55 protein-coding genes and 1 pseudogene (1 of these 56 running past the window's edge) are annotated in these 55,667 nt (G+C 61.4%); 19 read left to right on the forward strand and 37 right to left on the reverse strand.

All coding sequences use genetic code 11. From position 1 onward, the window contains the following. A partial coding sequence (locus tag ABIN98_RS24540; RefSeq protein ID WP_346914108.1) for a molybdopterin cofactor-binding domain-containing protein occupies positions 1-704 on the forward strand: 704 nt, incomplete at its 5' end. 62 nt (positions 705-766) lie between these two features. Here ABIN98_RS24540 and ABIN98_RS24545 read toward each other — a convergent pair. From ABIN98_RS24545 to ABIN98_RS24635, 19 genes are all read right to left on the reverse strand, one after another. Further along, positions 767-2,128: an amidase gene (locus ABIN98_RS24545; RefSeq protein ID WP_346914110.1), complete on the reverse strand. Its 1,362-nt coding sequence runs from the start codon at positions 2,126-2,128 to the stop codon at positions 767-769. Further along, positions 2,125-3,207, reverse strand: a complete 1,083-nt coding sequence (locus ABIN98_RS24550) for a ring-opening amidohydrolase (RefSeq protein ID WP_346914112.1) — start codon at positions 3,205-3,207, stop codon at positions 2,125-2,127. Before ABIN98_RS24550 ends, ABIN98_RS24545 begins: the two co-directional genes overlap by 4 nt. Positions 3,208-3,241: 34 nt before the next feature. Beyond that, positions 3,242-4,018 carry an ABC transporter permease gene (locus ABIN98_RS24555; protein ID WP_346914114.1) on the reverse strand — a complete coding sequence of 259 codons (777 nt, stop codon included), beginning with the start codon at positions 4,016-4,018 and terminating at the stop codon, positions 3,242-3,244. Continuing rightward, positions 4,015-4,866 carry an ABC transporter ATP-binding protein gene (locus ABIN98_RS24560; protein WP_346914116.1) on the reverse strand — a complete coding sequence of 284 codons (852 nt, stop codon included), beginning with the start codon at positions 4,864-4,866 and terminating at the stop codon, positions 4,015-4,017. The genes ABIN98_RS24555 and ABIN98_RS24560 overlap by 4 nt, the downstream gene beginning before the upstream one ends. Next, complete coding sequence (locus ABIN98_RS24565; protein ID WP_346914118.1) at positions 4,863-5,846, reverse strand: ABC transporter substrate-binding protein; 984 nt, start codon at positions 5,844-5,846, stop codon at positions 4,863-4,865. The genes ABIN98_RS24560 and ABIN98_RS24565 overlap by 4 nt, the downstream gene beginning before the upstream one ends. A gap of 51 nt (positions 5,847-5,897) precedes the next feature. Beyond that, positions 5,898-7,124, reverse strand: coding sequence for a hypothetical protein (locus tag ABIN98_RS24570; RefSeq protein ID WP_346914120.1), 1,227 nt, complete (start codon positions 7,122-7,124; stop codon positions 5,898-5,900). A gap of 1 nt (position 7,125) precedes the next feature. Then, entirely contained in the window at positions 7,126-8,259 is a 1,134-nt protein-coding gene (locus ABIN98_RS24575; protein WP_346914122.1) for a ring-opening amidohydrolase, read from the reverse strand. 214 nt (positions 8,260-8,473) lie between these two features. After that, the gene (locus ABIN98_RS24580; protein ID WP_346914124.1) at positions 8,474-9,373 is read right to left on the reverse strand and encodes a LysR family transcriptional regulator; all 900 of its coding nucleotides are present in this window, start codon (positions 9,371-9,373) and stop codon (positions 8,474-8,476) included. A 144-nt stretch (positions 9,374-9,517) separates the two neighbouring features. After that, a complete protein-coding gene (locus ABIN98_RS24585; RefSeq protein WP_346914126.1) occupies positions 9,518-10,732 on the reverse strand; it encodes a thiolase family protein in 1,215 nt (404 codons plus the stop codon). Continuing rightward, the gene (locus ABIN98_RS24590; RefSeq protein ID WP_346914128.1) at positions 10,695-11,090 is read right to left on the reverse strand and encodes an OB-fold domain-containing protein; all 396 of its coding nucleotides are present in this window, start codon (positions 11,088-11,090) and stop codon (positions 10,695-10,697) included. Before ABIN98_RS24590 ends, ABIN98_RS24585 begins: the two co-directional genes overlap by 38 nt. A 49-nt stretch (positions 11,091-11,139) precedes the next feature. Beyond that, entirely contained in the window at positions 11,140-12,660 is a 1,521-nt protein-coding gene (locus ABIN98_RS24595; protein ID WP_346914130.1) for a long-chain-fatty-acid--CoA ligase, read from the reverse strand. Then, the gene (locus ABIN98_RS24600; RefSeq protein WP_346914132.1) at positions 12,644-13,474 is read right to left on the reverse strand and encodes an SDR family NAD(P)-dependent oxidoreductase; all 831 of its coding nucleotides are present in this window, start codon (positions 13,472-13,474) and stop codon (positions 12,644-12,646) included. The genes ABIN98_RS24595 and ABIN98_RS24600 overlap by 17 nt, the downstream gene beginning before the upstream one ends. Then, on the reverse strand, positions 13,471-14,193 hold the full coding sequence (locus ABIN98_RS24605) for an ABC transporter ATP-binding protein (protein WP_346914134.1): 723 nt from the start codon (positions 14,191-14,193) through the stop codon (positions 13,471-13,473). Before ABIN98_RS24605 ends, ABIN98_RS24600 begins: the two co-directional genes overlap by 4 nt. Further along, positions 14,186-14,947: an ABC transporter ATP-binding protein gene (locus ABIN98_RS24610; RefSeq protein WP_346914136.1), complete on the reverse strand. Its 762-nt coding sequence runs from the start codon at positions 14,945-14,947 to the stop codon at positions 14,186-14,188. The genes ABIN98_RS24605 and ABIN98_RS24610 overlap by 8 nt, the downstream gene beginning before the upstream one ends. Further along, complete coding sequence (locus ABIN98_RS24615; RefSeq protein ID WP_346914138.1) at positions 14,947-15,978, reverse strand: branched-chain amino acid ABC transporter permease; 1,032 nt, start codon at positions 15,976-15,978, stop codon at positions 14,947-14,949. Before ABIN98_RS24615 ends, ABIN98_RS24610 begins: the two co-directional genes overlap by 1 nt. Further along, a complete protein-coding gene (locus tag ABIN98_RS24620) occupies positions 15,956-16,870 on the reverse strand; it encodes a branched-chain amino acid ABC transporter permease (RefSeq protein ID WP_346914140.1) in 915 nt (304 codons plus the stop codon). The genes ABIN98_RS24615 and ABIN98_RS24620 overlap by 23 nt, the downstream gene beginning before the upstream one ends. A 13-nt stretch (positions 16,871-16,883) precedes the next feature. Further along, positions 16,884-18,035, reverse strand: a complete 1,152-nt coding sequence (locus tag ABIN98_RS24625; protein ID WP_346914142.1) for an ABC transporter substrate-binding protein — start codon at positions 18,033-18,035, stop codon at positions 16,884-16,886. Between the two features lie 48 nt (positions 18,036-18,083). Then, the gene (locus tag ABIN98_RS24630; protein ID WP_346914144.1) at positions 18,084-18,734 is read right to left on the reverse strand and encodes a TetR/AcrR family transcriptional regulator; all 651 of its coding nucleotides are present in this window, start codon (positions 18,732-18,734) and stop codon (positions 18,084-18,086) included. 433 nt (positions 18,735-19,167) lie between these two features. Beyond that, on the reverse strand, positions 19,168-19,503 hold the full coding sequence (locus ABIN98_RS24635) for a YegP family protein (RefSeq protein ID WP_346895380.1): 336 nt from the start codon (positions 19,501-19,503) through the stop codon (positions 19,168-19,170). A 277-nt stretch (positions 19,504-19,780) separates the two neighbouring features. On the opposite strand from ABIN98_RS24635, the gene ABIN98_RS24640 reads away from it, so the two are divergent. From ABIN98_RS24640 to ABIN98_RS24650, 3 genes are all read left to right on the forward strand, one after another. Further along, positions 19,781-22,447 carry an EAL domain-containing protein gene (locus tag ABIN98_RS24640; RefSeq protein WP_346914146.1) on the forward strand — a complete coding sequence of 889 codons (2,667 nt, stop codon included), beginning with the start codon at positions 19,781-19,783 and terminating at the stop codon, positions 22,445-22,447. Between the two features lie 544 nt (positions 22,448-22,991). After that, positions 22,992-23,327: a GNAT family N-acetyltransferase gene (locus ABIN98_RS24645; RefSeq protein WP_346914324.1), complete on the forward strand. Its 336-nt coding sequence runs from the start codon at positions 22,992-22,994 to the stop codon at positions 23,325-23,327. 315 nt (positions 23,328-23,642) lie between these two features. Beyond that, complete coding sequence (locus tag ABIN98_RS24650; RefSeq protein WP_346914148.1) at positions 23,643-26,180, forward strand: arylsulfatase; 2,538 nt, start codon at positions 23,643-23,645, stop codon at positions 26,178-26,180. Between the two features lie 25 nt (positions 26,181-26,205). Here the strand turns inward: ABIN98_RS24650 and ABIN98_RS24655 are convergent, their stop codons facing one another. From ABIN98_RS24655 to ABIN98_RS24675, 5 genes are read right to left on the reverse strand one after another with little or no spacing between them, the layout of a single operon-like run. Next, the gene (locus ABIN98_RS24655) at positions 26,206-26,943 is read right to left on the reverse strand and encodes an ABC transporter ATP-binding protein (RefSeq protein WP_346914150.1); all 738 of its coding nucleotides are present in this window, start codon (positions 26,941-26,943) and stop codon (positions 26,206-26,208) included. Then, positions 26,940-27,662: a cobalt ECF transporter T component CbiQ gene (cbiQ, locus tag ABIN98_RS24660; protein ID WP_346914152.1), complete on the reverse strand. Its 723-nt coding sequence runs from the start codon at positions 27,660-27,662 to the stop codon at positions 26,940-26,942. The genes ABIN98_RS24655 and cbiQ overlap by 4 nt, the downstream gene beginning before the upstream one ends. Then, positions 27,659-28,246: a cobalamin biosynthesis protein CbiL gene (locus ABIN98_RS24665; RefSeq protein WP_346914154.1), complete on the reverse strand. Its 588-nt coding sequence runs from the start codon at positions 28,244-28,246 to the stop codon at positions 27,659-27,661. The genes cbiQ and ABIN98_RS24665 overlap by 4 nt, the downstream gene beginning before the upstream one ends. Beyond that, positions 28,243-28,857, reverse strand: a complete 615-nt coding sequence (gene cbiM, locus ABIN98_RS24670; RefSeq protein WP_346914156.1) for a cobalt transporter CbiM — start codon at positions 28,855-28,857, stop codon at positions 28,243-28,245. The genes ABIN98_RS24665 and cbiM overlap by 4 nt, the downstream gene beginning before the upstream one ends. Before the next feature lie 6 nt (positions 28,858-28,863). Further along, the gene (locus ABIN98_RS24675) at positions 28,864-29,637 is read right to left on the reverse strand and encodes a DUF4198 domain-containing protein (protein WP_346914158.1); all 774 of its coding nucleotides are present in this window, start codon (positions 29,635-29,637) and stop codon (positions 28,864-28,866) included. A 132-nt stretch (positions 29,638-29,769) separates the two neighbouring features. Here ABIN98_RS24675 and nikR point away from each other — a divergent pair, with 132 nt between their 5' ends. Both nikR and ABIN98_RS24685 read left to right on the forward strand, forming a co-directional pair. Then, positions 29,770-30,243 carry a nickel-responsive transcriptional regulator NikR gene (nikR, locus tag ABIN98_RS24680; protein WP_346914160.1) on the forward strand — a complete coding sequence of 158 codons (474 nt, stop codon included), beginning with the start codon at positions 29,770-29,772 and terminating at the stop codon, positions 30,241-30,243. Between the two features lie 271 nt (positions 30,244-30,514). Then, entirely contained in the window at positions 30,515-32,332 is a 1,818-nt protein-coding gene (locus ABIN98_RS24685; RefSeq protein WP_346914162.1) for an AMP-binding protein, read from the forward strand. Between the two features lie 46 nt (positions 32,333-32,378). Here ABIN98_RS24685 and ABIN98_RS24690 read toward each other — a convergent pair whose 3' ends face one another. Continuing rightward, the gene (locus ABIN98_RS24690; RefSeq protein WP_346914164.1) at positions 32,379-32,999 is read right to left on the reverse strand and encodes a LysE family transporter; all 621 of its coding nucleotides are present in this window, start codon (positions 32,997-32,999) and stop codon (positions 32,379-32,381) included. A 173-nt stretch (positions 33,000-33,172) separates the two neighbouring features. Continuing rightward, a complete protein-coding gene (locus ABIN98_RS24695; RefSeq protein ID WP_346914166.1) occupies positions 33,173-33,787 on the reverse strand; it encodes a helix-turn-helix domain-containing protein in 615 nt (204 codons plus the stop codon). 92 nt (positions 33,788-33,879) lie between these two features. On the opposite strand from ABIN98_RS24695, the gene ABIN98_RS24700 reads away from it, so the two are divergent. Both ABIN98_RS24700 and ABIN98_RS24705 read left to right on the forward strand, forming a co-directional pair. Continuing rightward, positions 33,880-34,671: a crotonase/enoyl-CoA hydratase family protein gene (locus ABIN98_RS24700; protein WP_346914168.1), complete on the forward strand. Its 792-nt coding sequence runs from the start codon at positions 33,880-33,882 to the stop codon at positions 34,669-34,671. Positions 34,672-35,063: 392 nt separating this feature from the next. Further along, positions 35,064-36,638 carry an ABC transporter substrate-binding protein gene (locus tag ABIN98_RS24705; protein ID WP_346914170.1) on the forward strand — a complete coding sequence of 525 codons (1,575 nt, stop codon included), beginning with the start codon at positions 35,064-35,066 and terminating at the stop codon, positions 36,636-36,638. 66 nt (positions 36,639-36,704) lie between these two features. On the opposite strand, the gene ABIN98_RS24710 is transcribed toward ABIN98_RS24705, so the two are convergent. From ABIN98_RS24710 to ABIN98_RS24730, 5 genes and pseudogenes are all read right to left on the reverse strand, one after another. Next, entirely contained in the window at positions 36,705-37,007 is a 303-nt protein-coding gene (locus tag ABIN98_RS24710) for a DUF1826 domain-containing protein (protein WP_346914172.1), read from the reverse strand. Positions 37,008-37,083: 76 nt separating this feature from the next. After that, positions 37,084-37,347 (reverse strand): annotated as a pseudogene (locus tag ABIN98_RS24715) (hypothetical protein); the annotation flags it as partial. Continuing rightward, on the reverse strand, positions 37,344-38,558 hold the full coding sequence (locus tag ABIN98_RS24720) for a GTP-binding protein (RefSeq protein ID WP_346914174.1): 1,215 nt from the start codon (positions 38,556-38,558) through the stop codon (positions 37,344-37,346). The gene ABIN98_RS24720 and the pseudogene ABIN98_RS24715, both read right to left, overlap by 4 nt. 377 nt (positions 38,559-38,935) lie before the next feature. Beyond that, positions 38,936-39,553 (reverse strand): PilZ domain-containing protein, encoded by a 618-nt coding sequence (locus tag ABIN98_RS24725; RefSeq protein WP_346914176.1) that lies wholly within the window; start codon positions 39,551-39,553, stop codon positions 38,936-38,938. A gap of 86 nt (positions 39,554-39,639) precedes the next feature. Next, positions 39,640-40,128 (reverse strand): hypothetical protein, encoded by a 489-nt coding sequence (locus ABIN98_RS24730; RefSeq protein ID WP_346914178.1) that lies wholly within the window; start codon positions 40,126-40,128, stop codon positions 39,640-39,642. 535 nt (positions 40,129-40,663) lie between these two features. Between ABIN98_RS24730 and ABIN98_RS24735 the strand changes: the two genes are divergently transcribed. From ABIN98_RS24735 to ABIN98_RS24745, 3 genes are read left to right on the forward strand one after another with little or no spacing between them, the layout of a single operon-like run. After that, positions 40,664-40,879 (forward strand): hypothetical protein, encoded by a 216-nt coding sequence (locus ABIN98_RS24735; RefSeq protein ID WP_346914180.1) that lies wholly within the window; start codon positions 40,664-40,666, stop codon positions 40,877-40,879. Further along, complete coding sequence (locus tag ABIN98_RS24740) at positions 40,876-41,067, forward strand: hypothetical protein (protein ID WP_346914182.1); 192 nt, start codon at positions 40,876-40,878, stop codon at positions 41,065-41,067. The genes ABIN98_RS24735 and ABIN98_RS24740 overlap by 4 nt, the downstream gene beginning before the upstream one ends. Further along, positions 41,064-41,903, forward strand: coding sequence for an RNA polymerase sigma factor (locus ABIN98_RS24745; RefSeq protein ID WP_346914184.1), 840 nt, complete (start codon positions 41,064-41,066; stop codon positions 41,901-41,903). Before ABIN98_RS24740 ends, ABIN98_RS24745 begins: the two co-directional genes overlap by 4 nt. A 48-nt stretch (positions 41,904-41,951) precedes the next feature. Here the strand turns inward: ABIN98_RS24745 and ABIN98_RS24750 are convergent, their stop codons facing one another. From ABIN98_RS24750 to ABIN98_RS24760, 3 genes are read right to left on the reverse strand one after another with little or no spacing between them, the layout of a single operon-like run. Beyond that, positions 41,952-42,338, reverse strand: a complete 387-nt coding sequence (locus ABIN98_RS24750) for an MAPEG family protein (protein ID WP_346914186.1) — start codon at positions 42,336-42,338, stop codon at positions 41,952-41,954. A gap of 27 nt (positions 42,339-42,365) precedes the next feature. Next, complete coding sequence (locus ABIN98_RS24755; protein WP_346914188.1) at positions 42,366-42,695, reverse strand: GFA family protein; 330 nt, start codon at positions 42,693-42,695, stop codon at positions 42,366-42,368. Between the two features lie 27 nt (positions 42,696-42,722). Beyond that, entirely contained in the window at positions 42,723-42,851 is a 129-nt protein-coding gene (locus ABIN98_RS24760; RefSeq protein ID WP_346914190.1) for a hypothetical protein, read from the reverse strand. Positions 42,852-43,089: 238 nt separating this feature from the next. Here ABIN98_RS24760 and ABIN98_RS24765 point away from each other — a divergent pair, with 238 nt between their 5' ends. The 7 genes from ABIN98_RS24765 (at position 43,090) to ABIN98_RS24795 (ending at position 50,494) form a co-directional block, all read left to right on the forward strand. Continuing rightward, entirely contained in the window at positions 43,090-44,661 is a 1,572-nt protein-coding gene (locus ABIN98_RS24765; protein ID WP_346914192.1) for an ABC transporter substrate-binding protein, read from the forward strand. Between the two features lie 65 nt (positions 44,662-44,726). Next, positions 44,727-45,722 (forward strand): ABC transporter ATP-binding protein, encoded by a 996-nt coding sequence (locus tag ABIN98_RS24770; protein WP_346914194.1) that lies wholly within the window; start codon positions 44,727-44,729, stop codon positions 45,720-45,722. Further along, on the forward strand, positions 45,719-46,747 hold the full coding sequence (locus ABIN98_RS24775; RefSeq protein ID WP_346914196.1) for an ABC transporter ATP-binding protein: 1,029 nt from the start codon (positions 45,719-45,721) through the stop codon (positions 46,745-46,747). Before ABIN98_RS24770 ends, ABIN98_RS24775 begins: the two co-directional genes overlap by 4 nt. Further along, the gene (locus tag ABIN98_RS24780; protein WP_346914198.1) at positions 46,744-47,685 is read left to right on the forward strand and encodes an ABC transporter permease; all 942 of its coding nucleotides are present in this window, start codon (positions 46,744-46,746) and stop codon (positions 47,683-47,685) included. The genes ABIN98_RS24775 and ABIN98_RS24780 overlap by 4 nt, the downstream gene beginning before the upstream one ends. Further along, entirely contained in the window at positions 47,682-48,578 is an 897-nt protein-coding gene (locus tag ABIN98_RS24785; protein WP_346914200.1) for an ABC transporter permease, read from the forward strand. The genes ABIN98_RS24780 and ABIN98_RS24785 overlap by 4 nt, the downstream gene beginning before the upstream one ends. 24 nt (positions 48,579-48,602) lie before the next feature. Beyond that, a complete protein-coding gene (locus ABIN98_RS24790) occupies positions 48,603-49,565 on the forward strand; it encodes a sugar phosphate isomerase/epimerase family protein (RefSeq protein ID WP_346914202.1) in 963 nt (320 codons plus the stop codon). Next, positions 49,565-50,494: a sugar phosphate isomerase/epimerase gene (locus ABIN98_RS24795; RefSeq protein ID WP_346914204.1), complete on the forward strand. Its 930-nt coding sequence runs from the start codon at positions 49,565-49,567 to the stop codon at positions 50,492-50,494. The genes ABIN98_RS24790 and ABIN98_RS24795 overlap by 1 nt, the downstream gene beginning before the upstream one ends. A 96-nt stretch (positions 50,495-50,590) precedes the next feature. On the opposite strand, the gene ABIN98_RS24800 is transcribed toward ABIN98_RS24795, so the two are convergent. Both ABIN98_RS24800 and ABIN98_RS24805 read right to left on the reverse strand, forming a co-directional pair. After that, positions 50,591-51,640, reverse strand: a complete 1,050-nt coding sequence (locus tag ABIN98_RS24800) for a hypothetical protein (RefSeq protein ID WP_346914206.1) — start codon at positions 51,638-51,640, stop codon at positions 50,591-50,593. Between the two features lie 36 nt (positions 51,641-51,676). After that, the gene (locus ABIN98_RS24805) at positions 51,677-52,366 is read right to left on the reverse strand and encodes an aspartyl/asparaginyl beta-hydroxylase domain-containing protein (protein ID WP_346914208.1); all 690 of its coding nucleotides are present in this window, start codon (positions 52,364-52,366) and stop codon (positions 51,677-51,679) included. Positions 52,367-52,612: 246 nt separating this feature from the next. Here ABIN98_RS24805 and ABIN98_RS24810 point away from each other — a divergent pair, with 246 nt between their 5' ends. Then, positions 52,613-54,946, forward strand: coding sequence for a tetratricopeptide repeat protein (locus ABIN98_RS24810; RefSeq protein WP_346914210.1), 2,334 nt, complete (start codon positions 52,613-52,615; stop codon positions 54,944-54,946). 59 nt (positions 54,947-55,005) lie between these two features. Here the strand turns inward: ABIN98_RS24810 and ABIN98_RS24815 are convergent, their stop codons facing one another. Further along, positions 55,006-55,667, reverse strand: the 3' portion of a protein-coding gene (locus ABIN98_RS24815) for a DUF4424 domain-containing protein (protein ID WP_346914212.1). It continues 394 nt past the right edge of the window; 662 of the gene's 1,056 nt are visible here — the last part of the coding sequence; the start codon falls outside the window, past its right edge — the gene reads right to left on this strand; the stop codon is at positions 55,006-55,008.

The following is a 55,667-nucleotide window of genomic DNA, read 5'->3' on the forward strand; positions in this document are numbered from 1 at the left end:
ACACGGCAACCGCGGGCATGGCAATCGAGGGGGCGGGTAGTGACGCGGTCGCCAAGCTTGCCGAACTCGCCACCGCCGATCCGGCCTCGCCGCTGTTCGGGGCGGGTAACGCCGGGGTGGTCGCCAAGAACGGACGTCTGCACAGGGCGGACGACGACAGCCGCAGCGAGGCCTATACGGAAATCCTCGCCCGCACCGGACGGACCGGGGTCGAGGGCAACGGCAAGGGTGCGCGTGATCCGTCCGTGGCGGAAGACTATGCGTTCCAGGCCCATGGCGCAGTCTTTGCCGAAGTCCGGGTCGATCCGGATCTCGGCCAGACGCGCGTGACGCGGCTTGTCGGCGCGTTCGCGGCGGGCCGGATCATCAACCCGCATCTGGCGCGCAGCCAGTATCTGGGCGGCATGATCTGGGGCCTGTCCTTCGCGCTCCACGAGGCGGTGGACCTCGACCCCCGCACAGGCCGGATCGGCAATGCGGATCTCGGCGAATACCACGTGCCGGTCAACGCCGACGTGCCCTCTGTCGAGGCGCTGCTGATCCCGGAGGAGGATGATCACATCAATCCGCTTGGCATCAAGGGCGTCGGCGAAATCGGCATCACCGGCACCGCCGGCGCCATCGCCAACGCCATCTATCACGCAACCGGCGTCCGGGTGCGCAAGTTCCCGGTCCGGCTTGAGGATCTGGTGACGGTGATGTGAGGACAATGACTGCCGGCGGCGCTTGTCAGTGAAGGCGCCGCCGGTGGTTCAACGCAGGGACTTCAGGTCCCGGTCGGGATACCCGGGCTTTTCGGGCTCAGCCGCTCCGCAATGGCGATCAGCCGCTTTTCCGAGCGGTCGGGCCCGACGAGCTGGAAGCCGTAGGGCAGGCCTGCGGCGGAGACACCGGCGGGGACGCTGAGGCCGGGGAGGCCGAGGGCGTTGGCGAAGGCGGTGAAGATGGCGTGGCCGCGCGGGCCGACGGGCTGGCCGGCGATGGTGCCCGGATGGCTTGTTGCCTTGGGCCAGGAGAGCGCCGCGATGGCGGGGGTCAGCAGGGCGTCAAAGCCGGCGAGGCGGGTGAGGAAACGGTCCTTGATCGTCTCGATACCGGCGATGGCGCCGGCATAGTCGGCGGCGGTGCAGCCCCGGCCGGTTTCCGCCATGGCCTGCAGATCTTTTCCAGCCATTTCGGTCAGGGCCGGATACTGGTCGAACAGCCACGCGACGCCGGAGGCGCTGACGACGGGCCAGACCGCGTCCATGCCGCTCAGGATATCGAGGCTATCGAGGGTCGTGACCTCGCAGCCGGCGTCCGTCAGGCGGCGGGCGATGTCGTCGATACCGGCGGCGATTTCCGGATCGACCGGCTGGCCGGCGAAGGTTCGGGCGTGGAGAATGCGCGGGGCTACCGAAAGCTCGCCGTTCGGCAAATCGTCTTCGGCCAGAACCTCGAGCATCAGCGCCACGTCTTCCAGGGTCCGGGCAATCGGGCCGACCCCCTCGAATTCGCCGAGGATCGCCGGAAAGCCCTTGCCGCGCCGTACGGTACGGGCCGACGGTTTCAGCCCGAACAACCCGCCGTGGGCAGCGGGCCTGCGGATGGAGCCGCCGCCATCGGTGCATAAGGCCAGCGGGCCGATGCCCGAGCCGACTGCTGCGACCGCGCCGCCGCTGGAGCCGCCGGGGGTGAGGGCCGGCGCATGCGGGTTGCCGGTCGCGCCGAAGAGAAGGTTGTCGGTGTAGCCCTGAAGGGTCAGCTCCGGCACGTTGGTCTTGCCGAAGAGGACCAGCCCTTGCGCCCGCAGGCGCTCCACTGGCACCTCGTCGTGATCAGGGATGAACTCGGCAAAAGCCCGGCTGCCCCAGGTGGCGCGCATGCCCTTGACCTGGAGATTGTCCTTGATGGAGATCGGCACGCCGTCGAGGGGCCCAAGCGGCGCTCCGGCCTGCCAGCGCTTCGCGGAAAGCTCTGCAGCCTCAAGAGCTGCTTCCGGTGCCAGCGTCACGACCGCGTTGAGAGACGGGTTGACGGCTTCGCACCGTTCCAGGACCGCCTTGAGCGCGTCGACCGGAGTGAAGGCGCCACTGCGGTAGCCTTCCACCAGTCGGGCCGCCGACAATTGCCAGAGCGGGGCCGTCATGCCTTGACGATCGCCGCGACCGGCGCCTCTCCGGGAGCACACTGATGTTCCGTTCCGCCGGAGAGGAAGATCGCCGGATCGCCGGTGACGGAGGCAATCACGGCGCCGGCAGCGGCGCGGGCGTGGCGTTCGAAATGTATATCGGCGTCCGACATCATGGTGGTGCGGCGGCCCCGGATCTTGGCCGCCGCCTCGCCCTTGGCAAAGACAGACAGGATGGCGTCAGGGCCATCTTCGTCCGTGTATCCGGCATCGGCAAGGGCGCTGCGGGTCCCGTCCGCATCGATGGCGTCTTTCAGGATAGCATGTCCGATCCGGCAGTCGCTCGAGGCCCCCGGCGCGTTGCCGAACAGAAGGATCTCGCATTTGGTCAGCTCTCCGCCGGCGGAGGTGGAGGCCACGCTTGAAAAGACCGACATGTCCTCGGCGATGGTGTCCGCGGTTACGGCCTCGCCTGAGATTTCGCCGAGGCCGAGACCGACGCCGAGCGCCATGGCGCCGCGCGCAAAGGGCTTTGATCCGTTCGGGTCGCGGGTGACGAGCGGCTCGCCACGGCTGTCCGCGTCGGCGATCTTCTCCGGCGAGAGCAGGGGACCCTTGACCTGAACGTAGTGCACGTCCGCCCCGTCCGGGATGCCGGCGTCCTGCTGAGCCCGGCGGACGGCGTTCGCGACCTCTTCAACATGGGCCATGGTGCCGATTTCTTCCGGGCGAATGTCCCGGGTCATGGCGATGCCCAGCGCAAGGCGTCCTTCCGGGTGGCTTGCCCCGGTTTCGCTCGTCGTCCGGGTGAAGACGGTCGCATGCGGCGACAGAACCCCTTCAGTGCCGCCGGACCAGACGAAGGCGATGTCACTCATGACCTCGTCGGCGGACTGGTCCCTGTAGGGGCTGAGCGCCAGGGCGAAGGCCAGGGTGGCAAAGCCACGGGTGAAATCGTTGGCGCCGCCGTTTCCTTCCGTCTTGCCGATCACGGCGACGATAGCCTTGGGGTCGATCGCGCCGTCGGCGATCAGGGCCGTGAGTTCGGAAACGTCGCTCGGGGACGCCATTGCGATCTTGTGTACGCCGACCTTCATCTGCGCCTTGATCCTTTCGTTTGTGGGAGCACCGTTACTTTCCGCCCCAGTGGACGAAGCGGCGTTCCAGAATGATGAAAAGCAGGTTCAGCCCGTAGCCCAGGGCGCCCGAGGCGAAGATCGCCGCGTACATCTCCGGCATGTCGAAGATCATCTGGGCGTTGATGATGCGCTGGCCGAGCCCGTCGGTGGAGCCGATGAACATTTCCGCCACGATCACGATGACGAGCGCGATGGAAATGCCGGAGCGCATGCCGACGAAGGTCTGCGGCAGGGATTCCCAGATGGTGACATCGGTCAGGATGCGGAACTTCGAGGCGCCCATGACACGGGCTGCGAGCTGGCGCTGCTTGCGGGCGTTCATCACGCCGTAGGCGGTGTTGAACAGGATGATCAGCGCCGCGCCGAAGGCGGCCACTGCGATCTTGGCTTCCTCGCCGACCCCGAACATGACCAGGAACAGCGGAAACAGCGCGGAGGCGGGCGTGGAGCGGAAGAAGTCGACGGAAAACTCCACCGAGCGGTAGACCGTTTCCGACGAGCCGAGGAACACACCGATCGGCACCGCGACGATGATGGCAATGACGAAGGAGACGGTGGTGCGGACGATGGTCTGCCAGAAGTCGTGCCAGAGCGTGCCTTCGGTCAGGCCGTAAATGAAGGCGTGCCAGGATTCCGCCGGGGAGGGCAGCAGCACCGGATCGATCAGCCTGCCGGCACTTGCCAGCCACCACAGCAGAACGAGGAAGGCGGCGCCGATCAGCGGCTGGATCTGGCGGATGAATTTGGCGATTTTCGTGTTCTGGCTCATTTGCGCACCTCGCGCTGGAAGATCTCCAGGCTGCGGGTCTTCACGTCGATAAATTCCGGGGTCAGGGTCGTCTCCGCGGTCCGCGGGCGCGGCGCATCGAACATCAGCCGGTCGGCGACCTGGGTCGGCTTCTTGGTCAGAAGCAGGATCTCGTCAGCCAGGGCGACCGCCTCGTCCAGATCGTGGGAGACGAGCAGGGTGGTCACCTGCAGCTCGGTCAGGACCTTCTGCAGCTTGTCCCGCAGGAACAGGGTCATCTCGTAGTCGAGCGCGGAGAAGGGCTCGTCGAGGAACAAGACCTCCGGATCCACGACTAAGGCCCGCATAATGGAGACGAGCTGCTGCTGGCCGCCGGAAAGTTCGTACGGATAGCGGTTCAGGTCGATCTTGACGTCGAAGCTTTCGAGCAGATGCTCCACCCGCCGGTCGCGCTCCGCCTTGGAGAGGTTCAGGAACTGCAGCGGATAGCGGATGTTGTCGATCGCCTTAAGCCAGGGGAAGACCGCTTCCCGATAGTTCTGGAACACATAGCCGATACGGGTTTCGCGCGCGGTCTTGCCATCGAACAGGATCTGGCCGGCGTCATAGTCCATGATCCCGGAGATCATGTTGATCAGGGTGCTCTTGCCGCAGCCGTTGGGGCCGAAGACGGAGATGACCTTGGCCTTCGGAATATCGAGGTCGAAATCCCGGTAGAGAACGACGTCGTCGAAGGTCTTGGTGAGGCCGCGTACCGTGATGTGGGTTCCCTTGGGAAACCAGCGCAAGCGATCCGGGTCGGCTGACGGCGGTGCCTGATGCACCGCCGCTTCGCCTGTCATGCCTTGTTGTTCGATGGGCACTCTCATTCCTTTTCCAGAAGATCTTCGGCCTTGACCGGCTTTGCGACAACGCCGAGGTCGACGCCGATCTGGATGAATTTCTGGAAGTCTTCGATCTGCTTTTCGCTCAGGTCCTTGGACATCACGAAATGGGCCAGCGGAACCGTGTCGACCAGCTTCGGATTGACCCGCATGTCCTCCGCCATATAGGCGCGGGCGGTCGGATCGTTGTTCGCATCCGCCGTTGCCTTTTCCCAGGCCTTGGCGAAGCGGGCGGCGACGTCCGGACGTTCCTCCAGCATCTTGCCCGAGACAGCAGCGCCGGCGGCATAGGCCTCGGCAGCCTCGTCCTTAAGCAGGTACTTGGAGATGACGCCGGCTTCCAGCCGCTTCGCGATCCCCTGATCGATCATCGAGCTGGCCAGCGCCTCAAGGGTGAAACCACCGTCGAAGGTGCCGCCCTTCATGGCGCCCATGTGGTTGCCCATGCCCTGTTCCTGGATTGTGAAATCCGTGCCTTCCTTCAGGCCGGCGGCGGCCAGAACAGCCTTGGCGGCCCCAAGGTTCGCCGGCCCGGGGGCGGAGAAGAGCTTTGCGCCTTTCAGATCGGCGACGGTTTTCGCGGTGCTGTTAGGCGCGACCACGAACTGCTCCATGATGTATTCGGCGTTCTGGCCGTTGAGGGCGATAAACTTGAGCGTGCCGGGACGGCGGGCAACGATGTTGGCGCCTTCCAGGGTCACGACGTTGGAGGCGACGTCGATGTCACCGGTCACCAGTGCCTGGACGATCAGCGGGTGGGTGCCGATGACCACGGTTTCCACCTCGATGTCGACCTCATCGAAATAGCCGCGCTTCAGGCCGACGTAATAGGGCAGGGCGGAGCTGGCGCTGAAGACGCCGACTTTGACCTTGTCGGCCGCATGCGCGGTGATCGTGCCGCAGGCGGTCGCCGCCAGGATCAGGCCGGCGGTCACCAGCCTTTTAAAGGAATTGGTCTTGTTCATGATGAAGTCCCTGTATCTGGAAGTTGTCTCTGTCCCCGGGCCTCTGGCCTGTCAGCCGGCGGCGCGTTCCTCCTCGGGATGAGCCGAGCCGATCGTTCCTATGTCGTTGTAAAGTCGCTTGAGTTTTTCCAGGAACGCCGGACTTCTTTTCTTCAGTGTGCCTTCGACCGGATCCGAACCGGCCAGAAGGGTGTCGCTCGCCTCAAGCGAGAATTCCATGACGAAGCGGATGCGCTCGGAACGCGACGCTTCGATGGCGGTCAGCCAGCTGCGAACGTCGGTGTCGCCGACGGCCATGCGGTTTTCGATGGCCGTAAGGGCCGCGCAGGCGCCTTCGATGGCCTGGGTCGCGCCCTGTCCAAGCGTCGGCACCATGCCGTTTGAGCTGTCGCCGAGATAAAGAACGTTGACGTCCGGCTCGCTGTGCCGGGCCTCGGATTCCTGGATCCGTGCCCAATGCAGCTCGCTGTCGGGCGAACAGATCGTGTCGATCATCCACTTCGCCTGATCGCTTGGCGGGGCCGTGCGCGGGGTGTAGGCGGCGCGCAGAGCGTCGGCGGTCTTCAGCTCGTCCGGCGTTTCCCCTTCCTTGGCGATCGGGAAGGTGCCGGCGATGTAGATGTGGCCGGGCGGCACCCGGTAGGCGAGCAGGCGGTTCGGTCCGTTGAACCACTGCTCGTAGTCGGTGATCAGACCGTCGCTGGTATCGGGAATGAGCGTGCGGAAGATCGCCACGCCGATCTGGCGGGAGTTCACGCCGCCGGCAAAGACGTTGCGGGTCTGGGAGAACCGGCCGTCGACGGCGATGAGCAGATCGATGTCGGTCAGTTCGTGGGAACCATCCTTGTCGCTCCAGCGCACGAAGGTCTTTCCGGAGCCGTCGGCGGTCTTGCCCATTTCCTCAACCGTGCAGCCGTAGCGGATCAGGCCTTCGGCGGACTCCCGCAGCACTTTGTAAAGCTCCGACCAGCGCAGGCGCCAGCCGTTGCTGGGGGAGACTTCGTTCAGCGGCAGGTCGAACAGGACGGTGCCGTCGGTCAGCGAAACGCGCCAGTTCTTCCACTCCAGCGAGGCGTCGTCGATCAGGCCGGCCAGTTCCGGATCGGTGGCCCTCAGGGCCTGAACCGCGTTCGGGCCGATGTTGAGGCCGGTGCCGCTTTCCGCGTGGTCGCCGGGTTCGACCCGCTCCAGGCAGTGGATTTCCAGACCGGGCATGCGGGACAGGCCACGTGCGACCACACATCCGGCAACTCCAGCTCCGATGATGACAACCCGCATTTTATACTCCTGTGTCCTGTTCCGGCGGCGTAGTCCCTGCCGCGTTTTCTGCGATCACGGCAATCAGTCCGCCGCCATCGGGTCCTTGATGCTCCGCGCCGCCGGAGACGAAAATCCGGGTATCGCCGATGACGCTCGCGACGACCCCGCCGACCGCGCCGCGGATATGGCGCTGGGGGTCGATGTCCGTGTCGTTCAGCATGGTGTGGCGCTGGCCGTGGATCCTGCCGCTGCGGTCCGGTTCCGCCTTGACCAGAACGCCCCGGATCCGGTCGCGCTCAGAAGCGCTGACCTGTGACTTCGCTGACAAGCCGAGATCGCCGAGAACGTTCTGGACGGCGGCCAGGTCGATGGCATCGTCCATGGCCCGGTGAGAGATGCGCAGGTTGCCCGACCATTTCGGGCTGTTTCCGAGGACGATGACCTCATTGGCCTCGACCTCGACGCCGGAGGATACGCTGGCCCGGTCGCAAAAATGGCTGAAGTCCTGCAGAAACAGGGAGGCCGAAAGAGCCTCGGAGGTAATGTCGCCCAGCGCCAGGGCCACGCCGAAGGCGCCGGCAGCGCGGGCAAGGGCCATGGACTGGCCGGCGCTCGTGGCCGGCAGCGGCAGGCCCTTTTCCCTGAGCCCGGCGATCCGCTCGGACGTCAGGCAGGGGGCTTTCACCTGAACGAAATGGACATCCTCGATATTCTCGATCCCGGCATCGGCGATCGCCGCCTTGACGGCCTCGGCGACGCTGAGCGCATGGTCTCGTGTGCCGACATACTGGTGCTCGAGAACCGGGGAGAAGGCCTTGCCGATGGCGAGCGCGCCGGTTCCGGGTGCATCCGTTTCCTTGCGGCAGAACACGAGGTAATGGGGTGACAGGACGCCTTCAGTGCCGCCGGACAGGATGCAGGGCAGGCGCCGGGCCAGACCTTCCGCAGGTTCGTTCAGATGTCCCGACAGCATGGTCATCAGCCGGTCGGTGAAATAGCCGCGGGTGAAATCGTTCACGCCGCCATTGCCTTCGGTCTTGCCGATGAAGGCCACGATCTGGTCCGCGCGGACCTGGCCGCTGTTGATCAGGTTCGCCAGGGCCGAGACATCGCCGGGATGGTCCATGGAGAGTTTGAAAACGTCCGCCTGCAAGAAAAGTCGTCCCACTTGATGTGTTGTTTCGCCTCACAGGTTGGAGGGAAAGACAGTTCCGGCATAGGTCAAAAAAACACTCATGGTGAGAGCAAAATGTGTGCACTCTTGCTTCAAGAGAACGCAGTCACGGCGGTGATGGAGGTGTCTTGGATGCTGAAAGCAACCCTTGATATGTATCGCTCTTGGGAACGATACCCTGGGCCGGATCTGCTTAAACGCGGGCCATATGCTGTTTCAGGGTTTCGGCAAAACTGATGGCGGGCAGTGACAATTTCCGACCGTTCCGGTTGACGAGAACCAGTCGGCCGTTGGTCAGCTCCGGGTCGGTGAGCGGAATCGCAACGAGCTCGCCGGCAGCCGTGTCCTCAAGGGTTCCGATCTGGAACTGGAAGCAGACGGCGCCCGTCTGCTTGGCGTAGACCATCAGCGAGCGCACCGTATTCGATTCCAGCACCACGTTCAGGCTGAGGTTGGCGCGCTTGAGGACGGGATCGATCAGCTGGCGGCCGCCGAAGGTGCGATTGCCCAGGGCGATCGGATAGGGCTGACAGTCGGCAAGGCGCAGCTTGCTGCGGCCGGCCAGTGGATGATCGTGGCGGACGATGGCGCAGAGCGGTTGCCGGATCGAGGCGATCTCGTTGAGATCCGGCGTCGGCGCCGGATCATGGACCAGGGCCAGGTCTGTCTCGTCGCGCAGGAGAGCCGCCACCAGATCGACCGTTCCGCCGACCATCAGCTGGAAATTGACCCTTGGATGATGGACCTGATAGCCGGCGATCGCGGTCGGGACGAGGCTGTTGGCCACCGAATGGGCAATCGCCAGGCTGACGTTGCCGCGTACAAGACCGCGTAACTGCTCGATCTGTGCATTGGCCGCATCGATATCGGACAGGTTCCGCCGGATCGCATCGATCAGAACTTCGCCGGCCGTCGTCAACCGGACCCCCTTGGCAAGACGCTCGAACATCGGCATGCCGAGCTCGTCCTCGATTTCCAGGATCTTCCGGTTCAGGGCGGTGGAGGCGACGCCGAGCTTGGCGGCTGCCTTCCGGATCGATCCGGCCCGTGCGACGGCATCGAGATAAAGATAGTGGCGGGGAGGGCGGAACATGAAGCGGGATCTGTCGATGCGGGGGCGGGCGCGGGAGTGGTCATCTTCTCAGGCGGCTCTCCCGGCCACAAGTCCAAATCGACCCCAGGCTTCCGTCTGGCGGTACGGGGGCGCAGCGTCTGGTCACTTCCGTTGAATGGAAGATCAGTTCAGATGAGCTGTGTCCAGGCGTTCCAGAATATGGATCGCACAGGCCTGGGCATCATTGCCCTTGTTTCCGCCCATGATCTGGGCAAGCCCGATACGAGCGTCCTCGATCTGACGTTTGCCGCAAGCACCGCGGAGCTGTTTCGCAATTTCGTAGATCTGCGCCAGACCGGTCGCGCCCGGCGGATGTCCGCGGGCAAGCAGCCCGCCGCTGGGGTTCACCGGGATCCGGCCACCCAGTCTGGTCGCGCCGCTATCGATCAATCGTCCGCCTTCGCCCGGGAGACAAAGTCCCAGCGCTTCGGTGTGAACGATTTCGGATATCGTGAAGGCGTCGTGGAGCTCGACGAGGTCCAGATCTTCCGGGCCGATCCCCGCCGCTTCATAGGCCATTTGAGCGGTCCGGACCTCGCTGTCCCAAACCGTCATGTCTCTCAGAGGCGCGTAGTCACCGGAAGACAGAACCGATGCTGCAATGCGGATCGCCGCCCTGGAGCCCCGCCGGTCCAGCCAGTCCCTGGAACACACCACGACCGCTGCGGCGCCATCGCTGTTCGGGCAGCAGGAAAAAAGCGTCAAAGGCTCCGCGATCATCGGTGCGGCGAGAACTTCATCCAGTGTCACAGGCTTGTTGAACTGGGCCTTTTCGTTGAGGACGCCGTGATCATGGTTCTTCACCGAGACCTCGGCGAGTTGCTCCGCCGTCGTGCCATGGATCGACATGTGCCGATTGGCGATCAAGGCGAATGTGCCCGGAAAAATGTCGCCGAGCTGGGCTTCGAACTGTGCGGTTCCGGCAGCCAGAACCGTTCCCTTCGGCATGACGGCCTTATCGACGCCCAGTGCGAGGACAACGTCATGGATGCCCCAGGCCACATCCCGCCAGGCTAGATGAAGCGCTGTGGCACCGGTCGCGCAGGCGTTCTCCACATTGATCACGGGAATTCCGGTCACACCGATTTCCATGAGTACCGATTGACCGACACCTGTGTCTCCCTGGACGAGAGCGGCCATCGCGCTGCCGCAGTAAACAGCGTTCAATTCGTTCGGGGCAACAACCGCATCGCCGAGGGCTTCCAGCACGGCCTCGCTGGCCAGATCAGTCAGCGACCGGTCCGGATGACGCCCGAAATCCGTCATGCCTACGCCTGATATATAGGCGTTTCTCGAAGGTTCAGACATCATCGCCTCGGGGCGCTTGAGTGAAGGCATAGCCCAGGACGCCCTGCATCTTTTCGGCAGGTATCTCGCAAAAAACCAGTTCGACGGCCTGTCCCGGCTCCCAACCGGTATCGTCTTCTCCGACCAAAGGCGCGAAGATCCGGGTCTTGTCCGCCGGCAGGTCGACGTAGCCATAGGCATAGGGAGGCTTATGCCCCAGAGCCGATGGGACATGCACTCTGGTCGCCGCGTAAACCCGGCCTTCCGCTGAAAGCAGATGTGTTTCGATCGGCGCTTCCGGACCGCAGGAGCCGCAGGCCTTTCTGGCCGGGAAGGATACCTGTCCGCATACCGTGCACCGTCCGCCTATCAGGGCCGTCGGCATGCCGTTTTCGTCGAAATGAAACATCCCCTCCCGGAGAGGACGGAGCTTTGAAATTGACAACTCTTCCATGACATCAAATCGCTGACGCGCTCCCTTGCCAGAAGGAGGCTTTAAGATTGTTTTTCAATATCTTGCCTGCTGCGTTCTTCGGCAGTTCGTTCATCAGCAAAACCTTTTTGGGTTTCTTGTATCCGGCAAGGTGCTCGGCGCACCAGGACGTCACCTCTTCACCGGTCAGTTTGGTATCCGGTTCGGACACGACCGCAGCGCAGACAGCCTCGCCGTAAGTTGCGTCCGGAATGCCGAAAACGGCCACCTCCCGGACATGGGGATGACCTGCCAGCACCAGTTCGATTTCGCGGGGGTAGATGTTCTCCGCACCGGAAATGATCATGTCCTTTTTCCGGTCGACGATGAGGAAGTAGCCGTCTCCCAGATTGCGGGCCAGGTCCCCTGTATGAATCCAACCGTCGCGGAGGACCTCCAGGGTTTCCTCGTCCTTTCCGAAATAGCCGATCATTCCCAGCGGATGCTGGCGGGAAAGGACTTCGCCGATTTCTCCGATGGCAACGTCCCGGTCCTGTGTATCGACCAGCCGCAATTGCGCCGCCGGCATCGCACGGCCTGTGCTGCCCGGATAAAGATCGTGGTCTTCCGGCTTCAGGACCGAGGTCATTCCGGTCTCGGTCATGCCGTAGAACTGATAGTGATCGGCTCCGAAAGTCCGCTTGGACCGTTCCAGCAAGTCCGGCGCGATCGGTGACGAGCCGTACCAGATCTTCGACAGGGAGGAGGTGTCGAACCGGCTCGAAGCATCGGAGGTGATCAGCATCGACAGCATCGTCGGCACCCACATCACCGAGGTGATCCGGTGCTTTTCGACGGTTTCCAGCACCTCTTCCGGTTTGAAACCGCGCGCCATGATGACCGCGACTGCCCCCAGAAGCAGAGTGGGCATCAGCACTGCCGTCAGCCCGCCATTGTGGAACAGAGGCAGCGATACCATCATTCTGTCGTCGGACGTCAGTTCGCCGCTTTCGATGATCGCCTTCACGTTGGCGAGATAGGCCCTGTGCGAAAACAGAACGCCCTTGGGAAACCCCGTCGTTCCGCTCGTGTACATGACCATCGCAGGCGCATCTTCGGAGAGAGCCGACCTTGGCAGCATTGCTGGAGCGTCTGCTCTCAGCAAGGTTTCCAGACGGGGCTTTTCGATCACGGAAACGCTTTGATCGAAGGACGGTTGTGCCTTCTCCACCTGCGACATGTAGGCCGGGGCGACGAGCAACACATGGGGTTTCGCGTCATTGACCACATAGGCGACTTCATCCGGGGCGAACCGGAAATTGATCGGCACGAAAAGCGCGCCCAACATGGATACGGCGAAAACCACCACGGGATATTCCGTGCTGTTTTCGTCCAGATAAGCGACACGGTCGCCGGTTTTCACACCCATTTCGGCGAGTTGGGCGGCGAGATTTTCGGCGGCTTTCTGCAAGGCGCCATAGGTCACCGTCTCGTCCTGAAAGATCAAAGCGGTTTGGCCGGAACGACCTGCTGCTCCTTCCAGCAGGATGTCATGAAGAAACCGCATCGCCGGCCTCTTTCATGAAGGAACTTCTTTTGGCGAGGGCGCGGCGCATGTAGCCGTCGGTCGCCATTTCCAGGGTCGAGGCGCCGTCGATGGGAATGGTGACGCCGTTGATATGCCCGCCGGCCTCGCTGCACAGGAAGCCGAGCAGATCCGCGATCTCCGACGGATCCGCAAGCTTGCCGTCCGGTGTGCCATCGACCGCGGTTGAAATGAACCGGCTTCCCTGTTCCTGCAATTCCCTGTTCACATGGGTCGCGACCATTCCGGGAGCGATCGCATTGGCGGTCACGCCGTAGGGCGCCAATTCCTTGGCGGCGGTCATCGTCAGGTTCATCAGGCCGGCTTTCGCGGCGCCATATTCGGCGCTTCCAACCGTTCCGAGCATGCCGGCAACCGAGGCGATGTTAATGATCCGCCCCCATTTGCGGGGGATCATGCACCGGGCGGCGGCGCGGATAAGATAGAACGACCCGTAGAGATGGACGCGAAGCGTCGCGTCCCAGGCGGTATCCTCGATATCGACGATCAGGGAAAACGGCCCGGGCAGTCCGGCATTGTTGACCAGAACGGTGAGGGGGCCGGTTTCCTGTTCTATGGCGGACACCATCTCATCGACGGCTGCGCGATCGCTGATATCAACCGGCCAGGCACGCGCATCATGTCCCTGATCGCGCAGCCCTTGCGCGCAACGTTCGGCAGCCTCGGGGTTGATGTCGTTGGCGGCGACTGAAAAACCGGCGCGTGCCAAAACCGCGCAGAAAGCGGAACCGAGCGTTCCCCCGGCACCGGTCACCAATGCGACGCGTTTGGTCATTTGTTGCCTCCTCCCAGATAAAGTTGGCGGATTCTGTCTTGTTTCCAGAGGCTCTTGGCGTCACCGCTTATGGTGACCTGACCAAGCTCAAGAACATAAGCCCGATCAGCGATCCGCAATGTTGCCGCGGCGTTCTGCTCGGCAAGCAGAATGGTGACGCCCCGGTCGCGCATGGTGCGAATGGCGGCAAAGATCTGGGCTACGATTTTGGGGGCAAGGCCGATGGATGGTTCATCCATCAGGATCAACTTGGGACTGCACATCAGCGCGCGTCCGATCGCAAGCATTTGCTGCTCTCCGCCGGACATGGTCATTGCCCGTTGGTGCTGGCGTTCGTCGAGCCTTGGAAACAGGGAATAGACGTTCTCAATTTCCTTTTGGATCTCCTGACCTCGCCCGAAACCGGACCGGGAATAGGCGCCCAGAAGCAGGTTGTCGCGAACGTTCATCTCGCCGAAAAGGCGGCGGTTTTCCGGAACAACGGCAATCCCGAGCGAGGCCCGCTTTTGCGAGGGCTGCTTGAGCAGTTCCGTCTCGTTCAGGCGAATGTTCCCGGTGGTGGGTTTGACCAGTCCCGCACAGGCTTTGATCAAGGTGGATTTGCCGGCGCCGTTGGAGCCGATCAACGCGACAATTTCGCCCGCATCCACTTTCAGTGACACGTCCTTCAGGGCTGAAATATTGCGGTAGGAAACGCTGATTGAATTGAGTTCAAGCATCCTCGGTACTCCCGAGATACGCATCGATCACCGCTTGCGAATTCCGGATTTCGTCCGGCGTTCCTTCGGCAAGCCATTGCCCGAAATTCAGAACGAGGACTGAATCGGCCAGGCTCATGACAAAATCGATGTGATGGTCGATGAGTAGAACGGTCATGCCGGTCCCGCGGATGCGCGTGATCAGCTCTCCCAGTTCTCCGGTTTCGGTGTCGTCAAGCCCTGCTGCCGGTTCGTCCATCAGAAGAACCCTGGAACCCGTCGCCATCGCTCGGGCGATTTCGACGTATTTCTGCTGTCCGAGCGGCAGTTCACATGCTTGTCTTTGGAAAACATCGTCCAAGCCGACAAAAGCGAGCCATTTCTCCGCGATTTCGTGAAGGTCTTTTTCTGCGCGCCGGGCGGCGCCGAGCCCGAGTCCGCTGGAGAGCGTCCCGCACTTGTGGAACCGGTTCGCTCCAAGCATCACATTCTCCATCACCGTCAAAGACGTGAAGACCTGTGGCTGTTGAAAGGTTCTTGCGATTCCCGCCATGCCGATGGCGGCGGCGGTCTTGCCTGAAATTTCGGTTCCGTCCATCGCGACCGAGCCTGACGTGGGGCGCAGCGTGCCGGCGATGATATTGAACAGGGTTGTCTTGCCCGCGCCATTAGGACCGATCACGGCCTTGATCTCGGAAGGGGCAACTTCGAAACTCACGTCTTTCAGCGCGTTTAGCCCGCCGAAAGACTTGGACAGCTCAGTGACCCACAACATCAACCGGCCCTCCGTGCGAACCAATGCCTGGCGGTGTCAATCAGGCCTGGAAGCAGGCCGCGCGGGAAAACAAGCATGATGACGATCAGGCCCACGCCAAGGATGATCCGTTTGAAGTCGGCGAAACCCAGGGCGTATTCATTGAGCAGTGTCATCAGGGCCGCGCCGACAAGCGCTCCCCAAAGCCGGTCAAAGCCGCCAAGTGCGAGGACCATGATGATTTCGATGGCGAACATGATGGAGCCGGTCGCCGGCGTCACGAAGCCGACGAAATGCGCGTAAAGGCTGCCTCCGACACCGGCATAGATCGAACTCAGGATGTAGATCCCGATCTTGTAGCGCGGGGCATGAATGCCGAGCGATCCGAGGACGGGCTCGCCCTCCCGTACCGCGCGCAAGACGCGGCCGACCCCGGAAGAGGAAATGTTCAGGGCGAACCAGAGCATGACGATGGTTATCGGCCAGTAGAGGAGATAGATCTCAAGATCACTGGTGAGTTCCATGAAGCCGACATCGATCGGCGGAATGCCAAGCATACCCTGCATGCCACCGGTCAGCGACCGGGCCTCCTCGATGAGCAGTTCCACGATGATCGCAAAGCTCAAGGTCGCAATGGCGAGGTAATGGCTGCGCAGGCGCAGGACAACCGAACCGATGGCCGCGGCAATCAGGACGACGATGACCTGAGCGAGCACCGTCGACAGCAACGGCGTTATGCCGAGATTCGTCGACAGAATGGCGGATCCGTAGGCGCCCAGGGCGAAAAACGCGCCGTGGGAGATCGCGAGCTGGCCGCTCAGGCCGCTGAGCAGGCTCAGGCCCAGGGTCGGGAGCGCCAGGAGCGCGACAAAATTCAACGTGTTGAGATAGTAGCCCGTTCCGAACACGGCAGGCACGAGGAGCATGACCGCCAGGAAGGCCCCGGCCGATAGCGTGTGCCGGCGCAGTTCCCGATTGAACGGAGAGGAAGCGCTGCTTGCCGCCGAAGCCGGGCCGGCCGCGGCAAGATTATCGCTGAGTGAGGTCTTCATGATGCAAACCGGTTTCACCGCGCCGGCCCAGGAGACCGCGGGGCATGAAAAGAAGGACGAGAATGATGATCGTGAAGGTGGGAAGTTCCTTGAAGGCGCTGGAACTGAAGGTCACGGCCAGGGTCTCGACGAAGGCGATCAGCAAGGCGCCCAAGAGTGCGCCGCCGATGTTTCCCATCCCACCGAGCATGGCCGCCGAAAAGCCCTTGATCGCCAGAAGCATTCCGCCATTCGCATCGATCGTGGTCAGGGGCGTGGTGACGATGCCGCCGACCGCGCACAACATTCCCGACAAGACGAAGGACATGAGGATCGTCCACCGCACCGGGATGCCGACCATGGTCGCCGCCGCCCTGTCGAGCGCGCAGGCGCGCATTGCCTTGCCCATCATTGTGGAGCGGATGAACCACAGCAAAAGCATGATCGAAACGCCGCCGATGCCGATGATCCAAAGCGCCTGGGGCGTAATGGTCGCATCCAGGATGCGGAACGGCTCATCGCCGGAAAACGGTGCGAACCGGTGCGTGTCGCTGTCCCAGATCCAGGCGGCGACACCCTGCGTTGCTATGGAAGCGCCGATGGTGATGATGAGAACGCCGATGAGGGACATTCTCGCAGCAAACGCTGTCGTCAACAGCATGAGGACAGCGCTGTAGATGAGCGCCACCACGAGTGCGACCGCTATGGCGGCGGCCAGCGGCCAGTCATGCTGACCGTAGAGGCTGGCCACCGTCATGCCGCCCAACATGACAAACTCGCCTTGCGCGAAATTGATCACGCCCGTCGCGCTGTAGATCAGCGCGACGCCGACGGCCACAAGTGCATACATGCACCCGACCGTCAATGTGGTCATGACGATCTGGATCAGATCGGCAGGGATATTGCTGGTCATGTCGGGTTACCTGTCAGTCCGCAGCTTGCCAGTGGCCAGATTCGACCTGGTAGATCAGGACGGAATCCGTCCCCAAACCGGCGTGGTCCGTCGGGGAGTAGGTATAGATCCCGCCAAGCCCGACATAGTCCCGGGTTTCCTCGATGGCAGGACATAACGCTTCCGGGTCTGTTCCCGCTTTCGCGATCGCAGCCGTCAGAACCTTGAAGGCGTCGAAGGCACCGGCGCCGAACTGATTGGGTTCCTTGCCGACCGCTTCCTCATAGGTCTTGCGGTAGTCGACAATCACCGGTTTCTGCGGATCGCTGTCGGGCAGGTTGGGGCCGGCCTCGAACTTTGCGCCGGCCGCGAACATTCCCTCGGCATTTTCTCCGGCACCGGCCAGGACGGCGGGCGACAAGGCGGCATGGCTGTGTATCAGCGGGATGTCGAGACCAACCTGGCGGTAGGTGTTGGTCACGATGACCGGCGCCCGGGACGACGACCAGTTGATGAGGGCCTCGGCTTCGCTTCGGTTCACCTTGTTGAGGAGCGGCGCCAGATCCGTGTCTTCCATCGAAAAGCGCTCGTCAAATACGATTTCGATGCCCGCGGCTTCCGCCTGCGCTTCAAGTTCGCGGTGTCCGCCATCGCCAAATCCGTCCGACGTGCTGATCACGGCAACTTTGCGGATGCCTTTTTCGGCAAGATACTTGTAGATCCGCGACACGACGATCGCATCGTCCACCGGCAGCTTGAACATGCAGGCGGTCTGCGGGTCGACGGAGGCACGGGTGGCGGAAAGCATGAGTGTCGGAACGCCGGCCCGGTCCAGAACCTGCCTGACCGCAACGGCTTCCCAGCTTGCGATAGGGCCCAGGACAGCATCCACGCCATCGCTTTTTACAAGCCTGTTGATCACGCGGACTGCGATATCGGGTTTGCCTTCGGTGTCGTAGTAGATCATCTCCACCTGACGCCCATCGATGCCGCCTTTGGCGTTCAGTTCCTTGACCAGCAGTTCAAGGGTCTGCTTGCTTGCCTCCCCAGCGAATGCACCCGGTCCGCTGAGAATGAGCGGAGCACCGATCTTGATTGCGTCTGCCGCAAGTGCTGCCCCACCGACCACTGTCATGGCAATGACGCTTGCTGCGGTTGCCGCGAGGCGGATACCTTTGAATGTCATGAATTTCCTCCCTGTTTGATGGACGAGCGGGGGTGGCGTGCACCCCGGCTAGTCAGTGCTGGCGGCGTTTACGCCTGCCAATGCAAATGCCACCGTCTGACGGGCGATTTCCTCCAGTGAAAGTTCACCGTCAGGCCGGTACCATTTGAAAACGAAATTGATCATCGCGAAGATGTTGAAGGCACACACCGCCCCATCCAGAGACGGACCTTCCTGCTGAGCATGAATGGCGGTGATCGCTTCCTTGTAGAGGTCGAAGATCTGCCGCTCTCTGACGCGCATTTGTGCCGACAGTTCGGACGTGAGCTGCTGCTTGTCCTCTGTGACCAGCTTGAACTCGCGATAGCAGGTACGCCCCAGCAGGATGTGCGCCTCGATGGCGGCACGCAGACCTTGGGCAGGATCCGCTTGCGAGGCAAATGCCTGGCTCAGGACGTCATGAAGGCGAAGATTGAAATCCTCAATGAGCGCGAAGAGGATCTCTTCCTTGTTGGCGAAATGATAGTAGATCGCCGCCTGGGTAACCCCTACAGCGGACGCCAGATCGCGCATTGAGGCCGAGGCATAACCGTTTTCATAGAAAAGCTGGCAAGCCGCATCCAGAACGTGCCTTCGCCGTGATCCCCGCTGACCTTCGGCCTGTCCATCGCTGACGACTGTTTTACCGGCCACGGCGTGCCCGGTTCGCGCATTGCGCATCTGCTTCCTCCCAAGATCGACTTAACGATCGTTCAGTAAGTTACTAAACGCTCGTTAAGTGAATTGTCAATGAGGGCATTCCTTTTTGGTTCTTTTTCGAGAAAATGGCTGAGAGGCGATGGACGAAAGCCAGGTTTCCATCCATTCGCCGATAAAGGATGAACCTGAATGTCCTGCTGTGTCTGGCGATGTGAAGCCGAATGCCAATAGCCGCGCATCCGGGCGGGCAGAAAATCGGAGGTCCGCCGGGATTTGCGGTATTTGGACCGGATCGCGTCGAGCACCACCTCGCAGCGCGCCGTCAACTGGTGGCTCTGGGCCAGACGAGGGACTTCCGGATCAACCAAGGCGGACGTAAAAAAACGCCCCGGGCTCAGCCGCGGGGCGTTCGGATGTCTCTGGTGGCAATCAGCCGATAGGCGGATGCCGGTGATCAGGCGGTCTGGTCGTCCAGCTTGGCGTCCGGCGCGTTTTTCTTCACCGACTCGATGCCGTTGTCGCGGGCGGATGCGCTGGAGTAGGATTCGCTGGTGCCGATCACCTGGCCGTTGGTGGCCTTGAGATTGAACATCGGCTTTCCGGACGAGGTCTCCTTGCGCTCGTAGCGCTCGTCCGTCGGGGAATTCTTGCGGACAGACTCGATCCCGTTTTCGGCGCTGGCTTTCTGCTTGTAGCCTTCGCTGACGAGGATGATTTCCCCGTTGCCGGCCTTGAGACGGAAACGGTATTCGCCTGCCTTATCCTGGTAGAGTTCGAACTTGCCAGCCATCGCATTATTCCTTTTCGAGAAATTCTATTAAGGACCCGATCTAAGGCGAAGTTGGCCGGGCTGGCAAGGTCGTGAATTCCGAAAAACCAGGCAAACGGGCTCGGTAATGGACCCGATTGATCCCGATCGTACTGGTCACGAATGATTGAGGGGCAGATTGTGCGCTGCAAACGCCCTTTAGTCATTTGTTTCGATTTCCCCAGTATCATGTGAGCAGTATTTCGTCCGGTCTCCGAGGTCAGGAGGAAACCGAGACGCTTCGACTTTACAGGATGCAATGCGGATACCTTTCTTTTCCCGATCGGAAGCAGGTTTTATTCTGTCCAGGCCCAGCGTCATCGCTGTCGGGATTGCGCTTGCCGTAACGGTCGTGACCGGCATTTTCGCAGAGGAGCAGAACCGGGCGGTTCACCGCCAGAGCGCACGGGCCGCCGTCAGCGAGCAGTTGGGCCTTGTACGCGCGCGGCTTGAGGGCAATATCAACAGCAATCTTCAGCTGATACGCGGTCTCGTGGCTGTGATTGCCACCCAGCCGGACATCGATCAGGAGCAGTTCGGCCGGATTGCGGGCAATCTGCTGGGCAATCAGCCTCAAGTGCGGAACGTCGCCGCGGCGCCGGGCCTCGTCGTCAGCCTGATGTACCCGATCGAAGGCAACGAAAAGGCCATCGGGCTCGATTACAGGAAGAACGACCAACAGCGCGAAGCGGCCCTGCGGGCAGTGGGAACCGGTCAGATGGTGCTCGCCGGACCGGTCGACCTGTTGCAGGGTGGCCAGGGCTTCATCGGGCGGTTTCCGGTCTTCGTCGAGAATCCGGATGGCACCGACCGCCTGTGGGGGCTCGTTTCGGCGGTCGTCGATGTCGAGCGGCTCTATGCCGACAGCGGGCTCTATGATCCCAACCTGTCGGTCGACATTGCCATTTCCGGGCGGGATGCCGCCGCTTCGGACACAACCGTCTTCTTCGGACGGCCTGAAATCTTCGCCGACGATCCGGTCGTTTCAGAAGTGTCCCTGCCGGCCGGCCGGTGGCGCATTTCCGCCGTTCCGCGCGGTGGCTGGTCGGACATGCCCGAAAACGTCTGGGTGGTGCGGCTCGTCATTCTGGCGGGGGGGCTTCTCGTCATCGTGCCGATCCTGATTGCCGGGCAGCTCTATGACCAGCGCCGGACCCATATCAAGGAGATGCGACTGCGTCAGGATGAGATGGAGCGTTTGTCGCAGCGCCTCAAGCTTGCCCTCGACACTTCCAAGATCGGGATCTGGGAATTCAACCTCGATACAAACGTCCTGACCTGGGACAGCCGGATGCGGGAGCTATACGACATTCCCGAAAGTGCTGAGGCGTCCCAATACAGGAGTTGGTCCGAATGCCTTCACCCCGATGACCGTGAACAAGCGGAGCGGGAATACTGGGCCGCTGTAGAAACCGGCGGGATGTACCATTCGGAGTTCCGGGTCATTCTGACCGACGGGTCGATCCGGTGGATCCGAGCCATTGGTGCCGTGCACAATGATGTACGCGGCCAGCGTTATATCGTCGGTGTGAATTGGGACGTTTCGTCCGATATCCAGCTCAAGACCCGCCTGATGACTGCCAAGCAGAACGCGGAGGTCAGGAACCGCGAACTGGAGGACGCGCGGTCCCAGATGGAGCACAACTCGCTGCATGACAGCCTGACCGGCCTGCCGAACCGGCGTTTCGTCGACCAGCAGCTTCTGGACCGTGGTGCCGAAAAGGCTCCCACTGCACTTTTGCATATCGATCTCGACCGCTTCAAGCATATCAACGATACGCTGGGCCACGCGGCCGGCGACGCCATGCTCGTCCATGCCGCATCGGTCCTCAAGGCCAACACCGGTGCCGATGATTTCGTTGCCCGCATCGGCGGCGACGAGTTCGTGATCGCGGTGATGGAGCCGATGAGCCAATGCGACTTGTCCGCTTTGGCCGGACGGATCATCGAGGAAATGCGTCATCCGGTTCCCTTCGAGAATCATGAATGCCGCTTCGGTGTCAGCATCGGGATCGCCAAGGCAGACAGATGTCTTGAGGATTTCGGCCAGCGCATGCTGATTGACGCCGATATTGCGCTCTACCGGGCCAAGAGCAACGGCCGCAACCGTTTCGAGTTCTTCTCCGATACGCTGAAGGCGGAAATCGTCCGCAACAAGCAGGTTGCCGACGACATCCTCAGCGGGCTCGAGCGCCAGGAGTTCCTGCCCTATTTCCAGCCGCAGTTCGATGCCCGTACGCTCAAGATCGTCGGGGTGGAGGCGCTCGCCAGATGGGCGCATCCGGACAAGGGCGTGCTGACGCCGGATGTCTTCCTGAAGATCGCCGACGAACTCAATGTGGTTCCGCTCATAGACCGCACGATCCTGGAACAGGCGCTGTGGCAGAAGATGCGCTGGGATGCGGTCGGGATCTCGATCCCGCGCTTGTCGGTCAATGTCTCTGCAGGCCGGCTGCACGATACCGACCTGATGAGCAGCCTCGATGGTCTTTCCATCGAACCCGGCACGGTGTCTTTCGAACTGCTGGAATCAATCTTTCTCGACGAAGGCGACGAAACGATCACCGCCAATTTCGAGCGGCTGAGGGACAAGGGAATTGATATCGAAATCGATGATTTCGGCACCGGATACGCTTCAATCGTCAGCCTGATCCATCTGAACCCGGCCAGGCTGAAGATCGATCGCCAGCTGATAACCCCCATTGTTCATTCCGAAAGCCAGCGTCGTCTGGTCGCCTCGATCATCGATATCGGCCAGTCGCTCGGCATCAAGGTCGTGGCGGAAGGGGTGGAAACGATGGAGCATGTCGCCATCCTGCGCGATCTCGGCTGCGACAAGCTGCAGGGATATGCCTTTGCGGCGCCGATGTCTTCGGCCGAATTGATCCAATTCGTTCGCGAGGAACGCTGGCGCAAGGTGGCGTAAGCCCTGCGACTTTCTTCGGATCGCTTCATCGCATACCTTCTCCCACGGAAAATGCGGGGAGCCTTTTGTCCATGAACGATGACGGGGAATATTACGGAAGCCCGGAAAGTGTAGCTGCGATGAAACGGGGGGCCACGCTGTGGGCCCTGGTCCAGGGCGATCCGCGGTTTGCTTTCTATGGGCGAATGGTCGGATTGGGCCAGCCCGTCGACAACACGGTAGAGGTTCTGGGCGCGCTCGCGCGTCTACAAGGTGCCAGCGCGTGTTATTTCTTTCCCAAGTCGGACGTGCCAGCCTTGTTTTCCGCGCTCGAAAGCGATGGATTATCGACGGACAGGCACGAACATTTCCTGGGTGGAGAGGCGGCTTACGCCGCGGCTAAGCGCGTCCTTTCGGATCACAGCCTTCCAAACGATCTCACAGTGCGCAGGCTCAGCGAAGCGACGCCTGGCAGCTTTATCGGCGAGGCCGTCGCTCTGATGGAATCCTGCGGCGTGATGCCGGTTCCCGCGGCCTTTCTCAGAGGCAAGCAGGGACGGGGGCTCTGCCTGGTCGCAACGATGAGGATAACAAACCGGTTGCCGTTACTACGTCGCTGTTCATGCATCCGGCCAGCAGCCCACACGCGAAAACCGTCTTCTGGGGAATGCTGGCGACGAGGCCGGACCGGCGCGGAGAAAAGATTGCACTTCTTCTTGGCGCGCAGGCGATCGTTCACATGTGGGAAAAGGAAGGCGCGCGGGGCTTCATGACCGGTGTGCGCCAGGACAATGCCTCGTCGGCCGCTCTCTGCAATCGTCTCGGCATTTCCGACACCGACTGGACCTATTCCGTCTGCATCGATCCTGAGATGCTCGGCCGCAAGAACCTGACGAAGTAGCTTTTGCAGTGCAGTAGCGGTGGCGAACTGCAGAGCCCTTTGGCTGTCGTCAGAATGATCACAAGTAATTTTTGTATCCGAAATAAATAAATTACCTCAGGCTCTTTATAAGGTCGAGAATTTCTGAGGAAATATACTTAGGATTTTTCCGTTGCCTATTGGGAGCGTATATGCAGAAATCGCAATATGAATGCGAATTCCGCATTTTTTGCGTTCTGAATTGCTTGCCACAGGTTGTTTCTGGCTCCGGCTTCAGATTTTGCGGCGCCACTGGCTGCCATCTTACATACCGGAAGAAAATTGAGGGAGGATTGCATGAGGTCGAAGTTTGTTCGTACCGCCCTGTCAGCCGCGTCCGCAGTGGCGCTTACGCTAACAGTCGCGATTGTGTCCTCCGGCGTCGCCGGGGCGGATGAGATCATCGGAACACCGGGCTCTCCTTCGGCGAAGAGGGTTCTCGATGGCAAGCAGCTGCCGCCGCCCGATCAGTCCTTCGGCGGCGAGATCAAGATGGACGCCCTCCAGTCTAAAACCTGGTGGCCAGCGACCGTTGTCCCGCCCCAGCAGGCGCCGAATGTCCTGCTGATCATCACGGACGATGCGGGTTTCGCGGTACCGAGCACGTTCGGCGGCGTCATCCCGACGCCGGCCATGGATGAACTCGCGGCAGACGGCCTGCGCTACACGAGGGTCTTTTCCACCGCGCTGTGCTCGCCGACGCGTGCGGCGTTGATCACCGGCCGCAGCCATCATTCGGTCGGTTTCGGTGTGATCTCGGAGCAGTCCACCGGCTTTCCCGGCTACAACAGCATCATCCCCAGGGACAAGGCGACGATCGGCAGAATCCTGCTGGATAACGGCTACAACACGTCCTGGTTCGGCAAGGATCACAACACGCCGGCCTTCCAGGCCAGTCAGTCGGGTCCGTTCGACCAGTGGCCGACCGGCATGGGCTTTGAGTATTTCTACGGTTTCGTCGGCGGCGATGCCAACCAGTGGGAGCCAAATCTCTTCCGCAACACAACCCAGATCTATCCGTTCAAGGGCAAGCCCGAAGGCACCTGGAACCTGGTCACGGCCATGGCGGACGAGGCGATCGACTGGATGACGCGGATGCACCAGACTGATCCGAGCAAGCCGTTCTTCATCAAATACGCTCCGGGCGCCACGCATGCTCCGCACCACCCGACGAAGGAGTGGGTGGAGAAGATTCACGACATGCATCTGTTCGACGACGGCTGGAACAAGCTGCGCGAGACCATCCTGGAGAACCAGAAGCGCCTCGGCGTCGTCCCGCAGGACGCGAAGCTGTCGGACTGGCCGAAGGAAGTGCTGAAGGAGTGGGCCGATCTGAGCGATGAGGAGAAGAAACTGTTCCTGCGCCAGGTCGAGGTGTTCGCGGCCTATGCCGCCTACAACGACCACGAGATCGGCCGTGTGATCCAGGCGGTCGAGGATATAGGCGAACGAGACAATACGCTGATCATCTATATCAACGGCGACAACGGCACCAGTGCCGAAGGGGGACCCTTGGGGACTCCCAATGAAGTCGCGTTCTTCAACGGCATCAACATGATGCCGGTCAAGGAACAGATGAAGTGGTACGATGTGTGGGGCACCGAGCAAACCTACAACCACATGTCGGCCGGCTGGTCCTGGGCGTTCGATACCCCGTTCCCCTGGTTCAAGCAGAATGCGTCTCAACTGGGTGGCATCAACCAGAACATGGTGGTGTCCTGGCCTGCGGGCATCAAGGACAAGGGCGGCCTGCGCGACCAGTTCGTGCATATGATCGATGTCGTGCCGACCATCCTTGACGTCGCGGGTATCAAGGCGCCCGAGACGGTCGACGGTATTCCGCAAAAGCCGATCGAGGGCACCAGCTTCGCCTATACGTTCGATGCTAAGAATGCGAACGAGCCGTCACATCACAAGACCCAGTATTTCGAGATGATGGGCCAGTGGGCGCTTTATCACGATGGCTGGTTCCTTTCGACCAAGGTCAACCGCGCGCCGTGGGAAGCCTATGGCAAGGCCAATCCGGACCCGCTCAACAACCAGGTTCTGGAACTCTTCAACCTGAATTCCGACTTCAGCCAGACCGCGAATGTGGCGGACGCACATCCTGAAAAGGTGGCGGAGCTGAAGAAGATGTTCATCGAGGAGGCGAAGAAATACCAGGTGTTCCCGATGGATGCTTCGGTGGCCGCCCGCATCATCGCGCCGAGGCCTAACATCACCGCGGGTCGCAAGGAGTTCACCTATACGCGGCCGATGACAGGGTTGCCCCAGGGGGATTCCCCGTCGCTGCTCAACACCTCCTACACGATTACAGCCGATATCGACGTGCCGGAAGGCGGTGCGGAAGGCATGATCCTGACCTCCGGCGGCCGGTTCGGCGGTTATGGTTTCTACCTGGTTGGGGGCAAGCCGGTGTTCCTGTGGAACCTGATGGATCTGCAGCGGATCAAGTGGGCTGGCGATGAAGCGCTTTCCCCCGGCAAGCATACGGTGGCTTTCGATTTCAAATACGATGGTCTCGGGATCGGCACGCTCGCCTATAACAGTTCGAGCGGGCTGGGGCGGTCCGGCACGGGAACGCTGATGGTCGACGGCAAGGCGGTCCAGACCGCCAAGATGGAACACACCATGCCGTTCATCCTGCAATGGGACGAAGCCTTCGACGTCGGGTCGGACACGCTGACCGGCGTGAATGACGCCGACTATAAGCCGCCGTTCCCGCTGACTGCGAAGCTCGACAAGCTGACCATTACCGTGGACCGGCCGCAACTGTCCGACGCCGACATTGCAAAACTACAGGCGGCGATGCGCAACAACAGTTCCAGCGAGTAGGTACCGGGAGGCCGGGAAACAGGACTTATTCCCGGCCTTCGCCCACATGCTCGTGCCCGACCGCGCCCGGATGGACATGCGGGTGGGTGTGCACATGGGCGTGGTTATGGATCTCGGCCGGGGCCAGGCTGCCCCCTTTCAGGATCATCGCCCGGGTCGCCAGTCCCGCGACGAAGGCGCTGTCATGAGAGACCAGGATCATCGCGCCGGCGAAACCGTTCAGCGCAGCGCGCAGCCGCCGGCCGTTTTCATCGTCGACCCCGTTGGTGGGCTCGTCCAGAAGCAGCACGTCAGGCCGCATGGCGAACAGGCCGGCAAGGCATACCAGCCGCTTTTCGCCTCCTGACAGCTTGTGGCTGACCCGGTCGGCCAGATGGGCGATGCCCAGCCCTTCGAGTACCTCTAGAGCCCGGTCGGTCGCTTCCGCCTCTGAACAACCGATGTTGAGCGGGCCAAAGGCCACGTCCTCGATCACGGTGGGGCAGAACAATTGATCGTCGCTATCCTGGAACAGGAAACCGATCTTCGGGCGTTGAACGCGGAACTGCTTCTCGGTCGCGCATTCGGTGCCGAACAGGTGCACAGTGCCCTCATCGGCGCGTTCCAAGCCAACGATGGTGCGCAGGAGCGTTGTCTTGCCCGCACCGTTCGGCCCGACGATGGCGAGCCGCTCGCCGGGCGACAGCTCTAGGGAAAGGCTGCCGAGAACGGGTTTGCCGTCGCGGCTTACGGTGACGTCGGTCAGGCTCAGCAGTGCACTCATAACCGGTCGACTAGCAGAGTTGCGACGGCTAAGCCAGACAGTCCGGCAAAGGCAGCCCAGTCCCGTGTTCCGGGAGCGGGCAGGGCAGCATGGGGAAAGCGTCCGTTGTAGCCGCGGCAGCGCATGGCTTCCTCCACGCGCTGGGCCCGCTCCAGCGCGCGCACCAGCAGCATGCCGATCAGATAGCCGTAGCTGCGCCAGGTGTGCCGGTTGGAGCCGGCCCGGAACGCCCGGGCGCGCATCGCCTCATGCAGCCGGCGCGCTTCGCCGCGGATCAGGGACAGGTAACGGACCGTCAGGACGAACAGCCTGACGATGGCTTCCGGCACACGGAGCGCGTGCAGCGCCGCGCCGAGCCGGGTGGGATCGACGTTGCCGAGAAAGGTCATCAGCACCAGAACCGAGGCCGAGACCTTGCAGGCGATCAGGGCCGCGCGCGCTACACCTTCGGAACTGGCTGTCAGCGGGCCGAGGGTCAGCAGGGGCGTGCCTGAAACCGTGAATGGCAGGGTGAGGAAGAGCAGCAGAACGAAACTTTCCACGTGCAACAGCCGGCGCCACAGGGTGCGCTCGATACCGGAGCCAAGTGCGATCAGGCAGACGCCGGCAAGGGCGATGGCGGCGGTCGCCAGGTCGTGCAGCTGGGACAGGGCTGCGACAGCAATGAAGGCTGCCACAAGGCGCAAACGCAGGTCTTGAGGCAGCAGCGGTCGCCTCATTTCCGGCTCCGCGCCCACAGGCCGATCCCGGCGAGCCCGATGATCAGGAAGATGCCGGATAGGATATCGGTGAAGCGCAGACGGTCATCCATCTGTTCGATCCGTTCAAGCAGCGGCTCGACCTGACGCTGGACGGCGCTTTCGACCAGCGCAGCGATCCTTTGGTCCGAGACCGGTTGGCTCGTGCCGTGCGATGAGCTGTCGGCCGGGACGGCGGAGGCCGCAGTGGGGGCGGCCGCGGCTGTCCCGGCCGCAGCGTTCCCGCCGAAGCGGGAAGGGGGAATGACGGCGGAGGCGATATGGCCTTCCTGGGTGTTGACGGTGACGATGATGTCGGACGAAACCGGTTGCTTAGGGGCGAAACGGTAGCGGCCCTCATCATCGGTCTTGCCCTCGGCAATAACGGTCCCTTCAACGTCTTTCGCGGTCCAGGGCGTGCCCATGGCCCGGCCGCCGCCGATGAAGAAGGCATAGCCTGCAACAGTATCGCCCTCGACGGCTGCGAACACCTTGAGCTTGTGGGCCTCGGCGGGGGCTGCGAGAGCGGGGATAAGGAGGAAAGAAAGCAGGAGGAACCGGATCATGACAGGGCGGGGCTCAAGGCTTCGGGATGAACACGGGCGAGAAAACCGACCACCGCCGCGGTCACGAAGGCTTCACCGATGGCGAGCGGAAGGTAGGTGGCGAGCAGGATGCTGGCAACGGGGGTGTAGTCGCTCGACGACAGGGCGAGGGAAACCGCCACAAGTCCGCCCGTGCCCAGAACCGCCAAGGCACCGACCGTCGCGGCTAGGGCCATTCGTCGGACCGGCGAAGATGTCGCGCGGATCGTTGGGCCGAGTGCCATGGCGAGCAGAACGCCGGGAAGGGCGATATTGAAGGTATTGACGCCGAGGGTTGTCAGACCGCCGAACCCGAACAGCACCGCCTGCAGCATCAGCGCCACGGCCACGGCGGGAAAGGCGCCGAACCCAAGCATGATTCCCATCAGGCCGGAGAGCAGCAAATGCACGCTGGACGGCCCAACCGGGATCGCAATCAGCGATCCGGCGAAAAAGGCGGCGGAGAGGATCGCCGCTTTCGGAATCGCCTGATCCGTCAGGCGGCGCAGCCCCAGGGCCACGCCTCCCACTGCCAGGGCCGCACCGCCGATCAAGACCGGTGCGGACAGGATGCCGTCGGGAATATGCGCCATGTCGGCTTAGTTTCCTGTCATCGAGGTGGCTTTCACCCACATCAGGGCGCCCAGTTCGACCGGGACGTCCTTGCCTTCCGGCGAGGTCATGGTCTCGTCGCCCTCGATAAGGGCGGCAAAGCCCCACCAGCCGGCGCGCGGCATGGCATAGGTGAAGGTGCCGTTGGCATCGGCCTTGATCACCTGGGTGATGAAGGCGTCGTTGGGGGCTTTCACCGAGCCGTCATTGATGAATTCCACCTCGATTTCGGCAAACGGCGCGGGCTTGCCGTCCTTTAGCACGACACCGGAAAAGATATTGCCGCTCCAGATGCCGGTCGGCTGGGCCAGCGGCTGGATTTCCACCGGCAGCCCGACCAGGTCGTCCCAGCCTTCGCCGGAGGCGTAGCTGTCGACCACAACCTTGGAATAATGAATGATGTACTTGCCTTCAGTCGGCTCCCAGTAGGGCTGCGGCTCGACGAAGAAGATCGCGGCGCCCGGCTCGGCGAGATCGTAGTCCATGGACCAGGCGCTTTTACCGTCGATCGGCTTTTCGGTGAGGTTTGGCAGCAGGTCGACCGTCTTGCCGCCGCTCAGGACGCCCATCTTCACCGGCTTCTTCATCTCCATCACCGGGCCGCCGTCGAAGGGATGAGTGAAGACGAGATCGAGCGTTACCTTGCCGCCTTCCGGCAAAACGTCCGCCGACGGAATGATCTCCTGGAAATGTGCCATGGACGGGGAGGCGAGGGAGGTGAGAGATGCAACGATGGCGGCGGTCAGGCGGGCGGAACGCATGGGATCTCCTGTTGGTATGAATTTCAATGTAAAAAATCATACTCAATGTTGCGGCGCAACCGGAAAATCGAATTCATTCCACTTTTCAATCGAGTACCCCGACGCTACCTTATCGGAAGGTCAGGAGGACGCATGCAACGGATCACGATCACGATCGACGACGAACTCGCCGCCGAACTCGATGCGCACATGTCCACCATCGGCGCATCGGGCCGGTCGGAGGCGATCCGCGACCTGGTGCGGCGTGGTCTGGCAACCATTCCGCAGGAAACGGAAGACGCCGGTTGTTTCGGCGTCATCAGCTGTGCCATCGACCAGTCGGTGCGCAATCTCGCCTCCAGGGTGCCGCAAAGCCGGCTCGACCGTCACGACCAGACGGTCGCGGCCCTGTCCGTCCCGATCGATCATTCCACGTCCGTCGATGTGACGGTGATGCGCGGGCGGGTGTCCGATGTGACCTCCTTTGCGGAGGCCCTGTTTCTGGAACGCGGCGTGATGCACGGCACGCTCGGGCTGATTCCGGTGGCGGAAGACAAGGTTACCCACGTCCATAACGAGGGACCGCCCCACGAACACACCCACCTGAAGGTGCGAAGCAGTTTCTGAAGCGCGGCTGTATGAAACTTTTCGGGGCTCCGGTCGCAGCAGGCGCTCAATGGTCCTCGTTTCCCGATCGCTGAGGACCTCGGGTTTTCCAACCTTCCTCTTTCTGTGGCCGGCCTCTCAAGGACGTCGGCAAGGCGTTCAAGATGCCAATCTCGACTTGCTGTCCGCAGGTTGATTGTGCCGGTGGTCAAGAAGTTATATAGTTCACAAGGAAACTAAAAATACGTAATCGGACCTGTCCGGTCGGAGCCGATCATCGGGAGGATGTGGCTTGCAGAAAATTGCCACGATTGAGGACATCGAGCGGGTGGAAGCCGCCGGGCTGGAAACCTTTCTGCCTGAAAAGACGCCTTATGACCTGATCCGGGCGGCGCGCGACCGTAATCCGAACGCCGTCGCAATCCGTTTTCTCAAAAACGCGGGGAAACCGGAGGATGATCTGCTCGTCACCTATGACCAGCTTGTGAAGCGCATTCATCAGGCCGCGCGCGCATTCCGCCGACTTGGCGTCGGACCTGACGACAGCGTCGCTATCCTGGTGCCCAACACGCCTTGTGCGCAGATCGCCCTTTGGGGCGCGCAGTTGGCCGGCCGGGCGTGCCCCATCAATCCGATGCTTAAGCCGGACCACATTGCGGGTCTGCTCAAAGCTTCCGGGGCCAAGGTCGTTGTTGTCCTGGGCGACAACGACGAAGCACCGGTCTGGCGTTCTGTCGTGCCGGGGCTGCAGTCCGCGGGTGTTGATATTCCGATCCTGGAGTGTGAGGGCGATCGTCCCTCAAAAGGCGCGTATGGCCGTTTCGAAGCGCTTTGCGAGGTGGAGGACGACAGTCCCTTTGCGATGGACGGCGACGAGCACGCGGTCTCGGCTTTCTATCACACGGGCGGCACGACCGGCGCACCGAAACTGGTCCGGCATACGCGGTTGAACGAGGCGCATGTCGGGCGGTCTTGCGCATTGATGTACGATCTCCAACCGAGTGACCGGACCGTCAACGGGTTCCCGCTCTTTCATGTCGCGGGAGCTTTCGTCTACGGCTTATCCACGCTTTGCGCCGGAGCGGAGCTGATCATTCCTGGGCGGCTGGGAATGCGCATTTCCGCCTTCGTCAGCACGATCTGGTCTCAGGTGGAGCATTACGGCATCACCGCCATCGGCGGTGTGCCGACCGTGATCAGCGCCTTGAACGGCATTCCGGTCGATGCGGATATCTCGTCATTGCGGCTGATGCTCACCGGCGGCTCACCGCTGCCTCCGGAACTGGCCGATGCCTTCGAGGCACGGACGGCAAAGCCGGTTCGAAACATCCTGGGCATGACCGAGAGTGCGGGGTGCATCGCGGTCGAGCCGTTTCACGGGCCACGTACTCCGGGGTCCTGCGGTTTGCGATTGCCGTTTACGAAAGTCTGCGCAATCGCACAAGATACAGAAACGCCGACGCCGCTTGAAAACGGGACCCATGGTATCCTTGCGGTGAGGGGCGTGAATGTTTCGCCGGGCTATACCGATGCCTCTGTCGGCCGCGACACCTTTCCGGGGGATGGCTGGCTCGTCAGCGGCGACATCGGCCTTGTCGATGAAAACAGCCGTATCTTCATTACGGGGCGGGCAAAGGATGTCATCATTCGAGGCGCCCACAATCTCGATCCGCAATCGATCGAGGATGCCTTTCTGAGCCACCCGTCTGTCGCCAATGCGGCTGCCGTCGGCATGCCGGACAGCTATGCCGGCGAGTTGCCGGTCGTCTTTGTTCAGCTCCGTTCGGGGGCTGACATCGATATCGCGGAATTGCAGGACCACGCCGTCCGGACCATTCCAGAGCCGGCCGCCGTGCCAAAGCGCATTGAAATTGTCGATGAGATCCCTTTGACCCCGGTCGGCAAGATCTTCAAACCCGCGCTCCGGCGGTTGGCGACCCGCTGGTCGCTGCAGGCCGCCGCGCGTCATGCGGGTTTCGAGTTGCCGGACGACAGGCTCGACGTCGATGAAAAACTCGCCTGCAGGGTTGTTCTGGACCCGGACCAGGCCGCGAAGCTGCGCGAGGCGACAACAGGAATGGCGATCAAGCTCGTCATCGAGGATCGCTGAACCGGATTTTGCCGTGTGGCGATCTTAAAAAGTGGGCCTATGAAGACTAGACCCTGGCCGTCAGGATCTTGAGACTTGCGGCTCCAAAACCGATCGCAAACGCACCTTCAAACCCGCGCCGCAGTTTGAGGTAGATTTTTGTCATGGCTTTTGACGAAAAAAGCAGTGCATAGCCATGAAACACAAGAAAGCTTTGAAATCCGACAGCAGCAATGACCAACGCAAGGTTCGCCACGTCTGTTCCGGGCGGCAAGCCAATTGAGAACAACGATCCAAAAAAGAGGATTGCCTTCGGATTCGTAAGGTGAAGAGCGAGACCCTTTGCGTAAAGAGAGCGTTTTCCTCCCGCGAAAGATCTGGTCGCCAAGTTCTTGTTGGAAAAAGCAGACCGCGCGGCTTTGTAAGCGAGATACATAAGGTATGCCGCTCCAAAGTAACGGATCAGTTCAAAGACCCACGCATTTGCGAGCATCAAACCTCCAAGGCCAAGAGCTGCGGCGACCGACCACATCAGTGAGCCGGTGGTAATACCAGAGGCAAGAGCAAGACCGGATGTCCTTCCAGACGCCATAGACGTTCCCGCGATAGCGAGCGTCGCAGGTCCGGGGCTAATCGAGGCGACAAGCGCTGCCAGGAGGATGAGGGGAAGGTTTACGTCTATGAGCATGGGCCGATCTCGCTGAACTGTTCGCGGAGTTTTTCGGAATCATGGAATGAAGTCAATTTGGGGTTCACCTGAGACGATCGCCCTGCTGCCTCCGCTATCGGGTTCGGAAACTGGTCGAGCGGTTCTTCAATCGGAAATCGGATTGAACATTGTCGCCGCAGGTTTTCGTAAAGCTAGCTGGGATGCGGCTGTGGCTCAGCATTCATGAGTCCAGGGCGTAGTTGCGCCGAAACGAGTGCCTTTGCCGCTCGGCCTGCTTCTTCGGCATAAGCCGGATCACGGTGGACCAGCATGGTCGAGAACGCGCCATCCATCAGCAGGACGACCTGTCGGGCAAGGCCTTCCGGATGGCTGATGTTCGCTTGAGCGAATTGTTCGGCAAGCCAGCTCTCGAATTTCTTCTTGTGATCCGCGCCGATTTTCATGGCCGGGTGGCCGGGCAGATTGGCGAGTTCCCCGGCCGTGCGCAGAAAACCGCAGCCTTTCCACTTGGGATGGCGCGCCGCCTTGGCGACGTGCAGGAAAATCGCTTCGGTCTTGTCTGCGACACTTCCGGCGGCCGCCCCGAACCACTTTTCGTAGAGCTTCAGGTTCGGCTGGTCCCGGGATGCCAGGTATTCGGCGACGAGGTCGTCCTTACTCTTGAAATGATAGTAAAGCGTGTTCTTGGTGACACCGGCTTTTGCGGCAATCGCATCCACGCTGACGGCACGAATACCCTCGCCGTAGAACAGCCGGTTCGCGGCATCGACAATCTTCTCTCGCGCAGGTTTTTTGGTAACGGCCATGGTTCAGGCATCCGCGTATGTATACTAACCAGTCAGTTTGGCTGGATCCTGTCTTGGGCTAGCGTTCCTGTCAACCAAACAGGAGACCCAAGATGAAAGACAATGTACTGATCGAACGGACCGGACGGATCGCGCTTCTCACGCTCAATCGGCCCGAGAAGCTGAACGCCCTCGACTACGCAACGAACGACCGGTTGCTGGAGTTGCTGGACGAAATCGAGGTAGACGACGCAATTGGCGCCGTTGTTTTGACAGGGGCCGGCGATCGTGCCTTTTCGGCAGGCGGCGATATCCATGAATTCACGCAGAGCATCAAACGGGGAACGGACGAAGCGGTGCGTGACTTCTGTCGCCGCGGTCAGCGAATGACAGCGCGTCTCGAAGCCTTCGGGAAGCCGGTCATCGTCGCCGTCAATGGAATTGCCTTCGGAGGCGGGTGCGAGATCACCGAGGCGGCACATCTGGCGGTGGCATCCGAAAGCGCGATCTTCGCCAAACCGGAAATCAACATCGGGATTCCGCCGACTTTTGGCGGGACCCAGCGCTTGCCGCGCCTGGCGGGCAGAAAACGCGCGCTGGAGCTGTTGTTGACGGGCGACACATTCGGCCCCGAGCGTGCCTATGAGTTGGGGTTGGTGAACACGGTCGTCCCGCGCGACCAGCTCTTGCCGGCAGCCTTTGACCTGGCGGACCGTATTCTTCGCCACTCATCGCTGGCGGCGGCTCGTATCATCACGGCCGTGACGCGCGGCATCAACACCACAATCGAAGAAGGCTTGCTCATCGAGCGGGAACAATTTGCCCGTATGTGTGCGACGCAGGACGTGCGCGAAGGGCTCGACGCATGGATCGCGCGTCGCAAGCCGGTCTACGGGGGGAGTTGAGGCGGCGCCCTCTTGTGCTGCCGAACGGGATGCCGCCTGACCTGAGCAGGCGAAAAAGACGGCCCGGCAATCGGGCCCACATCCCTATGGTGACCGGACAGGCGGCTCCCGCGGTTCTGCGGGGGTCGCCGATCAGCTCGAGGTTCTGAATGCCCAATTGGCCGGTTTTCATTGATTGATTGATCAATTAACAGAGAGCATGTTATTGGTAACTCCACGCAGGGAAGTTGAGTGTCCTCCGTTCAATCAGGTCGAGACAGATCCGTCACACACACAAGAAGCGGGTGATCTGGTGCGTTGGGAGCCCATCGGCGCTTCGAAATTTCTTCCCGGATTCGGATGATCGCCCGTGCCTTTTCCAAAAGGTGCCGGAACCAGAAACGGAGGATAAAATGCCCGATTTTCGTCAGCCAATCACTCAACTCGGGGTTTCCCGCCGACGCGTTCTGCAGGGTGCGACCGCCCTTGGGGCCGCGGCACTGGTCGGTCCATTGGGAGCCGGAAACGCATTTGCCCAGCCGAAGAAGGGCGGAACCCTGAAAATCGGCATGGCACACGGCAACACCAACGACACCTACAATCCGGGAACCTGGGATAACGGCTATGCCCAGGTGTTCGCCACCGCGCGAAACGGCTATCTGGTCGAAGTTGCCGCCGACGGTTCCCTGGTTGGCGAAGTCGCGGAAAGCTGGGACGCAACGCCTGACGCCACGGTCTGGACATTCAAGATCCGCGACGGCGTCGAATTTCACGATGGCGGCACAGTTACGCCGGCAGATGTGATCGCATCGATCGACTTCCACCGCGGCGAAAAGAGCACGTCGGCGGCCAAGCCGTTCGTCAAGCAGATCACCGACATGAAAGTCGACGGCAAGAACGTCGTTATCACGCTTGAAGCCGGCAATGCGGATTTCCCGTTCGTCGCCAGCGATTACCATCTGGCGATCCTGCCTTCCAAGGACGGCAAGATCGATCCCAAGAGCGCGATCGGCTGCGGACCTTACAAGGTGACCAACTACGAGCCCGGTGTCATCGCGGAAATGACCCGTCACCCAAACTATTGGAAGACCGACCGGGCGCATTTCGACGGCGTTCAGATGCTGACCATTCTGGACCCGGCGGCACGCCAGTCGGCCCTGATGACGGGCAATGTGGACGTCATCGACCAGGTGGACCTCAAGACCGCCGGCCTGATGGCCCGCGCTCCGAACGTTAGCATTCTACAGACGACCGGAACCCAGCACTACACCTTTGCGATGGATACGCGCGCAGCACCCTTCAACGACAACAATGTCCGCCGCGCCCTGAAATACGGGATCAACCGGCAGGAAATGGTCGACAAGATCCTGTTCGGCTATGGTGAGGTCGGCAACGATCATCCGATCGGCCGCTCCAACCGCTACTATGCGGCTGATCTGGAGCAAACCAGCTACGATCCGGACAAGGCGAAATACTATCTGAAGCAGGCCGGCCTGGACTCGCTCGACGTGGCGCTGTCCGCTGCCGATGCGGCGTTCAGCGGTGCGGTCGATGCGGCGGTTCTTTATTCCAACAGCGCCAAGGAAGCCGGCATCACCATCAAACCGGTGCGCGAGCCGAACGACGGCTACTGGTCGGATGTGTGGATGAAGAAGCCGTTCTGCGCGGTCTACTGGGGCGGCCGGCCGACCGAGGACTGGATGTTCACCGTCGCCTATGCCAAGGGTGCTGCCTGGAACGACACCTTCTGGGACAACGACCGGTTCAACGCACTTCTCGTCGAAGCACGGTCGGAACTCGACGACGACAAGCGCCGGGCCATGTATTCCGAGATGCAGGATCTGGTGCGCACCGACGGCGGTACGGTAATCCCGATGTTCGCCAGCTACGTGATGGCTCATTCCAACAAGGTCGCGCACCCGGAAACAGTCGGTGCGAACTGGACCCTGGACGGGTTCCGGGCGCTCGAACGCTGGTGGTTCGCCTGATAAGCAGCAGATTGTTGACGGCTTGAAACGGGCTGCAGGATTTCCATCCTGCAGCCCTCTTCGTATTCAATCCGCCTTGTCGATCACCAGTAGCAGGCGCGATCTGCTTCCGGGTGTCATCGGCGGAGAGCGGTGCAGCAGACCGCACCGCTCTTCTGAAGGCCATCGCTCGCCGCGGATAAGGGCGGCGTCGCCCGTGCGCATCTGCCTGATGCGCTGCGGATCGCCCTGGTGGGGGTCAGGCACATACTGGGTGCCCGAGCCCCTGTAGGTGCAGATGAGGCGCGCAGGGACGTTGTCGCGATGGAACTTCGGGCACATCGCTTCGTCGGTGACATCCAGCCTGATCCGGGCATAGTCCGTTCCCATGATCCTGCAGTATTGGACTGGTCAGGGCGCTTACATCGCGGGCAAACCTGTCCAGTTCCGGACCCTGAGGAGTTTTTGCGATTCCGCAGGCGATCAAAACCGCGGTTTCGGCCTTATGAACCGGTACCAAGGTTCTGAGCCTGGGGAGCTGGGCATCGCCCAGCCCGTCGATCCAGTTCTGGAAGCGGGATGCACGGGCCGCCGCCAGATGGCAGCAGGCCACGCCTGGAGCGCGGATATCGTTCAGGATGTCCGGGTCGCGTCCGATCAGAACGTCGGAAGCAGTCGGTTTCGTCGCAACCGGTCGCCGGAGGGGAGATGTGCGCTCGGGAACGCTCATGCCGCCTGTCCGTTCCGCTGCCAGTTCGGAAACGGGTCCGGCAAATGGGCAAAGGCACTCAGGTCATCTCCGGCGGTTTTATCCAGAAGGGACGCATCCAGCCGGCTCTTGAGCATCGGCCAGTCGATGCCCGCACCGATGAAGACGATTTCCTGACGACGGTCGCCGAACGGCTCCGACCAATGGCTTTTGACATAGGCCAGCGCCCGCTCATCGTCCGGCCAGCGGTTCCGGGGCACGGATGCCCACCAGGTTCCCAGGGGACTGACGCTGGACAGGGCGCCCGCGAGAGAGAATTCGATCACCCATTCCGGCCGGGTCGCGATCCAGAAGTGACCCTTGGCGCGGATAACGCCGGGCAAGGGACCGTTGAACAGGGCCTGAATCTTCGCCGGATCGAACGGGCGGCATGCCCGATAGACATAGGAGGTGACGCCATATTCTTCCGTTTCCGGCACATGGTCGGCAAAACCGTAAAGCTCCTTGGCCCAGAGCGGGTGTTCATGGGCTTTTTCGAAATCGAAGAGACCGGTGTGCAGGATGTCCCTGGCGGGAACATCCGAGTAATCCGTCTCGATGATTTTTGCGTCCGCGTTGAGGCTGCGAATGATCTTGCGGGCTGCATCCGCCCGTTCCGGCCCTGCGGCGCCGACCTTGTTGAGCACGACGATATCCGCGAACTCGATCTGGTCGGTCAGGAGATGCACCAGCGTGCGTTCATCCTCTTCGCCGAGGGTTTCGCCCCGGTCACTGAGAAAGTCGTGGCTGGAATAGTCAGACAGCAGATTGACCGCATCCACGACGGTCACCATCGTATCCAGTCGGGCCACGTCTGACAGGCTTTCGCCCCGTTCGTCGCGGAATTCAAAGGTCGCGGCAACCGGAAGCGGTTCGGAAATGCCGGTCGGTTCAATCAGGAGGTAGTCAAACTTCCGCTCCTGCGCGAGACGACGGACCTCCTGCAGCAGGTCGTCGCGCAGGGTGCAGCAGATGCAGCCGTTCGACATTTCCACCAGCGTTTCGTCTGTCTTGCTCAGTTCCGCGCCGCCGGCACGGACGAGATCGGCGTCGATGTTCACTTCCGACATGTCATTCACGATGACCGCGACGCGCAGGCCTTCGCGATTGTTCAGAACGCGGTTGAGCAGGGTGGTTTTTCCGGCCCCGAGAAATCCGGAAAGGACGGTTACCGGCAGGCGCGCATCAGACACAGGCAGATCCTTTAGATGGTTCTGTAATGTTATTACATAACATGTCTAGCGTGATCAAACCCGTTTCGGCAAGTCCTTTCCGTGGCTACGAAGGGAACTGTGGATCAACCGGCGATCTTCAGGCCGAAACAGGCTGGTTTTTTGGGGGGGAGGGCTTAAGCGCTACGTCCTTACCGCTCGAGCAGGCCCATGCCGGCGAGGATACGCGGCGCGTGCTTTCGATCCGGGGCTGCCGGATGGCAGTTTGCTTAGGTCCGGTGAAATCCGCGCCTGCGGCCAATCATAGAAAGCGACTTGCAGGGCGGATATCAGTCCACGGGCGAAGCCAGTTTGACGGAGCCGTTAGCCGCAGGTGCGGCGACGGATCTGATACTGAGTCAGCGGACGCCGAATGCGCCGCCTCTGCCGCGTCTGCGCGCCTTTTCGGCTTCCTGTTCCTCGGGCTTAATGCGCTTGTTCGGGGAATTGGACCCGGACTCTTCCGTAAAGGGCCAGTTCAGGCTGACGCCGGCATAATCCCCGGAGCGCCAGACGATCTTTCCGACGAGGGGCATGTCCAGTTTCGGTATGGAGATTTCGATGTCGTCGGGCAGCTTGTCGAGCTGGTCGCTCTCCAGCCGGCATCCGGATTTGCTGGCATCGACAATGTGGCACCGCAGGGTCTCCCGACCGACACGGCTGCAGACCACGGCGGTGATCAGGACACGCCGCCGGGGTTCCCTGCGCTTTTCGACAGGCTCGCTCTTTTCGGAGGAAAATGAGACCTGCGCCTCGTTCCCCGAATGCGAGACGACCTTTCCGCGCAACATCGTCTTGACGTCTTTCAGACGAAGACCGATTTCATCCTTGAGCAGATGCACCTGTTCGCAAACGACCGTGCAGCCTTTTTCGGTGAGCCCGTAGACCTTCGCCTCGACGCAAGACAGCTTTTCCAGATCAACCACCAGCGCCGGGGCGGCCTCTGCCTGCGCCCCCGCAACCATAAGCTCTTGCAACGCCTTACCCTCCACGACATCCCTGTAAGATCTTACAGGAACAACCATGAAGTGCGGGTTAATGCGTAACCCTTCGGGTCGGATCGCTAAGCCGTCCGGGCATCCTCCCGTTTTTGGGCGCGTTCAAGCCTGGCAAGCCGCCGTTTCAGCTTCTGGATGAGGAAAATGTCGCGCAGGGCGGACACGACAAGTGCGAGACCGGCGCTGAATATGAGACAGAAGAGGATCAAGCCAACCGGCAGGGCCTGGTCGTAGACCAGCGTGTCCACGTGACTGTCGATCTCTCCATGGCCGACATAGAGCCGATTACGGAAGATCTCGCTTAGGCTTCTGATGTGCAAATCGCCGTATTTCAGGAAGCGAAAGACGACGAGCAGGGCGAAAACCACGCCAAACGCCGCGAGTGTGACCCCGAAGGTTCGGGCCGCAAAACGGATTGCACTGCCGCCGCGCCTGCGCACCCGCTTCACGATGCCCCTGCTTCGCGGATTCAGCCCCAGGAACAGCACAAGGCGGCAGGTCCAGAGCGGAACCGAAAGGACGAGCAGTAGAACCCCGATAAAGGAAAACGTCACGGTTACCTCTTGGCTTTGCGGCGGGCCGGATACAGCCGCGCCGATCGGGATTCTTTATAGCTTGGCTTGGCGGGAAAGAAAAATACGAGCGCCAACTGACCGGAAGGGGCTTCGGCCGCCCATGAAGGGCATCGGGTGAAAGGAAATGTTTTTTCCGGTTATACGTTGGGCCATGTCATTTGCCGCTACGTCATACTCCGGCGACGGCCGTTCAGGATTAAAACGAAGCGCAGTCGCCCTGATAGCATGGATGGATGTCGGACTTCAGACAGCGCCCCTTGCGCCGCTGGGCCATATGCCATGCGTACCGATTGGAGGAAAAGGCAATGGCGCCAATCGGGCAAGAAGGCACGGGCGGGGTGTTCCGGGCCAGGTTTGGCGAGACGTTCGCTCACCACTCGAACGGCCATGGTTGTTATTGAGGGTTAGATCCGAACAAAATCGAAAAGTGAGTCACAGTATCGGATGGTGATGGACGCCTCCTTATCAATATACGCCCCGGATTGGCCGGGAGCGCGATATCAGGAGTTTCAACATGAAAACCCATGACGTTCAGTCCGTTGCCATCGCCAAGCCCTCGCGGATCGTTTTCGATTTTATCGCCGAACCGTCAAATCTGCCTAAATGGACGAATGCCTTCAAACGGGCTGATGCCGAAACGGCCGAACTCGTGACCCCAGGTGGCGCCGTCCGCCGATCCGGCTTCAAACCATTGCCCGCAGCGAGCAGGGGACAGTCGACTGGAAGATGACTTTCCCGGACGGTTCCGTCGGTACGGCCTATTCGCGGGTTACGCCCGATGGAGCCGAAAAATCCATATACTCCTTCGTCCTGATGGCGCCGCCAGTGCCGCTCGAAATGCTCGAAGGTGCGCTGTCCGAGCAGATGGGCATTCTCGCCCGGGAGCTCGTCGAGCTGAAAACGAGGCTTGAAGCATGATCAGGCTTGATCCGATGCAGGTGGAGGCGGCGCGGTCGGGAGACCGCGCCGCATTGGAAACGGTCGTTCGCGCGGCCGAAAGGCCGGTTTACAATCTTGCCCTGCGCATGCTGGCCCATCCTGCCGATGCTGAAGACGCAACGCAGGAGATCCTGATCAAGATCGTCACCCATCTTGGCGCCTTGCGCGATATCGAGGCGGCCGGGGGATGGGCCATGCGCATCGCCTGCCGGCATCTGGTCGAAATGCGCAGGACCGGCCGCATCGAGGCCATGCGCCTGAGCTTCAAGGGGTTTGCCGCCGATCTCGAACAGGGCCTCAGCGACATTGCCGACGGCGCTCTTGAGGATGCAGAGACGGTTCTTGCCGTCGAGGAGGTCAAGGTCGGCTGCACGCTCGCCATGATCATCTGCCTCAACCGGGACCTCAGGATTGCCTATCTGCTCGGTGACGTCTTTGAGCTCACCGATACGGAAGCGGCTTCCGTTCTGGAAATCTCGCCGGCAGCCTATCGCCAGCGGTTGCGCCGCGCCCGTGCTGCGGTGACGGCATTCGTTCTTGCAAGCTGCGGGAATGTTTCGACCGAGGCCGCGTGCCGTTGCGAGAAACGCGTCGCGGCGGCCGAGGCATCGGGCCGGATCATAAGGGGGGAATCGTTATTCGGGCTCGGCGGAGACGGGCGGAGAGGCGTCCTTGCGGTGCGTGACCAGGTGAGGCGTCTGGAAGAGGGACGCCGCGCTGCCGCCCTGTTCCGGTCCAATCCGGACTTTTCATCGAATATCGCCGAATTGGTCATTGAGACACTGGAACCGGACGCTTCACGATCCGTATCCTGACCAGGAACGGATGCGACACGAAACGCCCGGACGGCCGAAGGGGACACTTCAGACCAATTTGGCAATCCATAAGAAGACAATGGCAAATTGCGGCACGACGCAGGCAAATCGTAGGGCGACGGCAAGGCGGCTCGTCGAGACGAGGTGGATCGTGGATTGCAGCATGCGCGCAGCAAGCAGGACAAGCGCGAGGCCGTCGGTGGTCGTCGTCTGGTTCGTCGCCACCGCATAGAGCAGGATTGCCAGCGCGAACGGCAGGAACTCGAAACAATTGGCGTGCGCTCTGCACAGTCGCGCCGAGAAGGGAGACACGTCTTCGCCGGACGGGCTGAAGTTGTTGGCCGCGCGCACTCCGCTCACCGTCAAACCGGTCCGCAGAATGGCGATGGCCGTCAGCAACAGCATCGTCCAGGTCACCAGGCCCAATATTGCCATCGATGTATGATCCATGATGTTACGGTATCACTCCGGAAACGCTTCGAACGCGTCGACCGAGCCAAGGTCTGTCGACCAGTCAGGCCGTTCTGCCTCGAAAATCCGGTATCTCGTTTCGATCCTGGGATCGTCTTTCAACGCCCCTGCCGGGATGGGGACGCGGGCGCCGTCGTCACTCACATAGGGCAGGCCGGACCCGCAGGTTCGGCAGAACGCCTTGGTGATATCGCGGCCTGGAGCCTTGTACCGGACGACGTGTTCGGCGCCTTTGATCCAGGAACAGGCTTTTGCCGATACGAACAGGTTGGAGGCGAAGGCGGATCCTGTGATCTGCCTGCACTGGCTGCGGTCGCCCATGAAGGGCATCGGGTGAAAGGAAATGTTTTACCCGCTCATACGTGGGGCTTTGTCCGTTACAACGCCGTCATACTCCGGCGACAGCCTGTCCTGGATCCGGACCGGGATGTAGCGCCGATCCGGGGCGGCTAAACGATCGGTCACAGTTTCAGTCATGTCGCGGGCCTCCTGATTGGAGTCATGCATATTAATAAGAAAAAACGAACGGTTCTGAATTTATTTTCAGGTCCGTTATTTGTCGTTAAAGTTGTAAATCTTATAATTTTCTATAATATGATTCTGTTATATTTATGAAGTATTTTATTTATGAAACTGTCATGCCGATTACATCTGTCTGACAATTATGTCTCTTAGATAATGCAGGTCTTTTACCTTGCAACAGGGGACTCCTCCCATGCGCGTTTTTAAAAAGGCGCTTGCGGCCGCTGCCATTGCCCTCGGGCTCACGGCGCCGGCTCTTGCCGCTGATGACCGTCCTGATATCGTCGTGGCTGTGAACAGCCTTCCGGGCAGCCTGGAATCCATCGAAGAGATGGGCAATGTGGCCGTCCGCATCACCTATTCCATGTTCGATTCGCTGATCCGCCGCGACTTCCTCGCCAACGAAGGCGGCTCTTCGTCCAAGCTGGTGCCGAGCATCGCCGAAAGCTGGACCAAGATCGACGACCGCACCATGGAACTGAAGCTCCGCCAGGGCATCAAGTTCCACAACGGCGAGGAACTGACCTCCGACGACGTGGTCTTCTCGCTCAACCCGGGCCGTGGCTACGGCTACAACCCGCTGATCGGCGCCGCTCGTCGCTTCATGCTGACCCTGTCCCATGTCGAGCCGATCGATAAATACACTGTGCGCATCGTCTCCAAGGAGCCGGATGTGCTCCTGGACCAGCGTCTCGCCGGTTACGCCATGTGGATCGTCAACGCCAAGGAATACATGCTCAAGGGCAAGGAGTATTTCGCGCGTCATCCGGTCGGTACGGGCCCCTACAAGATGGACGAATGGGTCGATGGTGAATTTGTCCGCCTGGTCGCTCATGACGACTATTTCGGCGGCAAGCCGACGGCCAAGTCGATCACCTTCAAGGTGGTGCCGGAAGTCTCCGCCCGTATCGCCGGTCTCGTCTCGGGCGAATACGACATCATCGTCAACGTCCCGCCGGATCAGGTTCCGGTGCTGCGCGGCTACAAGGACGTGAAGGTGTCGTCAGTCGTTCTCGACAACACCCATATGCTGGTGTTCTTCAACAACGGCCCGCTGGAGGACAAGCGCGTCCGTCAGGCCCTGTCGCTCTCCATCGACCGTGCCCTGCTGCGCGAGGCCCTGTGGGAAAACAAGAACTTCACGCCGAACGGCCATCAGCTGCCGTCCTACGTCATGTACATCAAGGACTATCCGGAATTCGAATACAATCCGGACAAGGCCCGCGAACTCCTCAAGGAAGCCGGCTACAACGGCGAGGAAATCGTCTACAAGCTGCCGCTCAACTATTACCTGCTGTCGATGGAGGCCGCTCAGGCCATGCAGCAGATGTGGAAGGACGTCGGCCTGAACGTGAAGCTGGAGCCGGTTGAGAACTGGAGCCAGGTGACCGACAAGAACGGCACGGTGAACATCCGTCCGTGGTCCAATACCCACCGCATGCCGGATCCGATCGGCTCCTTCGTACCGCAGTGGGGCAAGGACTCCGAAGTCCAGAAAAACAAGGACGTGGAAGCCCGCTCCTGGAAGGCGCCGGCCGAGTTCAACGAGCTGCAGGACACCATCGTGTCGGCTACCGACATGGAAGTCCGTCAGGATGCCTACCGCAAGGCGCTCGACATCTGGATGGACGAGGCTCCGGGCACCATGCTTTACAATCCGCTGGAAACCTACGCCATGAAGGCGAGCGTCCAGTGGCGGCCGGTGTCGCTCTACTACATGGACTTCCGTCCCTACAATCTCACGATCGACGGCAAGACCAACTGATCCGACGGGCCACGGCGGGGCATTCCCTGCCGTGGCTCTTCTTTTTCCATTCAACGACATAGTCCATGACAACTCCGCTTCTGACCGTCGAAAATCTGGCCGTATCCATCAAGACCCGTGACGGCGGTACCGTGCTGCCGGTCCGCGAGGCCACGTTCTCCATTGCTCCGGGGGAAACGATGGCCCTGGTCGGGGAATCCGGCTGCGGCAAATCCATGACCTGCCTGGCGATTTCCGGCCTTTTGCCGAAGCGCGGGCGGGTGTCCTCAGGCTCCGCCGTTCTCGACGGCACCGACCTTGCCGGCCTCGATCAAAAGGCCATGCGCGAGATGCGCCGCAGGAAGATCGCCTTCGTCTTCCAGGATGCGACCAACGGGCTCAATCCGGTGAAGACCGTCGGCTGGCAGATCGCCGAAGCGGTGATGCTGCGTGAAGGTGCGTCGCGCAAGGCCGCACGCGAGCGCACGCTCGATCTGCTTGCCCGGGTCGGCATGCCTGACCCGAAGGCACGGGCGAAAGAATTTCCCCATCAGCTGTCCGGCGGCATGAACCAGCGCGCGATGATCGCGCTTGCGGTTGCCGGCAGTCCGCGGCTGCTGATTGCTGACGAAGCGACCACGGCGCTGGACGTGACCATCCAGGCACAGATCCTGGCGCTGATCGACGACCTGCGCCGGGAATTCGGCATGGCGGTCATCTTCGTCACCCACGACCTGGGGCTGGTCGCCGAAATGGCCGACAAGGTGGCGGTGATGTACGCGGGCAGGGTGGTGGAGTCTGCATCCGTCGCCGATCTCTTTGCCCGGCCGGACCATCCCTATACCTCCGGCCTGCTTGGGTCCCTGCCGCGGGTGGACGAGCGCCGCAGCGCATTGCAGGTGATCCCCGGCCAGGTGCCGCCGATCAACGCCATGCCGGCGGGCTGCTCCTTCGCGCCGCGCTGCCCGCGCGCCAGCGAGGTCTGCCGCAGCGAACGTCCGCTGCTGGAACCACACCCGATCGAACCATCGCACGCCCGTGTGCTTGCCTGCCACAAACCCGTCGAAAGGGCGGTTGCATGACCCTGTCCCTTCTTGCCCAAACACCTTCCCGGGCGCCTGAACCTGAACCCGCGCATGAAGCCTTTCTGAAGCTGGACAAGGTTGAACGCGCCTTCGTCTACCGGCGCGGGACGCTCACCAGACCCGCGAAGAGTTTCAACGCGGTCGACGGCGTGTCGTTGTCCCTAAGGAAGGGCGAGACGATGGCCGTCGTCGGCGAATCCGGCTGCGGAAAGTCGACCCTTGGCCGGCTGGCCGCCGGGCTGATGCGACCGACCGGTGGTTACGTGGATCTCGACGGTATTTCCTTCGGCGAGCTTTCCGCCGACGGCTGGCGGGACAGCCGCACGCAGGTTCAGGTCATCTTCCAGGACGCGGCTGGTTCCCTCGATCCGCGGCTGCCCGTGGAGACACAGGTGCGCGAGCCGCTCGACCTGCACAATGCCGGGACCCGCGAAGAGCGCCGGCGCAGGACGGAAGAGATGCTGATGGCGGTCAAGCTCGGCCGTCATCTGTGGAAGGCGGTTCCAGGCGAATTGTCCGGCGGACAGCAGCAGCGTGTCGTCATTGCCCGCGCCCTGATCCTTGAGCCGGGCCTACTCATCTGCGACGAACCGGTGTCGGCGCTGGACGTGTCGATCCAGGCGCAGATCATTTCCCTGCTCGCCGACATGCGAGACCGGCTCGACCTGACCATGATCTTCATTTCCCATGATCTCGCCGTTGTGCGCCAGATCGCCGACCGGGTGGCGGTGATGTATCTGGGGCAGATCGTGGAGGAGGGGCCGGTCGAACGCCTGTTCTCTGCACCGATGCATCCCTACACAAAGGCACTGCTTGCCGCCGTGCCGGTGCCCGATCCGGCGGTGAAGCGGTCGAAACAGCTTCTCATGGGCGATCCACCGAGCCCGCATGCGCCGCCTGCCGGTTGCCGGTTCCATACCCGCTGTCCGATTGCAACGGAGCGGTGCGGGACAGACATGCCCGAGATGCGTTCCTTCGGGTCGGTTCATGTTGCCTGCCACCACGCGGAGGAGCGGTCATGACGGTCACCTATGCGCTGTGGAAGGTCCTGCGGGCCGTGCTGACCATGTGGCTGGTGGTCACCTTCGTCTTCTTCGTTTTGCGGCTGACGGGCGACCCTGTGGCCCAACTTCTGCCGGATGACGTCGACCAGAACACCATCGACTATTACCGTCGCCTGTGGGGCCTCGATCAGCCGATCCTGGTGCAGTACTGGCGCTATTTCGAAGCCCTGTTCCACGGCGACCTGGGCATATCCTTCCGCGATAATCAGGACGCCCTGGAACTGGTGCTCGGCCGTTTGCCCAAGACCGCGCTGCTCGGCTTTACCGCGCTCGGTTTTGCCATCGCCTTCGGGCTTCCGCTCGGCGTCATCGCAGCGCTGAAGAAGGACTCGCTGATCGACCGGATCGTCATGAGCGTTGCCGTCTTCGGCTTTTCCATGCCGAATTTCTTCCTCGGCATTCTCCTGATCCTCGGGTTTTCGCTGTACCTGCGCGTGCTACCGTCTTCGGGCTCCGACACCTGGCTGCACCTGATCATGCCCGCGCTGACTTTGAGCAGCACCATGGGCGCGCAGATCGCCCGCTACACGCGCTCTGCCATGATCGACGTGATGAACAAGCCCTACATGCGCACCGCGGATTCCAAGGGGGCAGGGACCACGCGCAGGCTCTACCTGCACGCGTTGCCCAATGCGTCGATCCCGATCATCACAATCATCGGGTTGAAGATCGGCGAACTGATCGGTTGGGCCGTCGTCGTGGAGAACGTCTTCGCCTGGCCGGGGATCGGCCGGCTTCTTACCCATGCGGTCGCCATGCGGGATCTCGCGGTCGTGCAATGCATCCTGATGATGATCGCGCTGACCATGGTCACCGCCAACCTGACCGTCGACCTGATCTACGGCTGGCTCGATCCGCGGGTGCGGGTCGGCGCCGCGCGGGAGAGACTGCAATGAGCCTCGCCACCACAGACGTCATCCGCCCGGAAGCCGGGATCGCGGGCCGCTTTCTCATGGGGTTCCGCAAGGTGCCGGGCAGCGTGATCGTCGCCATCACCATTCTGGCGCTGGTGGCTTTCGCCACCATCTTTGCCCGGGGGATCCTGCCTTACGACTTCGACCAGATGGACCTGCGCGCCCGTCTGGCCCCTCCGGTGCCGCTTGAAGGCTCGACGCTCGCCCATCCGCTGGGCACGGACAAGCTCGGCCGCGATGTGCTGTCGAGGCTGCTGATCGCCACCCAGACCTCGATCCTGCTGTCGCTGCTCGGCACCATCATCGGCGCCGTGATCGGCACATTCCTCGGCTTCGTTGCCGCGCACTTCGGCCGCTGGGTGGACGAGGGGATATCGACCCTGGTCGATTTCCAGGCCGCCATGCCCTGGTTCATCATCGCGCTTGCCGTGCTCGCCTTCATGGGCAATTCCATGGTGGTGTTCCTGTTCCTGCTCGGGATGTACGGCTGGGAGCGCTATGCCCGCATCACCCGGGGGCTGGTGCTTGCCGCCCGCGAGGAGGGCTATGCGCGCGCCGTCCATGCGCTCGGCGGGCGGTCCTGGACCATCTATCTGCGCCATGTTCTGCCGAACATCCTGTCGCCGCTGATCGTGCAGCTCACCATCAGCTTTCCCGAAACGATCCTGTTCGAGACCTCGCTGTCGTTCCTTGGGCTCGGCATCCGCCCGCCCATGACTTCGCTCGGCCAGATGCTCGGCGACGGCCGGGACTACCTGGTCTCCGCCTGGTGGCTCGCGGTCATTCCCGGGATCATGATCTTCCTCACCACACTGTCCATGTCGATCTTTGGCGACTGGCTGCGAACCCGCTTCGACCCCTCTCTCCAAGACTAACTCCCTCCCCACAGGAAAAACAAAATGATCACGAAAACCTGTATCGCCTCCGGCCTCAACACCAGCTTCCTGCCCGGCAGCGACATGATCGCGCTCGCCCAAGTGCTGGACACTTACGAGACCTATGACATGAGCCATGTGGAGATCACCTCCCGGAGGCTCGACGTGATCATGGGCGGGCGGATCATCGAGGAGCGGGCCAAGGCGGCGGAAGACGTGCTCGCCGGGCGCAAGATCAACTACGTGCTCCACGCGGATCACGCGATCAATCTCATGAACCTGCCCGACCTGGAAGTGCACCGGGCGACCGCCGCTGCCTCCGTGGAACTGTGCCGTCGTTACGGCATGACGTCCATGGTCATGCACTCCGGCAATGCGCCGAAGGACGTCTGGGCCGAGTCCCGCGACAAGCTGCTCGAAATCGAGCGCGAGGAACTGAAGCGCCTGGGCGATCTTGCCGCCGAAGCCGGCGTGCAGATTGCCGTTGAGAACCTGATCGCGGATCCGAGCGGCAACCGGGTCGAATCTGGTGCCGACCCGCGTCCGCTCGCCGAACAGATCGCGGCAGTCAATCACCCGGCCATCGGCGGTTGCCTCGACTTCGGTCACGCCTTCCTGTCGGCGCCGGTGCTCGGTTTCGATTTCGTCGATGCCATTGCCGAATTCTCCAGCCAGGTCTGGCACCTGCACCTGCACGACAATTTCGGCATTCCGGACCGCAAGACCAATGGCGACGAGGGGTCGCGGATTTCACTCGGCATCGGCGATCTGCACCTGCCCATGGGCTGGGGCACGATCCCGTGGCGGGAGCTTCTGTCGAAGATGGATTACCGGAAGGGCACCTATGCCATGATCGAACTGCGTGGCCGCTACCGGGAAGTGGAAGACAAGGTCGCAACCACGGCCAGAGTGTTCGCCGACTATTGGAACGGTGACGTCTCCCTCGACGATGCGCTCGCTGCCGCCCAGTCGCCGGAGAAGATGTGATGCTGGAGCGGATTACCCATACCGGTTTCAGTGCCGCGCAGTTCGGCATGCACGGCGATCTTGCAGCACTCGACCGGCGGCTCGGCGAACTCGTCGATCTGGGGGCGGAGATTTGCGAATTGAACGCCGTGCGGCTCGACGCGGTCTCAGGCTGCCGGTTGATGCCGCAACGGATTTCGGAACTGAAGACGGTGCTTGCGCGCCATGTCCTCCGCTACACGCTGCACGGGCCGATCGCGGTCAACCTGATGGACGAGCCGCATCTCGATCTGCAGGTCCGTGCGGCCGAAGCCACCCTGGAGCTGGCCTCGGAATGCGAGGCGAACATTGTCGTCCTCCATCCAGGCCGGGTACCTCCCGCGCTCTGGGTCGACCAGTCGCGCGGTCTGCTGGCGCGGGAGCGGGAGACTGTGTCAAAACTCGCCGACCGCGCGCAGGCGCTGGGCGTCAAGATCGCCTATGAGAACATGAGCCCGAACCGGCGGATCATCGCCGGCACGGAAACCTCCTACGCGCTCGATCTGGTGGCTCTGGCGGATCAGGTCTCAGCCATCAGCCATCCGGCGCTGGTCGCCTGTCTCGACGTCAGCCATGCCCAGCAAGGCGCGCTACTCCAGGGCTTCGACATGTACGAACAGGCGGAACAGCTGGCGCCGCATGTGGGCCATATCCACTTTTCCGATTCCACCGGCGTGCCTTCCACCATCCAGTGGGATGACGAGGGCGAGCGCCTGTTCTTCGGTATCGGCGACATGCACGCCCCTCCCGGCTTCGGTGCTATCGACTTCGACCGACTGGCCAAGCTCCTGCGCATCCAGGAAAGCACGGCCATTGCGATTGAGCTCCGGGCGAACCATTACGGCCACAGCCGGGAACAGACGCTGGCAGCGGCCAAGGCGTTCGCGGAGACGGTGAATGCGTTGAATTGAGGGGCATCTCAAGCCGGGCTGACAACCGAGGGGATGGGCTAGGAGGCCCTTTTCTCCGGCTTCTCGCGGGGGGAGCGAGGAGGGGGCGTCACCAAATCACGCCGCGCTGCGGGTGAGGTGGGCGTAGAGGCGCTCCCACTGGTCGCCGACGAAGATCCTGTCCCAGCATTCGAAGGCATCGGACCATTCGTTCCGGACGGCTGCCTTGCGCATCCGGGCAGTCTCGATGCGCACGTGGGAGGTCATCCCGCTGGCATAGGTGCGGCAGTCGCGGCAGTCGAAGGTCGGGTTCGAGCACTTGAGGTCGCTTTGGGTCTGGTCCACGAAGAAGGTGCTGTGAACGCTGTCGGACCGGCTGGCGCAATTGCGGGCAATGCCGCTTTCATCGAGATCGTAGAGATGCGTGCCCGTGACCCAGGCGTCATAGGTATCGGAATAGATGATCGTGTCCGGAAGCTCGCCGCGCAGGTCTTTTATGATCTCGCCTGCCTGCTTGTAATCGTCGGTACCCATGATCAGGTTGCGGTCTTCGCTGCTGAAGCGGAAGTAGTCCGTGCGTTCGCTTTGCGGGTCGTTGAGATGACCCTGGTAGACTTCGGTCGGGGAGTAGTAGTTGAAGGTCAGCGGCACGCCGTATTCGGCGCAGGCGTGTGCCATTGGCCGGATGTCGCCGAGGTTCATGGCATTGATCGTGTAGACGAAGATTGCGCGAGGGTCGTTGGCGTAATTGCGAAGCGCCTTGCGCGTAACGTCCGCCCCGCGCGTGATTGCCGACGTTTCCTCTGCTCCCCACAGGGACACGTGGATCCGGTAGCCGATGTCGTCTGGAATCCGGCGTGTGCCGTTGGTCACGATCATGCCGGCGGGAATATGCGCCCAGGCGGCCCGCAGGCGGTCGAGAGCCAGTGCCGGCTCCGCTCCGGCGAGAAAGGCGAATGTGATGCCGCGCTCCGCCTCCTTGCGGAAGAACGCCCGCCACGATGCAGTGTCCTTCTCGTCGGCGTGCTGATGGGCATGTTCACCGGAAAAGAACAGGCAGCCTTCGCAGGTCAGGTTGCAGGTCGAGGAGATCTCATAGGTCGACGTCCTGAGCAGGGTCGCGGCCTTGCGAACTTCCCGAAGTCTGGTCCTGATCGAAGCTGTCATTTCCTACGCCTGCTACACTTAAAAAGGATTTCAATATCAGTTTGTTGTTGCCTCGGAGGGCTCTGCCTCCGGGGCCTGTAGAATTTCGTCTTTCAGGGTCCCGCGCGTGTGCAGGAGCAACCTGAGATCATCGCTGTCGTTCCGGGTGCTATGCGGCCAGGCGGTGTTGAACCACCAGATTTCGCCGATTTTCATCCTGTAGGACTGGCGGCCGGACTTGGTGCGGAAGTCAAAAACCGTGTCGCCGGCCAGAAGACACTGGATCATGTTCTGGTCCGGTGGGTCGACGTGTTCGAGCACATGCCCTTTTCCGGTCAGAAAATTGATCCGGGTGAGAGTGAGATCGTCCGCATAGCGCGAAATGACGCCGCGCCAGTCTTCGACGGCGGCGGCAAGAGGCGTGTTTCGATAGGTCTCGCTGACAAGGCCGCTTTCGTCCGTGACCTTGGCGATGGCCACATTCCGTTTCAGGCTCCGCGTATAGGACGTGTCCTTGTCCTCTTCGGTCATTTGAAACCCAGTGCGGGCCCAGTGAACCGCAACGTCGTCGATATAGCCGTGATCCGCCTGTCCATCGAGCACCGCGGCGCCGTCGCGCAGGCGCGAAACCAGGTCCATATCGATCTTGCCGAGGCGGCGGGCAACACCTAATGCACGGGTGTTTCGAAGGGTTTCGAGCACTTGCCGGTTTGGCCGGAAACGGGCACTCCGCGTATCACCTTCCAAGGCTAGAATTCCTGATTTTTATGCATGCAGACATCAAAAATCCCGCAACGCAATGGCTGCAGGTTCCAAAAAGCAGATCCTCACGCTAACATGCCGCGCCAATTGAAAAAACTCCTATTTGCACAACCGAAATCGCGATATTTGATGTCCGGAGCGTGGTGTCTCAAGGCAGAAGCTCGTGGTCCCAGGCGGCAGTGGGGCAGGGCTGATCGTTTAAGTTCGTTTTGACTTGGAGATACGTTTTTTATGTCCGAATTGTCCAGCAGGCTGACAGAGCCGGCCGCCGCTCGGGAAGACGAAACCGAAGTTAAGGAACGGGCCGGCGGCAGCGAGCAAACAGTTTCCGCAATCAATGCAAAGATGCCGGATGATCCCGCTACGCTGATGGATCTTGCGCGGAAGGCTCGTGGCCTCGGTGATAACGGACAGGCGCTCGCCTTTTACGAGGCTGCGGCCCTCGCGGCGCCCGAATTACTCATTGCTCATCTGGAGATCGCCAAGACTTTGCGGGCATTGAACCGGCCGGAAGAAGCCGCGCGGTGTTATCGCGATGTTCTGACCCGGCAGCCGGACGACCGCATCGCTCATGCCGCGCTTATGGGCCTGGGGAAAACGTACCGTTGTCTTGGCCGCAACGAGCAGGCGCTTGAGGCCTTTGAAGCCGCGGCAGATACCAATCCCGCAGACCTGTCTGCGAAGCTGGCGATCGCGGAAACGTTGCGGGTGTTGAAACGACCGGATGACGCAGACGCCTACTACCGGGACGTTCTCGAAAAGGAGCCTAAGGATCGAACCGCGCTTGTGGGCATGGCGCGGAGAGCCCTTGGCCTTGGCGATTACGAACAGGCATTGGCGCTATTCAAGGCGGCCGCAGAGGCTCATCCCGGTTTCCTGCCGGCAGAGCTGGGACTGGCGAAACTGCTTCAGGCGATGAACCGCAAGGGTGAGGCAGCCGCTGTGCTCGAGCGCCTGAATGTGCAGCATCCAGACAGCCTGATGTTGAAATTCAGACTGGCCATGGCCAGAAAGGCACTCGACGATTCGCCGGGTGCCAATCGTTTGATCGACGAAATCGTCTCGCTTCCGCTCAATGAACTTGACGCGAAAGACTGTCATATGCTGCTCGATGCCGCGCTTTTGTTCGATCGCGCTTCTGTGGCCTGTGACCTTTCCGCCAGAGCCCTGGAGGTCTATCCGGATGATCCCGACATCCTGATCGACCGGTTGAGATCGCTCGCCCTTGCCCAAGACCGGACGTCGTTCGTGGCGCTCTATTCGAAAGCCCGGGATAAACGGGAGGAGTGGCTGGATATCGACTATTGGGCGGCCCGGTTCCTCTGGATGCAGGGCAGGACGGCGGAGTCGGTCAGTCTGCTTCGGGCTATTCTCGCGCGCGATCCGGAAAACGCGAAAGTCCTGTCGATGCTGCTGGATATCTATACGAACTCCTCAGGGCATGAGCAGGCATTTACGGAGACCTTGCTGCGTTTGATCCGGCTTCCGTCCGGCACCAGTCTGCACCGCCGTATCGAACTTGTTCGCCGCATCGCTCTTTCCGAAGACGGCGATGCGCAGGGCGACTTGCTGAAAAAGGCCTTGGCCGGCGCAGACAAGGCTGCCGTCGTTTCGATCATGGAACAGACCAAATACGAACCGCTCGCGGCTACAGGTTCCAGTGCCGGGAGCGCGGATCCTGGGGGGCGGGACCCCGATTCCGCAGGGCTGTATACGATGGTAAGGCCACCCAGCCGTTTCGTAACCGGTCTCAGGCAAACACTTCACGGTTCACGGAATTGGTATCTGCCGACAGGCCATTTTACCGTTTCGACAGCCTGGCGCTTTGCTGACCAATCCGCATACGCGTTCGACGACTGGCTGGAGAAGGCCCAGTGGGGCGCTGCCGTGCAGCGTTTGATCAACCGGGCGATGATTGAAGACGAAAACAATCTCGATCCCCTGATGGAGTATGTCGACCTTCCGGATATCTCCAAGCTGCTGGCGCGCTCCGAAAACAACCAGCCGTTCCTGGTGGCGACAACGCATCTGGGATATGGCCTGACCCTTTGCTATCTGTCGAAAATGTTTCCCAAGATGCATCACCTAAGATCATTCGGAACGAATGACGGTGATGCTATTCCGTTCAGGCCCATTCATGACTGGCCGAACAGGATGGCGGCGACCCGTGCGACGGTGAGCGTCTTGCGGGACGGCGGCTCCATCTTCGCGACAGCCGACCAGTTGCCCCTGGACCCTTCCGGCCGGGACGGAGGGCCCGTCTCTACGGCAAACCTGTTCGGATATCTGCAGCCCTTTGGTTCTCTCCTTCCGAAACTGGCGTACCGCGGCTCGATCCCGATCTACTGGGTCCATTGTACGTGCAAGAACCGCAGGTTCGCGATTGAGCTGAAAGCGATGTCCAGCCCAACTCCCGGCGAGGCGGAATCCGACTGGATTGCCCGGTGGACAGGCGAATACGCGGGAATGCTGGAGCGGGTGATGTCGGGTGCCCCGGACGAGCACAATGTACTGAGCAGCTACTGGAAGCGTTTCTCCGGGCTGCAGGTGCCGCATGGCTCCTGACGATCGGTACCGCCGATGGTCGGGCAGGCCGAACTTCTTGTCCAACGTCAAGCGCGGATCTACTGCAGCCGGTGAGGCTCCAGGATCAGGATCTGCAGGTTGCGCTCCGGCCAGAAGTCGGTCTTTTCCACGCGAAATTGGGTCGGTGCGATCTTTTTCACGCCGTCCATGCAGAAACTGGTCAGGTTTTCCGGTGCGCCCTTGTCGACGGTGAGGGTGAAATGGCGGATGAAGCCGGCCCAGTTTGCGCCGGTCGTCAGCACATATTCCAGGCGAGCTTCAGAGAAAATGAAATTGTCCGATCCCGCGCGAGCACGGGCGTTCTGCACGGCACGGATGAAGCCATCATCAGTGCAGAAGCGCTCCGCGTAGCTACGTTTTTCCTCAGCACTCTCGAAAGGCTCGCCGATGGAGGTCTGGGCAGAACCGCCGACCGAGGGCTGGTAGCGGTGTTCTATGACGATTTCGCGCCCGGCCGGAAAGGTCTGCTTCCAGTAATAGGTAGTGCGTGCGCTCCAGCGCGGCTGGATACCGGCACTGTAAGGTTGGGCAGGACCGAGACCTGGATCGTCGATCATGCCGTTTTCGAATAGTTCGCGCCGGGTCTCCTTGGGCAGCTTTGCCAGAAGGTCCGGCAGAGCGGGATCGTGCGGGGCGAGCGGCAGGCCGAGGCTCTCCAGCCACGCGGTGCGATCAACGCCGAGTGTTTCCGCCCGCTGTT

This window comes from uncultured Roseibium sp., assembly GCF_963675095.2.
Classification (GTDB): Bacteria; Pseudomonadota; Alphaproteobacteria; order Rhizobiales; family Stappiaceae; genus Roseibium.

Bases quoted from the DNA above. Each gene is read 5' to 3' on its own strand.
- ABIN98_RS24545 (WP_346914110.1), bottom strand. From the start codon at position 2,128: ATGACGGCCCCGCTCTGGCAATTGTCGGCGGCCCGACTGGTGGAAGGC.
- ABIN98_RS24550 (WP_346914112.1), bottom strand. From the start codon at position 3,207: ATGAAGGTCGGCGTACACAAGATCGCAATGGCGTCCCCGAGCGACGTT.
- ABIN98_RS24555 (WP_346914114.1), bottom strand. From the start codon at position 4,018: ATGAGCCAGAACACGAAAATCGCCAAATTCATCCGCCAGATCCAGCCG.
- ABIN98_RS24560 (WP_346914116.1), bottom strand. From the start codon at position 4,866: ATGAGAGTGCCCATCGAACAACAAGGCATGACAGGCGAAGCGGCGGTG.
- ABIN98_RS24565 (WP_346914118.1), bottom strand. From the start codon at position 5,846: ATGAACAAGACCAATTCCTTTAAAAGGCTGGTGACCGCCGGCCTGATC.
- ABIN98_RS24570 (WP_346914120.1), bottom strand. From the start codon at position 7,124: ATGCGGGTTGTCATCATCGGAGCTGGAGTTGCCGGATGTGTGGTCGCA.
- ABIN98_RS24580 (WP_346914124.1), bottom strand. From the start codon at position 9,373: ATGTTCCGCCCTCCCCGCCACTATCTTTATCTCGATGCCGTCGCACGG.
- ABIN98_RS24585 (WP_346914126.1), bottom strand. From the start codon at position 10,732: ATGCCTTCACTCAAGCGCCCCGAGGCGATGATGTCTGAACCTTCGAGA.
- ABIN98_RS24590 (WP_346914128.1), bottom strand. From the start codon at position 11,090: ATGTTTCATTTCGACGAAAACGGCATGCCGACGGCCCTGATAGGCGGA.
- ABIN98_RS24595 (WP_346914130.1), bottom strand. From the start codon at position 12,660: ATGCGGTTTCTTCATGACATCCTGCTGGAAGGAGCAGCAGGTCGTTCC.
- ABIN98_RS24600 (WP_346914132.1), bottom strand. From the start codon at position 13,474: ATGACCAAACGCGTCGCATTGGTGACCGGTGCCGGGGGAACGCTCGGT.
- ABIN98_RS24605 (WP_346914134.1), bottom strand. From the start codon at position 14,193: ATGCTTGAACTCAATTCAATCAGCGTTTCCTACCGCAATATTTCAGCC.
- ABIN98_RS24610 (WP_346914136.1), bottom strand. From the start codon at position 14,947: ATGTTGTGGGTCACTGAGCTGTCCAAGTCTTTCGGCGGGCTAAACGCG.
- ABIN98_RS24615 (WP_346914138.1), bottom strand. From the start codon at position 15,978: ATGAAGACCTCACTCAGCGATAATCTTGCCGCGGCCGGCCCGGCTTCG.
- ABIN98_RS24620 (WP_346914140.1), bottom strand. From the start codon at position 16,870: ATGACCAGCAATATCCCTGCCGATCTGATCCAGATCGTCATGACCACA.
- ABIN98_RS24625 (WP_346914142.1), bottom strand. From the start codon at position 18,035: ATGACATTCAAAGGTATCCGCCTCGCGGCAACCGCAGCAAGCGTCATT.
- ABIN98_RS24630 (WP_346914144.1), bottom strand. From the start codon at position 18,734: ATGCGCAATGCGCGAACCGGGCACGCCGTGGCCGGTAAAACAGTCGTC.
- ABIN98_RS24635 (WP_346895380.1), bottom strand. From the start codon at position 19,503: ATGGCTGGCAAGTTCGAACTCTACCAGGATAAGGCAGGCGAATACCGT.
- ABIN98_RS24640 (WP_346914146.1), top strand. From the start codon at position 19,781: ATGCGGATACCTTTCTTTTCCCGATCGGAAGCAGGTTTTATTCTGTCC.
- ABIN98_RS24650 (WP_346914148.1), top strand. From the start codon at position 23,643: ATGAGGTCGAAGTTTGTTCGTACCGCCCTGTCAGCCGCGTCCGCAGTG.
- ABIN98_RS24655 (WP_346914150.1), bottom strand. From the start codon at position 26,943: ATGAGTGCACTGCTGAGCCTGACCGACGTCACCGTAAGCCGCGACGGC.
- cbiQ (WP_346914152.1), bottom strand. From the start codon at position 27,662: ATGAGGCGACCGCTGCTGCCTCAAGACCTGCGTTTGCGCCTTGTGGCA.
- ABIN98_RS24665 (WP_346914154.1), bottom strand. From the start codon at position 28,246: ATGATCCGGTTCCTCCTGCTTTCTTTCCTCCTTATCCCCGCTCTCGCA.
- cbiM (WP_346914156.1), bottom strand. From the start codon at position 28,857: ATGGCGCATATTCCCGACGGCATCCTGTCCGCACCGGTCTTGATCGGC.
- ABIN98_RS24675 (WP_346914158.1), bottom strand. From the start codon at position 29,637: ATGCGTTCCGCCCGCCTGACCGCCGCCATCGTTGCATCTCTCACCTCC.
- nikR (WP_346914160.1), top strand. From the start codon at position 29,770: ATGCAACGGATCACGATCACGATCGACGACGAACTCGCCGCCGAACTC.
- ABIN98_RS24690 (WP_346914164.1), bottom strand. From the start codon at position 32,999: ATGCTCATAGACGTAAACCTTCCCCTCATCCTCCTGGCAGCGCTTGTC.
- ABIN98_RS24695 (WP_346914166.1), bottom strand. From the start codon at position 33,787: ATGGCCGTTACCAAAAAACCTGCGCGAGAGAAGATTGTCGATGCCGCG.
- ABIN98_RS24700 (WP_346914168.1), top strand. From the start codon at position 33,880: ATGAAAGACAATGTACTGATCGAACGGACCGGACGGATCGCGCTTCTC.
- ABIN98_RS24705 (WP_346914170.1), top strand. From the start codon at position 35,064: ATGCCCGATTTTCGTCAGCCAATCACTCAACTCGGGGTTTCCCGCCGA.
- ABIN98_RS24710 (WP_346914172.1), bottom strand. From the start codon at position 37,007: ATGGGAACGGACTATGCCCGGATCAGGCTGGATGTCACCGACGAAGCG.
- ABIN98_RS24735 (WP_346914180.1), top strand. From the start codon at position 40,664: ATGAAAACCCATGACGTTCAGTCCGTTGCCATCGCCAAGCCCTCGCGG.
- ABIN98_RS24740 (WP_346914182.1), top strand. From the start codon at position 40,876: ATGACTTTCCCGGACGGTTCCGTCGGTACGGCCTATTCGCGGGTTACG.
- ABIN98_RS24745 (WP_346914184.1), top strand. From the start codon at position 41,064: ATGATCAGGCTTGATCCGATGCAGGTGGAGGCGGCGCGGTCGGGAGAC.
- ABIN98_RS24750 (WP_346914186.1), bottom strand. From the start codon at position 42,338: ATGGCAATATTGGGCCTGGTGACCTGGACGATGCTGTTGCTGACGGCC.
- ABIN98_RS24755 (WP_346914188.1), bottom strand. From the start codon at position 42,695: ATGGGCGACCGCAGCCAGTGCAGGCAGATCACAGGATCCGCCTTCGCC.
- ABIN98_RS24760 (WP_346914190.1), bottom strand. From the start codon at position 42,851: ATGACTGAAACTGTGACCGATCGTTTAGCCGCCCCGGATCGGCGCTAC.
- ABIN98_RS24765 (WP_346914192.1), top strand. From the start codon at position 43,090: ATGCGCGTTTTTAAAAAGGCGCTTGCGGCCGCTGCCATTGCCCTCGGG.
- ABIN98_RS24770 (WP_346914194.1), top strand. From the start codon at position 44,727: ATGACAACTCCGCTTCTGACCGTCGAAAATCTGGCCGTATCCATCAAG.
- ABIN98_RS24775 (WP_346914196.1), top strand. From the start codon at position 45,719: ATGACCCTGTCCCTTCTTGCCCAAACACCTTCCCGGGCGCCTGAACCT.
- ABIN98_RS24780 (WP_346914198.1), top strand. From the start codon at position 46,744: ATGACGGTCACCTATGCGCTGTGGAAGGTCCTGCGGGCCGTGCTGACC.
- ABIN98_RS24785 (WP_346914200.1), top strand. From the start codon at position 47,682: ATGAGCCTCGCCACCACAGACGTCATCCGCCCGGAAGCCGGGATCGCG.
- ABIN98_RS24790 (WP_346914202.1), top strand. From the start codon at position 48,603: ATGATCACGAAAACCTGTATCGCCTCCGGCCTCAACACCAGCTTCCTG.
- ABIN98_RS24795 (WP_346914204.1), top strand. From the start codon at position 49,565: ATGCTGGAGCGGATTACCCATACCGGTTTCAGTGCCGCGCAGTTCGGC.
- ABIN98_RS24800 (WP_346914206.1), bottom strand. From the start codon at position 51,640: ATGACAGCTTCGATCAGGACCAGACTTCGGGAAGTTCGCAAGGCCGCG.
- ABIN98_RS24810 (WP_346914210.1), top strand. From the start codon at position 52,613: ATGTCCGAATTGTCCAGCAGGCTGACAGAGCCGGCCGCCGCTCGGGAA.